Origin of the sequence: Bizionia paragorgiae, assembly GCF_900107625.1 — a bacterium.
GTDB classification, from domain to species: Bacteria; Bacteroidota; Bacteroidia; order Flavobacteriales; family Flavobacteriaceae; genus Bizionia; species Bizionia paragorgiae.
In genome coordinates, this window is the sequence record NZ_FNQK01000005.1 from 115,344 (window position 1) to 172,150 (window position 56,807).

The window sequence follows — 56,807 nt, forward strand, 5'->3', positions numbered from 1 at the left end:
CATGACTTAGGTTCATTTCGTCTAGAATAAGAAAATAAGGCTTATGTTTATTAGTGTTAGCTTCTAAAATAAGTTGTAATGCACCATTTTCTGGCTTAATGTATTCACTATTATCTAATGCATTAACATAACCTAATAAAGGTTCTCTATTTGTCCAATCTGCTCCAACAGGAACGATGCAATATTGCGAAGAATCTTCTGAGATCCATTGTGCAAATGCTTGGGATAGTTTTGTTTTTCCAGATCCGGATAAACCGCTTAATAATACAAATGGTTTTGTAGCTAAAGAGGCAATGTATCTTGTGATTAGTTGATTTGAGTAATTTAAACCTGAAATAAAGCAATTATCTATAAATTCAGATGGTTTAAAAAGTTTAGTTATATAATGTCCCTTCGTTTCATTGTCTTTAGAATTATTGTTTAAAAAATCTAAATAGCTTTTCAACGCTGCTGAATAAAATTTATTCTTCCAATAACTGGTTGGTGTTTCATTTTGAAAGATCCCGAAATCTTTGTTTTGCTCATTTAAAACGAATTTATATAACTGTTCTATTTTTTTGCTTGATTTGATATCATATATGCTATCAAATCCTTCTAGTTTACTTATGGCTTTAACATTAAGAATGTGGTCTAACAACTCTAAAGCTCTTAAATAAGAACTTGCTTTCTGACTACCTTCTTTATTTCTTCTTTTTAAGAAATCGGAAAATTGTTCTTTCATCTCTGAAGATTTTTTAGATGTAATTTCAAACCCATTATCTTTTAAAAATTTAAATGGAATTTTAGTGTTATTACCAAAATCTTCAAGTTTTAATTTGTTACCGTTTTTAAGTTCATTAGCTGTTGAAAGAATTAAAATCGGCGGATATTTTTTGCCATTATAAATAAGATCATATGTCGAAGAATGCCTTCCTGAGATTAATTCTGGATTATTATCTATTATTGTAATAGCACTAACCAACTCTTCTTTTGTAAATGATATATCCATCAAACTTGATTTTTAAATAATCGATTAATCGTACAAAGTACAAATAATAACTAAATTATATATAATGTTGTAGTTTTAAAATTAAAGTGCCATCAACTCCTCAACTACGGGCACATCAGCCGCTGCCCAGTCCAAATCCAGTAGGTGTTGTTTTTCGACTAGAACAGCATCGGCATGTTCTTTAAGTTTTAAATCCCCGGAAATATAATCTGCCGTAAAGGGAATTAATTTTATTTTAAAATCGGGGTAGGTGTGGGTTACTGGTGTGAGTCGGTTATTGACTTTGATATGAATATTTAATTCTTCAAATACTTCACGTTTAACACAGTCTATTTCAGACTCGCCTTTTTCGATCTTCCCACCAGCGAATTCCCATTTTAACGGTAACTTCATGGATTTACTACGTTGTACGGCAAGTACTTTTTCATCAAAATGTATGATGGCACAGGTTACAAGTATGGTTTTCATGGGGTTTATTTTTTTTGAGTCGTCGCTAATTGTAATACATCTAATAAGCGACTAATATACCAAAGAGTTTTTATGAAAATAAGTCTTCTAGTATAAAAAAAAGAAAACAAAATGGCTTTTAAATCAGCTCTTAAATATCAAGCCAGAGATTAAAGTCACGCGTTCTATTATGACTCGTTTTTAGTGTCATGCTATCTCCATTTAAATAGAGAGCCACCGTGTTCTTATCGTAGCGTTTTACTTTATTAATGTATGTTCTCTGTACACATTCGCTGCGGTTAATTCTAAAAAAGAGGTTAGGGTCTATTAGGGTTTCGATTTCTTTTAGGGCTGTTTGTGGCATCAAATGCCGTTTATCCTTGTTATCGAAAGCAAAAACGACACCGTTTTCGGCTTTAAAATACACAATAGCGTCTACTTTTAGGAAATAAATTTCTTGGCTAGATTTTATCGCAAATTGATCTTTGTAGGGTTTTGTGGTGCTGGTCTTATTTTCTAGTAATTGGTTAATCGTACCCATAAGTTGATTATAGTCGACAGCAGTCGTTTCTCTTAATCTTAAAAACTTATTCCAAGCTTTTGTAAACTGCTCTAGGGAATAGGGTTTTAAAAGATATGCAATACCATTCGCATCAAAAGCATCCATTAAAAAGGCGTTGTAGGCCGTGGCAAAGATAATGGGGCAGTGTAGTGTGACCTTATCATATACTTCAAAAACATTACCGTCCCTGAGTTCTATATCCGAAAAAACAAGATCAACGTCCTTATGTTGTTCTAAAAATAGTATGGCGTCTTCCACGGTTTCTAATTCCGCTAGAATACTGCAATTAGGGCAGACTTGAGCCAGGTAGCGTTTTAGTTTTTTTCGTGCTGGAGCTTCATCTTCAATAAGTAGTATCTTATACATCGGTAGGGCGTGTTATAAAGGGTAGGGTGACTATAAATTGGGTTTCGGAATCTTCAATTTTAATCGCTTCCCCACCTAATAGGTTGAACTGCGTAGACAGGTTTTTTAGAGCGCGTCCACCTGTTTTCTTCGTGGTTTTCTTAGGGGTTTTTGTGTTGCTCACTATAATTTTATCTGTTATGCTAATGCTAATGTTAACAGGCGCAGAGCTACGCCCTAAATTGTGTTCTATAGCGTTTTCTACCAAGAGCTGAAGGCAAAAAGGCGGGACAAAAACCTGTGGACTCTGTTCTTCGTTTGTGATGTTTAAAAAATAATACCCACGGTATTTGTGTTCCATTAATTTAAAATAGCTGTTTACAAAGTCTATTTCTTCGTGTAAGGGGACCAACTTTTTTTCTGAAGTGTCCAACGCATAGCGGTAGAGTTCAGAAAAATGGTGTAAAAAAGCACTCGCTAGAGTGGGGTCTTCTTCAATTAATTCATCTAAAGTATTTAAATTATTAAATAAAAAATGCGGGTTTAATTGCGCTTTGAGTTGCTGAATAACACTCGAAGACAAGGCTTTATCATACGCGTGAATTTGATTCTTATAGTCCCTATTGTCCTTTAAAAATAAATAGGCGAGATACAGACTACCAAACAAGGCGAAATCTACAGCGCGACCTAAGTTTGTTAAAACTAAGGTTTGCTGATTAAAATTTCGTGATACCGTATCAAAACCGATAGCTATGGCTAGGCTAATAGCATTTGACGCTATGAGATACAAAATAAAGGAAAGCGCAAAACAGATGAGATAGATTTTCGCCGAATGACTAGTGGCAGCGTTCTTTTTTTGGAAGTAATCTATTGTAAGCTTAATGAGGATCATTATAATAAACACGCCTAGAAATTGGGCTATGGGAGCATCTGGTTGTAAGATGCTTATAATGTGGTGGTCTACCCGTAATCTAGAGTTTATCACTAATAAATAACTCATTAGAAATAGAAACAGGGTGAAATAGCGGTCTATTCGTAAAAAAGTAAATAATCTTTTCATGGGTGGGAAATTAATATATATCCATGAAATAGGACCTAATTATTTCATGGATATTTTTTTAATTACAGATTTTATTCTGGCCAAGAACTCGTAATGTTCCCCTGTTCATCATAAGCAACAAGTTTTACGGTATTGTCTTTATCGATACTAAATTGAGCTCTCGGATTACCGTTATCGTCAAATAAGAACAAGCCATTATTTTCACTACCTGTTTTCCCCAGTAGGATGCGCGTGGTGGATCCCAACAGCTTCTGATCTTTATAGTCTTGATATTTTTTTCTACGCGTTTCAGGATCTTTTATGTTTTTAAGCTCTCTTAGTAAGGTATTGGTGCCCTCTTGGGTTTCGTTTTCAGCACGATCATTAAAAGCGAGTAGGCTAGAGACCACTCTTTTGTCTCCTCTTTTGCTGTCTGTAGTTAAAAGCTGCATCACTTGGTCGCCATCATATTGATCGTAAGTTAACGAGAGTCCCGCGCTGTGACCGGTTTCATTTTTGGCACCATCATAAATAAAACCACCACATTCTTTTCCATCCTCGTTAAAAAACAATAGGCCTGAGCGTTTTTTGCGTTCGTGATAAACGGTGTGGTTTATAGAATCACCAAGGGTAGGGAATTGCTCAACATTGGTGATTACCATTTTAACGGTGCCGTCTTTTTCTATTATATTTATGCGCTCGACATCTATAGTTGCAAACCTTTTGTTTTCATTAGTCTTAAAGGCATATAGCGATATTAATATAAGGCAGCTTACAGTAGCCGTTGCAAATGTTCTTAAAAATACCAGTTCACGGTTTAACTTTGTCATGATTTTTACAATTTATAGGTTAGTAATACAGGACAATAGTAGAAAGAAGTAGGAGGCAAACCAACCCTATAATAATGAATGCCGGAACGTTTATGATGAACTAAGGATTTAAAAGAATAAATGAAATGGTAAACCGGTCTTTACCCGTTGTGGCTTTAGGGCGTGCAGTCAAAGCGTCTACTGTGATCTGTTTAATTTTCCGTCAGGCTCATCGCTTTAGACTTAAACGCAATGCTGTTTAATATGGATATGGCATCGTCATAATAGTTGTCGTAAGCTGTTTTTAAAGCTGAATAGTTATAGTTATAAAACGCGCCATCATGTTCAAAATAGACGGTTTACCTTTTATAGGTTTTTTGATTAAAAGAAGATGTTGTAGTGTGAATATAAACTGGTCCTAAGTGTGTGTCTTCGGTTTTGATATCTTGGTTTAAAAGGTTTATTCCCGCGTTCGTTTCGGCAAACCGCTCTTGTACAAAAGCATTGAAATCTGATTGCCCTTGTGGTTTATACTCAAAAACGGAGACTAGCGTATGAAAAAAATTATCACCTTCCAAAAGGGGTGTATAGCCCACATACCCGTGGTGTTTTACTGCTCGCCAATCCTTGGGCGCACTTACTGTAAATGCTTGGTTGTTTATCCAGTCTTGGGTGTCATTGGGTATTGGTTTTGTAGCACCGCAATGCATGAGTAAGACTAGAGGAAGGAAAAGTAAAAACGTTTTCATAATATAGTAAGTTAATGATTTATAGCTTGTAAATTGTGATTGATTTTTTAATTGTAAACGCATTGCATTGCGCTATTTTAGTCTGTCATTTATGACTTTAGTTTGCGATAAGCGATCGTGAAAACCGTGATTGGTTAGTAAAAATGACAAGCGGTCTAAAGGAATCAAGCGGCACAACGTCCGGGTGATAATATCTCCAGCACTCGGCCGGTCGCCATTCGATTTTACCACAGTAGTTTTCGTAATGAACTTGCCTATCGTTTTTTGAAATTTGATTTCCATAATGGCGTAATACCCCAAGTAGGTCCCAAAATACAGAAAAAAGATTAAGAAGGTAATCAACGATTCGTTTTTAGGATGAATAAACAATTCAATAGCATAACTTCCAACAGCTATTAAAAAGAGCCATATTATAAAATCGATAACAAAATTCACAAACCTTAACAGTCTTATAGCCGTTTTAGATTCGACATAAAGAATGTTGTTTGCACGACTTGTAATTTTGTCTTTAATGGCGCTAAATTTTACAGGATCAAGTCGTCGTTTTTCAATTTCTCCATGTGCACCTTCCAAGGCCATGGGATTATATTTGCCACTGTCTATAGTGACTATTTTTACTAACTCGGTGTCCGTACGTTCGGACATGACCTGAGTAAATTCATTTTTCATTTTACTTGTCTTGGTTTTATTTTTGTTAATGTCTGTTGTCACAAAGTATAGGGAGTGTTGGTTTCCTTTTATCAATAAATACTAATGAAGGGCAACCAAAACTATAACCTTCAAAACCATATAGGGTAGTAGGTAGATTTTTTAGTGGCTTACCAGTCCATTGTGTTTTATAAAAGTCGTTTTCTATATGCCCTTTTATGGCCAAGGGAATCAAATGACTACTTTCTGAGTTGCGCTGTAATTGTTCGAAAATAATAGCTTTGGTGTGCGCATCTCTAACAACCAAATAGCGATAATCCAGTTGGTTTTCATTTTTTAAGTTTTGAATGAAGTAGTCTAGATCGTCTGTATAAAAAGCATAAGAATCGGATGCTTGTAAGCCTTTTAGGTCTTCTTTTTCATATTGCGAGTCCGTGTTTGTGCTAAAAGGTTTAGGAAATGCGCTGCTGTCAATGGGTTCCCATAAAAAGCGAGTGAGTTTGCCAGTTTGAAAAGGGTTGTTACGTCCAACAACTGTAAAATTTTCATCATCTATTTCTTTAATGCCTAAATCAAAGCCAATCTGATAGTCATCTTCCGAAGGGTGGTCATAATTATCATTAAAATAAGGACTTAAACAAGCGATTACAGGAAGGTTTTTTATGACGTAGGAATTGATTCTATCTTGTAATAAATTGTATATATAAACAGAATCATTTTCTGAAAGTCGCATACGTTTTAAGAATTCCTTTCTTTGTATTTTATTCAACCTAACCGTATTTGATGTGGCCTGTGCTGGACTTATAATTGGTGTTTTCTCATAATTTGAATTCCGTGTATACCGATTCGTAAAATACGTTTCAGAGACATTTAAAAAGGCGTTTTTAATCGCGCCTTCATAGGTTTTATAACTTGTTGATGTATAGTATAAATGGATGTCAGAATAGGTGATATCACGTGATAAGTAACCACTAAAAACATAGACAATAGCGTTTTGATGTTTTACACCTACCCACTCTCCAGTTATAACCATAACGCCATCTATCAAGTCTTCTTTAATAGCGGTGTGTTCTACGACATAGACTTTGGTGTTTTGATCGAACTTACCAAGAATAGTACCTTTAGGTGTTGCTCTATAATTCAATCCCGATGCTGCACTCACATAATAGTATTCCTGAAGCTGATGATTTGTTTGTATAGAGGGAAATACGCTGTTATAACCAGTAATTTTATTAGCAGTCGCTTGTACTGAAAACGAAACTATTAGAGCTACAAGGACTAATAAATGAAGCGGTTTTTTTATTGTATTTAAATTCATCGTATTATAAAATGATAGCGTAATAGGCCTGTACTTAATGTTTAGGTGTTGTTATTTTATGAGTTTTCGGTCTTTATCATAAAGTCCGATGAGTATACTGTTACCATCTTGATCCACTTTTAAACCGCCATATTTTGCGGCTTCAAATTTTAAAGCTTTACCTTCTTGAAAGAAAAACGATTCTGCTCCAATAGACACACGGTTCCAATCTCCCGCTTGATATTTTATAAGATATTCCTTGTTGTTACGTGGCGTTTTGCCGTCCTGAAGTCTTTCACGTTGTGCCACGCCATTGTCATCTAAGGTCACCACACAAAAGCCCCGTTTTGAAATATTATCACTATGTAAACCATCGGAAATAGCATAGTTTAAACGCATGTAATCGCCTTGCATAAGCGAGCGCGGATCGACAGGAGTCAATTCTAGTAAAACCAATTGCCCATCGCTAAGCACCGTTTCTTTTTTAAATACAGAACGGTTAAATAATACCAATACCAGAATGAGATTAATTAGGATTATAAGTGGTTTATAATTTTTCATCTGACTTTAGTTTTTTTGAAATGAATACATACAGTCCTATAAAAACAACTCCAGACGACATAAGAAGTACAGACTTGGTTAATAACGAGAGAAAAAGGTCGTAGTAAAACTGCATGATAAAATAGATGAAAGCAATAATCCCGATGACTAATCCTGTTTTATAACGCACCAATACACTAAGGAGTATAATTAAAAAAGCACCTGGTAGAGTCGGTGAAAATAGGGTGGTGGCTAATAGTAACACCGTAGCGCCATAACTAAATACTTTGGTGCTAGTTTTCGTGACTTCCAAACGATTTAAGATGGTGGGCATTACCCAAAGAATAGCAGCAATTAAAATGATTGAAGATAACCACAAAAACCGAATGGAAAATACCATACCCATAGCTCTATTAAAAACAAGGAGTCCTAAAAGTAAAGAAAAAATAAGCGCCACTTTTAACGGATTGTAAAGTGTGGCAAGGGCCCTGTTGTATGTTAGTAGTTTTGCTTCGTTTAAAAATACATAAACCAATAGTGCAGCAATACCAGCCAGGTAAAGATGAATAAAATTGAAGGCTTCATTGCTGATAATAATATAAAGTAAACACGCGCTAATAAGAACGGTAGACGTAAATGCGATAATGTAATTGGGCGTCGTTAATAAAGCAGCCAAAGCAATAGCCATAAAGATTAAAGCCATATACTGGTCGTCAATTCGCAATTGCGAAAGTCCGAAACCCAATACCAAAAACCCTAAGCTATACAGTGCTATGCTTATGGTGTCCATAATAAGTTTTGATATTTTTTTATCAATTACAATCGCTGCAATTATAAATAAACTTCCAAAAATTAATAATCCACTTTTTGAGTCGTACAATCCGGCGAGCGCTAAAAAGCCAAGAAAAAATAAAACAGCTAATAGTCCGCCAAAAATAGAAAGGATTTTAATCGCTACACTCGACGTGTTTTCCGTTTGCTTTTTATAAGCTTCTAGAATAGCCGCTTCGTTGTACTTAAAGGTGTCACCTTCCATAGCACTAATGCGCTGTAGAAGTTCTTTTTTTTGAGCTATTTTGTCCATGATCGCTGTAGATTAATAAGGTTTTTTATAACTAAAGTGACACTAATTACGACGAACAGCCCTATAAATAAAAACATACCAAAATCGTCCGATATTTTTACAAATAGAGCAGAAATTAAAATTATGACACTAAACGGAATCACCGCCAGATAAAAGGCATTTTTAGATTGGAGTCCGTATTTTATTGCAGCACTGTAGGCTATTATAACAACTATTAGCAGGATGTAGAATTCGAGTTGCGGACTCTCGAATAGGCCGTAGCATAAACCTATGGTGCTGTAGCAAATACTTCCTAAAGCTATAGTGTTCGTAAACCAATTGGAAAGTTTTAAAGGCGCTTTAGTCCGATTTAAAAATAGGGCCGCTATTAAAAAGACACTATTAATAAGGAATAAGAGTAAGCAGATAAAAAGGAAGGTCCAATCGTGAGCGACTTGCTGAGCATAGAGAACAACGGTGGTGTTGATTAATACAATATAAATAAGCCATAAAGGGGCGAAACTTGAAACGACTACCCAAAGGGAAATGCATAGTGTCCATCCTAAGAAAAAATCGTAAGCATTGGCACCCGTTTGATAAATTTGTCCGAAAACAGCAAATAGAACTCCCACTAATAACGCCGCACCAGTAAGTATGGCGTTTTTAACGGGAGCTTGTAATTTTGAAAAAACAGCGATTAAAGTGGTGATTATAATTAAGCCCTCTATTAATCCGATTTTTACAAATTTATGTAAGTCGGCCCAATTATAAGCGAAAAAGAAAATGATGCCCGCAACAGAAAACCCAATGCCTAAACTTAAAAAGACTAGTTTTAGAAAGTTTTGCCAATCGGTTTTAGTGCTATAAATAGTTGTCTTTAGAGCGTGTTCTACGTTTTTTTCCGACCAATTACTATGACGGCTTAGCAGCTCTATATCTTCTTTGTCAAGTTTTATCATACCGTTTGTAATTTTATAGTGAACGCTTACCGATTTACAACACCTTAAATTTAGGTAAAAACCGATTTACCTATAGCGTAACTAACTAAAGCAATCATAATGATAGCTAAAACAGCTATTTTAAACTTCATATAGGTAGAATACCCATCCCAAAAATCATTGTTTTTCATGAGGTAACCACATTCCTGTTAATCTACAATAGTTATAGACTCGATAATGTTATAGTTTCTATAATCGCCTAATTTAGCATCGTAAAATTCGTAGATGTCATATTCTAAATCTATTGTTTTGCCTTTTAAGGACTCGTAATTGTTTTGTAAATCAAAATCACTTTGTATAAAGGTTAGCCAATGGAATTTTGTGGTTCTTCCATCTTCAGTTTTTATAGAAAACACAATAAAGTCTTCTTTTGTAATAGATCTCACTTTCCCTTGTGCCGAATACAAAGTTTCTTCATAATCGTCCTCATCTTTTATATCGGCAAGACTCATCATCACCTCTGGGCAAACGGTAATCATTTTTAATCCAATAAGTCGACCTAACTCTTCGCCTGTTTCATCAATATTCATCATGTCTATATTATAATCACGAAGTAATTCGTCTTTGTATTTTCCAGCTTCAGCTAGCATACATAGACCTAACCTTTCGGTAGTGATATTTTCTGTGTCTTTTAATTCAGATAAACATTCACAAGCTTTTTTAGTGATTTTCAGCATGTAATCGTCCTCTTGAGCAAAGCTATTTTGAACGAATAAAACGGTAAGAAGGATAAGGAGTACTTTGGTTTTCATAACAATTGGTTTCATATTTAATTTTAAAATTAGTAGTAGTATAAGTTGGTGTTCGTGTAAAGGACGTTTAAAACCTATAGTGGTGTTGCGTTTTTAGCGCGTTCAAGATAAGTAATCCCCACTTTAAATTAGGACATTTAAACAATTTTGAAAGAAATTTCTTCAAGTTTAATGACTTGGGCCTATCCCTTTGTGTTTTATTATTTGGTAGATTAGTATATAAAGCTGTTTGTAATGGGTTTAAAACAGTATCTTTGTCGTCTATTATTTATTTTCGATACTAATTATCTCTTCGTAGCATTCTAGCGCATTGCTTGGAATTTATTTTTATAAATCCGCATCTACATAATAACAATTTTAATAGTTTTTGGTACGTGTAAGTAAGGTCTTTTGGCTACTGCTTCACGCCGTGTTGTAAACGGGTTGTTAGTTTTTACTGATCGCTGGTTATTATACCCTACTAAAAGCCTATTTGGATTTCATTTTATAACCCTTAGTATTCCGTTAAAAAGTAGAGCTTGTATTCACTTAGTAAATGGAAGCAATACATTTTTATGACTACAGACATCTCCATTAATAAACCGGAACCTTTTGTTCCAGAAAAACGATTAGAATTATTTAATCGCGCTACCGATATCCCCTTAACAATAAGAGCTTTAGAAGCAGGAAAAACAGTGTTAATCACCGCTTTTTATATCAACGGATTGGTGTTGCTTAAAGCGCTTCAATCCCATCTTAAAAAACAGTTCCCTAACAAAACATTTTTAGAGCAACGCCAATACCGCGACGCATTTCGAAAACTGTCTAATCGCATTGTTATAGAAATTGCAGATCATAAACTTATTGTAAAGAAAGCCCCTTCTATAGGGTGGCTAGCAAAATTATACCCAGAAACAGCTAATTTCCTATTAACCTTTCCGCAGGTGCAAGGACTAAATAGTTCATGGCAATGGTACGAAAGAGGGATTCAAATCCCGATGTTGCGAAATAAAATTCATCCGTATTACGGGACCTATATGCCCACACGGTTTGAACATTTAGAATTGTTTGATAATTGGTTAAAACGCTATAGCGGACCCAAAAAAACGGCTATCGATATAGGAATTGGTAGCGGTGTTTTATCACTACAGTTAATAAAACACGGTTTTCAAAAAGTTTACGGTACCGATAGTAACCCAAATGCTATTGTGGGATTAAAAGAATTTATGGGAGAGACTAAGCTGTCGCGAAAAATAGAAGTCGAGCATGGTTTTCTATTCGGAAAGCTAGAAAAACCTACTGAGCTGATTATTTTTAATCCGCCATGGTTGCCAGAATCTCGTCAAGTAGATGCTTTGGATGAAGCGATTTATTATCCTAAAGACTTGTTTCCAAACTTTTTTAAAGGGGCCGAAGAACGTCTGCTAGACGACGGACGCCTGCTGATTATTTTTTCTAATCTCGCTCAGATTACCAAAGTGACTAAAGCCCATCCTATAGAAAAAGAATTGGCTGAAGGTGGTCGATTTAAATTGGAACACTGCTTTAAGAAATCTGTACGACAGGCCTCTAATGAAACCAGTCGCGACCAACATTGGCGATCGGAAGAGGCTGTGGAATTATGGGTGCTTTCAAAAAAGTAGATTCAAAGGTTATTCAGTACTATCTTTGGGACGGTCTCTTTTTTTGAGCACGCCCAATAATTGTCCGATACCAATTCCGAAATAAGTACGGTCTTTATTAATGTGTATTGAAGGGGATAAGCTAAGCCCATAAATACGAGTAAACGGGAATTCTATTTTGGGATTTATAATAAGACTTATCGTGTGATACTTATGGTATTCATAAGTGTAATTGCGATCTAAAAACATCGGATTTTTCTTCCAGTTTGTAGGTTCCTTAATAGAGGTAATTGCAATGCCCAAGGTGAGATTCGCTCGAATACTACCTTTTGGGTTTAGTGGAATAACACGTCCCGCTCCCATATAAAACTGCTCCATGTGATCGTAAGGTCCGAGTAATCCAATGGTTAATAGATCTTGAACTCCCAATTTAAAGTCTTCAGGTTCAGATTTTGCTGGTCGTAGATTAATGTTATACCCTAATTTAAAACTGTACTTTTCTTTGTAAATATAATTAGCACTTAAATCTAATCCGGAATAATTACCGGTATTGAAATCCATAGCATAGTAAAGGGCATTATTTTCAGACCATTGTGCAGTGGCAGAAAGTGAAAGTATAAAAACGCTAAAGCGTAAAAGGAATTTTTTCATAAAGATGAGGCTGTCGGCGTGTATGGGGTATGGTTTACCAATATTTGTCATTTTCACATTTAGTAGCGTCCCATTGTTTTGTTAGAAACGCCATAAATTCTTTTTTCTCATTCAGGTTATCACTAGCATTAAAAGTACCGCCATAGGCATCCTCGGTATCACACATAAGCATGGTTTCTCCTCGTAAAGCATATTTTGTATGGCCTTCATAGAAAATGATTTTCTGAATCCCAGGATCCATGCCTCCTCGACAAATAGAAACATAGGGGATACTCACTTCGGCAATGCCATTTTTATTTAAATCGGTAATGGTTGTGGCTTTCGGTGAAAATCCAGTAAACCAATCTAAACCATTGCACTCCGTATAGTCGTATATACGCCACACTTTTTGATAGTCAGAATTGAGATCTTTTTTTTGAAAGAGGTACGCATATAATTCAGATTTGTCCTGAAGCGTGTATTCCATCTGGTTGTCATCATAACCCTTCCAATTAAAATGTCCGGTAACGGTTTGAATTAATATATTACGACCAGAAGCATCCACCCAAGTTAAGGCTTCGACAACCGTACCCCTGAAATCTAAGGACTTAGGAATGTCGTCATAACTCAAAACATTAATTTGTATGTTGGGAGTAGAATTTTCCTTATCCCAAATACCAAGTGTGATAGTCGGTTCCAATTGCCTAAATTTCTCTTGATTGGTTTTAATTTGACCATAAGAAACACAGGTAATAAGTAGTAAAGCGAGTGAGGTTAATTGTTTCATCGTACTCTAGTTTTAAAACACCAACTTAATGTAATAAGGGCTATTAATAATTAATGGTCGTTTTAAGGTTTTAATTTTAAAAACCGCGGACCAACTTAAAAAGAGTCCCCAAAAAAACTAAAGTCTATAAAAACGAAACACTAAAGTAAGTATAATTTTTAAACTTAGTTGTAATTACGTGAATAGTATTTTTTAGCCTATAGACCAATCTGTAATTAGAGCGCTTATTCGAGTTTTATAGAATCTATAATAAGAGCAAACGTTTCCGCTTTTTTATTAGCGATTAAAAATACAATCTCTTCTAGCGTTTGGGCTGAAAAATTAGGTTTGTCAAGTGATTTTCCGCGATAGGTAGGAGTTAACGCGTTTAGAAGAATAGTTATTTCTTCCCAATGACCGGAAGTATTGAATGTTGCAGTGTAAGAATGAGAATCACTAGACTTTTCTTTTACGCGAAACTGATAATCTTTTCCGTCCCCGTGTATTCTAAGGATTATTTTTGTCGCCCCTTGAAGATTTAGAGCGCCGATAGGGTAGCGTACCGATGAGAATCCGCCTTTATTTTTTAAAGACACCTCACCAGCGAAAACACCGTTACCATCAGCATTTAAGAAAAAACTACCGTGAGATCTTCCTCCCATAACCACATCGTCTACAATATGCCAGTCTTTAATATCCTTATCGCTGCTAAATTTGTAAACTGTATTCATACTAAAGAGATTTTAATTATGGAAACGGTCGTTGCTATGCAAAGGATTTAAAACTATTTAATGGGTTTTAGAATGTGGGCAATCGCTATAGACATTCCTTTGGGTTTTATAAACTTATCGCTTTGCATACTACAATTTAGTAAAAAAAATAAGAGTATAAGAACGCTTAGCGAACAGTTTTACTCAGAGCGCTTTCTTTTGTGTTATTATTGGGGTTTTGTGTTTTAAATTAAGGTAAATTTTGGACCCAGATACGTCCTATCCTTAACCGTAGGGTAATTCTATTTTATACATGTGATAACTTAGAATTTGGAGAAAGAACGGAATTTGCATCAAAAAACAATGGAATTATTTTTATTAAGTTTTGGTGCGTTGTTCTCGATTATGAACCCTTTGGGAACCGTACCTGTTTTTGTGGGGCTAACTCAAGATCATACCAATAAAGAACGGGCAGTTACCGCTTTTTGGACCGCACTCGATGTGTTTGTTATTTTGCTATTATCCTTTTTTGCAGGCAAATACATTTTATCTTTTTTCGGAATTAGTCTCAACGCCCTAAAAATTGCTGGCGGATTAATAATAGCCTCTTCAGGATTTGCTTTACTAACCGGGAAATTTGGGGAGCATAAAGGTATGAAACGCAAGCGTGTTCAGAAAGATATTCACTCTCGCGATTCGATTTCATTAACGCCGCTTTCGATTCCGATGCTTGCCGGCCCGGGAACCATTTCCTTATTAATTGCTTATAACCAAGAGTATCAAGCCCTACATGAAATATGGACATTAATAGGAGCTATGCTTTTTGTTACGCTTTGTATATACGGGATACTAAAAAGCGCCCATGTGATCGTTAGATTCTTGGGCGCTTCAGGAATTAATGCGCTATCGCGGATTATAGGTTTTATTGTAATCGCAATAGGCGTAGAGTATATTATTTCTTCGGTAGTCGATATACTATCTCGATTACCATTTTAATTATAACGGAATATTTCCGTGCTTACGTTTTGGTTTTTCTACCTGCTTGTCTTCTAACATAGCGAATGCTTTTATAAGCTTGCGCCTGGTATCTTGAGGTAAAATCACTTCGTCTATAAACCCGCGTTCTGCCGCACTATAAGGATTGGCAAAAAGAGAAGCGTATTCCGCCTCTTTTTCTTTCCATTTAGCATCGGTATCTTCGGCAGTAGAGATTTCTTTTTTAAAGATAATTTCTGCAGCCCCCTTAGCACCCATTACAGCAATTTCTGCACTTGGCCACGCATAGTTCATATCAGCACCAATATGTTTAGAGTTCATTACATCGTAAGCACCACCATAGGCTTTACGGGTAATTACGGTAATACGCGGCACAGTAGCTTCACTAAAAGCATATAATAATTTTGCCCCGTTAGTAATAATAGCATTCCATTCTTGATCTGTTCCTGGTAAGAACCCTGGTACATCTTCTAAAACTAATAACGGAATGTTGAAGCAGTCACAAAAACGGACAAATCGTGCGGCTTTTGTCGAACTGTCTACGTCCAATACACCGGCTAAGTACAAAGGCTGGTTGGCAACGATACCAATACTTTTTCCTCCCAATCGGGCAAATCCAACGACAATGTTTTCAGCAAAGTCTTTATGGATTTCGTAAAATGAATCTTCGTCAATAATCCCATTTATCACGCTGTGCATGTCGTAAGGTTTATTGGCGTTGTCCGGGATAATATTTGCGAGTACCTCGCGCGTTTCCTCTTGTAATTTAAAAGGCAGGTCTTTTGGTTTTTCAGTATTGTTTTGTGGTAGGTAGCTCATTAATTTTTTAATGTCTTCCAAGCATTCCACATCATTAGCCGATGTAATATGTGTCACTCCCGATTTTGTCGAGTGGGTGCTAGCACCTCCAAGTTCTTCAGAAGTCACCGTTTCGTTAGTAACGGTTTTTACCACATTAGGTCCTGTAACAAACATATAGCTGGTGTTTTCTACCATTAGTGTGAAATCTGTCATCGCAGGAGAATACACGGCACCACCGGCGCAAGGTCCCATAATAGCTGATATTTGTGGAATCACACCTGATGCTTGAACGTTTCTGTAAAAGATATCGGCATAACCTCCTAAAGAGCGGACACCCTCTTGAATACGGGCACCACCAGAATCGTTAAGTCCGATAAGCGGAGCCCCAACTTTTACTGCAAGGTCCATAATTTTACAGATTTTCTCTGCATGAGTTTCTGATAAAGAACCACCAAAAACAGTGAAATCTTGAGCGAATACATAAACCAAACGGCCGTGGATCGTTCCGTATCCCGTAACCACACCATCACCGTAAAACTGTTGCTTCTCCATACCGAAATCTTTTGTTCGGTGTGTTACTAAAGCGCCAATCTCCTCAAAGGAACCCTCGTCTAATAAATAGGTTACACGCTCGCGTGCTGTTAGTTTCTTTTTTTCGTGTTGCTTATCTATACGTGCCTGACCACCACCTAAGTGTGCTAGCGCTAGCTTTTCGTTTAAATTTTTAATTTTAGAATCCATTTTTCTAAGAGTATTTTAAAATGCTAGTCTTTAAAAAGTGATAGCATTGTTTTTTAATAGTGATGTCCGCTTACTTTGTGGGTACGCGAAGTAATTTCTGATCTTCAAGGTATTGCTTAAGTGCAATTTTTGCTGCCATTTGTGCTTCATTTTCCTGCTTTGCTTTAATGGCTTCAGGAGAATAAAACTGCTTGACAAAATGCGTGTTAAAGTTACCCGATACAAAAGCCTCATGGTCGCAAACAAAAGCTCCAAAAGGCAAGGTTGTTTGTATGCCTTCCACTTTATATTCGCTAATGGCTTTACGCATAAGCTGAATGGCTTCATCTCTAGTATTACCATAGGTAATTAATTTTGCCAACATCGGATCGTAATAGATAGGGATATCCATACCTTGCTCGAAGCCGTTATCCACTCTGATATTTTCTCCCACCGGTAATTGGTACACGTCTAAGTGCCCTACACTTGGTAAGAAATCGTTTAAAGGATCTTCGGCATACACACGTAACTCAATAGCATGTCCTTTAATTTTTAAATCACTTTGTTGAAGAGGTAAGACCTCATTTCTTGCGACTCTAATCTGTAATTCTACCAAATCGGTTCCAGAAATAAGCTCGGTTACAGGGTGTTCTACCTGTAAGCGGGTATTCATTTCTAGGAAGTAGAAATTATGGTCGTCGTCCAATAAAAACTCCACCGTTCCTGCATTCACGTAGTCACAGGCTTTAGCTACTTTAATAGCCGCTTGGCCCATTTTCTCACGGAGTTCTGGAGTTAATACTGCTGATGGTGCTTCCTCAACTACTTTTTGATGACGACGTTGGATGCTACATTCGCGTTCGAACAGGTGAATGACATTGCCGTGGTTATCCGCCATTACCTGTATTTCTATATGACGTGGTGAAGCCACGTACTTTTCGATAAATACCGATCCGTCACCAAAAGCATTTACAGCTTCACTAATAGCGCGGTCCATTTGCGATTCGAAATCCGCTTCTTTCTCTACCACACGCATCCCTTTTCCACCACCACCGGCAGAGGCTTTGATTAAAATAGGGAATCCGATACCCGTTGCTATTTTCTTGGCTTCAGCAATGTCGGTAATCGCTTCATCGGTACCAGGAACCATCGGGATGTCGTAAGCTTTTACAGCGTCTTTAGCGGCTAGCTTACTTCCCATAATTTTTATGGCCTTAGATTTCGGTCCGATAAAAAGGATGTTATTTTGTTCTGCTTTTTCAGCAAACTCAGCATTTTCAGAAAGGAAACCGTAACCTGGGTGAATGGCATCGACATTCAGGCTTTTTGCGACCTCGATAATTTTATCGCCTAATAAATAGGATTGGTTAGACGGTGCCTCACCAATTAAAACCGCCTCGTCAGCATATTTTACGTGAGGCGCATTTCTATCGGCAGTAGAGTAAACCGCTACCGTTTTAATGCCCATTTTTTTTGCTGTTCGCATCACGCGAATAGCAATTTCCCCTCTATTTGCTACTAATAATTTCTTCATCTTAATTTTCAAATTCAATTAATAATTGATTTTTCTCTACGGCATCACCAGTTTTAACGGCTATGGATTTAATAACCCCATCGCGAGGAGAATTAAAAACGTTCTCCATTTTCATGGCCTCTAATATTAATAAAGGATCATTTTCTTTAACCTCCTGACCCTCATTAACGTTAATAGATAAGATAAGCCCTGGCATAGGAGCTTTAATATCATTAACGGTTTTTGAAGCACCGATTTCAAACCCCATGTCTTTAATGAGACCATCAAGTGCATCGTTGATTTGAACGTTGTAAGTGGTATTGTTAATCTCCACCTTATAGCTTTTAGTATTAAAATCTGACGCTATAATATTGGCCTTGAAAGACGTGTTGTTTTCAAGGATATGAAAGGAATTATGTGCTGTTTTTAAAGCATCTAATGCTAAAACGTTGTCTTCTGATAACTCAAAGTCATAATTAGAATTAACGCTTGTTTTATATGTCTTACTCATAAATTTTGATGTATTTCGAGGATAAAGATAAGGTGTTATTTAGTAAATTTAAAAACCGATACGCTTTGATGTTTTTTTATTGCTTTTCGCGATAACCAAATACCGACTATCAAAGATACAAAAGCGCCAATCCAAATACCCGGTATAAATTGGATAAACAGAAAGAAATCGTAGGAGCCGTGGAATAGAACGGCAAAAAATAAACCGGTTAGATTGAGTAGTATTTTGTGTTTTGAAAATTTAGCTTTTCCCATAAAATAACCCATAAGGATACCAAATGTGGCGTGTGCAGGAACGGCGGTGAAAGCTCTTAAGATTGCCGTTGATGCGCCACCCTCTAGCACATAAAGGATGTTTTCGGTTGCGGCAAAGCCCATAGACACCATAACGGCATATACAATACCATCAAAACGCTCGTTAAATTCTTTGCGGTGTTGAGCAAAAAGCAATACGATTATGTATTTACTGAACTCTTCAGAAAAGCCCACCACAACGAAAGCTTGAATAAATTGCTGGGTAACACTTAGACTGTCGGTTAGCGGTAGAGAAATTTCAAATACACTATATAGTATGGTGGTAATAATGATGCTGGCAATACCTCCTAAAAGGAAGGAGATAAGGAGTAAGCCTTTGGGCTCCTTTTCGTATTTGTCCTTGATATAAATATATAGGATAACAATTAAAATAGGAGCGAGGGCTAATAAAAGTAAATTCATGGGGCTGTCCGTGCTGTTTTTTTAGAATTGCAATTAAACGTCGGTTTTGGAATTCTGTGAATTATATTTTTTTTAAAGACAGATTTTCCACTAAATATATAAGGGGCAAAGATATAAAAAGCTTGTCCTTTTTTATGGTGTAACCGGAGCAAAAATAAATGACAGACTAGGTAATTGTTAGGTGGTTAGCATTAAATAGGGGATGGAGATGCGTTTTTTTAGGGGGTTTTACGGATTCCCATTATTTGGGAAATAGAAGCGCTACTATTGCAATAACAAAGCAAATTAAGTTTGAAACGGACACGCTGTGTCCACTTAGCAATTAGTTTTGAGAACCCAATTAAATATAACCCAAATCGTTAATCTATGTCTACCTACAAATGTACAAGCTGCGGCACGTATAAAAACGACACCGTAGTTTCTCAGCTTAACACCAGTCCGACGTGTAACAATTCAAAAGATTCGAGCGCTATTATTATCCATAAGTGGGAGAAGATCTCTGATGAGGATTTGTAAATCAATTAGATTTAACGATAAAATAAATAAAGCAATTTAAACAAGTAGTTTATCACTTTTAAGTTATTAAATAATAGCTAGTTTGACGGCCTCCAAAACTTTTAAATAGTAATCCCGATTTGAGGCCACAAAATGTCCGTTGGTATCACTGCTGACTAAGAGATCTTTAAACTCGGAAATGGAAACTAATTTTAGAGCTTCTACCTCTTCCGGCTGTGGTGTTAATGCGTCTAAAGGGACGTTTAATACCACGATATAGGTGTGATGGAATTCATTATCGATAATGCCGTTAGGGTAGGACTGAAAGCATTCAAAAACACCGATTTTTTGTAGGTCTTTTTCAGTGATACTGAGACCTATTTCTTCATGAACTTCCCTAATACCACCTTGGGCAACCGACTCACCGGCATCGACGTGACCGGCAACCGATACATCCCATAGTAAGGGGTAGAGCGCTTTTGAAGCCGCACGTTGTGCTAAAAGAATTTTACCTGTTAACGTGTAAAACCATATATGGGCGGTGTTGTGGTAATGGCCTTTATTGTGGACAACAAATTTAAGTGCTGTTTTTCCAGTAGGGGCACCTGTTTGGGTTACAATATCTAATGTTTCTTCGTTCATATCAAAAAAGAGCCTCTAAAAAGAGGCTCTGAATTTATAAAATATTACCTCTAAGGTAATGATTATTTAAAATAAGAAAACGTTTCACCGTCTTCAATTTTAAGTAGTGTTTCGTAAATTAATTTTATCACGTTTTCTACATCATCTCTATGTACCGTTTCTACAGTGGTATGCATGTAACGTAATGGTAAAGAGATTAGTGCTGAGGCTACACCGCCATTGCTATAAGCAAACGCATCGGTATCTGTTCCTGTAGCACGAGAAAGTGCTGCACGTTGGAATGGTATTTTATTAGCTTCGGCAGTATCGGTAATTAAATCACGTAATTTTTGTTGTACCGCTGGTGCATAAGCGATAACTGGCCCTTTACCAATTTCGCAATGTCCTTGCGCTTTTTGGTTTATCATAGGCGTTGTTGTATCGTGAGTTACATCGGTTACAATAGCCACATTAGGTTTGATACGCTCGGTGATCATTTGAGCACCACGTAAACCTATTTCCTCTTGTACAGAGTTCGTAATATATAATCCGAAAGGTAATTTCTTTTTGTTTTCTTTTAATAAACGCGCTACTTCAGCAATCATAAAACCACCCATTCTATTGTCTAATGCACGACAAACAAAGTTGTTTTTGTTTAAGATATGGAATTCATCTGGGTAAGTAATTACACAACCTACATGTACGCCAAGTTCTTCAACTTCATCTTTGGTTTTACAACCACAGTCGATAAAAATATTGTCCGGCTTCGGCGCTTCTTCTTTAGATTTGTTTCTCGTGTGAATTGCTGGCCATCCAAATACACCTTTTACAATTCCGTTTTTAGTGTGGATATTTACCACTTTACTCGGTGCAATTTGATGATCACTACCACCATTTCTAACCACGTAAATTAATCCGTCATCACTAATATAGTTGACATACCATGAAATTTCATCAGCATGACCTTCGATAACGACTTTATATTTGGCATCAGGATTAATAACACCTACTGCAGTTCCATAAGTATCGGTTATAAACTCATCGACATACGGTTTTAGGTAGTCCATCCATATGTTCTGACCGTCCCATTCGTATCCTGTAGGGGATGCATTATTTAAATATTTTTCTAAAAAGTCCATAGACTTCTCGTTTAAAATTGTCTTTTTTGCCATTGTGTTTTAATTTTTCACTAAAATAGCAATAAACAATTATACAGACTATTAATTAGTATTTTTGTAACATAAATTTTAAAATTTTGGAACGATTTTAGCGTTTCGTTTTATATGAAGATCAATTCAATTCTTATTCTGTTTTTTTTACTGTGGTCACCATGGTGTTTCTACGCACAGATTGTACCGGTAGAAAATGATTCTATTGTGATGGAGTACACTTTAATCGATGGCGATTCTATACCCGTAAATGCTATCGATTTAAATGAAGTGATGCTTCTTCACCGATTAAAATTTGATAATACTTTAGAGCGTAGACGCTATGTGATATTACGCCGAAAAACCATAAAAGTCTATCCTTATGCGATCTTGGCTGCCGAGCGCTTGGAATCCCTAAACGAGCGTATAAATTCCTTAGCGTCCAAACGAGATAAACGGGTTTATGCCAGAAGGATTCAGAAGTATATAGAAAATGAATTCTCCGATGAATTAAAAAAACTCACCCGTACCGAGGGGCAGATCTTAGTAAAATTAGTCCACCGCCAAACAGGAATGACCACATTCGATCTTATCAAAGACCTTAGAAGTGGCTGGCGTGCTTTTTGGTTTAATACTACAGCGACTTTATTTAATATTTCCCTGAAGGAAGAATTCGATCCTGTTAACGTGAAAGAAGATTATTATATAGAAGATATTCTAGAACGTAGCTTTCAGAGTGGGGTGTTGAAACGTCAAGAGCCTGCAATACAATTTGATTTTTATGAATTGTCTAATAAATGGTTAAAATAGTACTTTCATAATGCACCAACAGTCACCTTTTGAAGAAAAGCTAAATGCCTTATCGCACGGCATAACCGCCATTTTGGGCATTATCGGATTGGTATTTCTTATCATAAAAAATAGCAATAAAACCGACTGGAGCTTGTTTAGCGTGTTGGTTTATGGTTTCTCGATTATAATTTTATTTACCGCTTCGACCTTATATCACTATGAAGAAAAAGCGTCTCGGAAACATTATTACAGAATTCTCGATCATATCAGTATATACTTTTTAATTGCTGGGACCTATACGCCGGTGGTGTTAATCTCCTTATCGGAAAGTTTAGGCTGGCCGCTGTTTTATGCCGTTTGGGGAATTGCTTTATTCGGTGTGATTTTGAAACTGTTTTTCACCGGACGATTTGAGGTGTTTTCAACCCTGCTTTATTTAGTTATGGGCTGGTTAGTGGTTTTCGATTTCAAACAGCTTTCAGAGCTTATGGATCCTAACGGTTTGCTACTATTGGCTGCCGGTGGTGCTGCTTATACCTTAGGAATTGTGTTTTATAGCGTGAATAAAATTCCTTATAATCATGTTATATGGCACTTTTTTGTCAGTGCAGGCGCGATTTTTCACTATTTTATGGTGTATTTCTATGTTATTTAGAAATAGCAGGTTAGTTCATCATACTGCTAACGATAGGTTTTAAACCAGCAAAAAAGAATTCGACAGCAATAACCATAACGATTAACCCCATTAATCGCATCATCACATTATTACCTGTTTCTCCTAGTAGTTTTATAATTCGTGAAGAGCTATAAAGAATAACAAAAGTTAACAGCATCACGACTATTATTGATGCAATCAATACCCCTTTTAGTTCGATGGTATGTGCATCTTCCATCATAACAATCGCGTTTGTTAAAGCTCCCGGTCCGCAAATCATAGGTATCGCTAAAGGTGTTACCGAAATATCACTCACATAATTTTTTACTTCTTTAGGGTTGACTTTTACTGTTCCTAAGCGCGCTTGAAGCATATCCATTCCCATTAAAAAGAAAATAACACCACCTACGATTCTAAAACTGTTAACCGAAATACCGAAGAAATTAAAAAGTAACTGCCCAGAGAATGCGAAAATAACGATAGTAATAAACGCCACAAGTGAGGCCTTTTTTGCCGTTTGAGTACGATGAGCGCTGTCCAAATCTTTAGTCATCGTCATAAAAATAGTCATCGTTCCAAGAGGATTGATTAAGGTGAAAAAAGACGTGAAAGATAGTAGGGCAAAGGATAAAAGGTCAGTCATGAAAAGCTATGGTAATCGATTTATAATTAACGTGTTATATTTTGAAGGCGCGAAATTAAGAAAAAAAGACGCTATAGGACATAGAATTGGCGGATTAATATTAAAAACTATACAGAGATCAACTAATTAATACATTCAATTTATTAATTTCGCAATCTTAAAATTAGAATATGATTACAGTAGATAATATAGCCGTAGAGTTTAGCGGCACAACCTTGTTTAAAGATGTAAATTTTGTGATTAATGAAAATGACAAAATTGCTTTAATGGGGAAAAATGGAGCAGGGAAATCGACGATGATGAAAATTATCGCTGGTAGGCAATCGGCAAACCGAGGAAAAGTAAGTTGTCCGAAAGATACTGTAATCGCTTATTTACCACAGCACTTACTTACCGAAGATAACTGTACTGTTTTTGAGGAAGCGGCGAAAGCATTTAGTCATATTTTTGAAATGCGTGATGAAATGGATGCTTTAAATAAAGCCCTTGAAACACGTACGGATTATGAGAGTGATGAGTACATGTCCATTATCGAAAAAGTAGCCGACTTAGGGGAGAAATACTACGCTTTAGAAGATGTAAATTATGATTCTGAAGTAGAAAAAGCCCTAAAAGGATTAGGGTTTAAGCAAGAGGATTTTACCCGTCAAACGAGCACTTTTAGTGGGGGATGGCGTATGCGAATTGAGCTTGCTAAGATCTTATTGCAGAAACCAGATTTAATATTATTAGATGAGCCTACCAACCACATTGATATCGAATCGGTGTTGTGGTTAGAAGATTTTTTAGTGAATAAAGCCAATGCTGTAATGGTAATTTCTCACGACCGTGCGTTTATCGATTCGATTACCAACCGAACAATCGAGGTGACCATGGGGCGTATTTTTGACTATAAGGCAAATTATACACACTACCTGCAGTTGCGTGAGGAGCGTCGTGCACATCAAATTAAAGCCTACCAAGAGCAGCAAAAATTTATTGCGGATAATATGGCGTTTATTGAGCGTTTTAAAGGGACCTACTCAAAAACCAACCAGGTGTCTTCTAGAGAACGTATGTTGGAGAAGTTAGAAATTATTGAAATTGATGAAATTGATAACTCAGCACTAAAATTAACCTTTCCGCCAGCGCAACGCTCGGGAGATTACCCTGTGATAGTGGAGGAGTTGTCTAAAAAATACGGAGATAAAACTATTTTTAATGCCGCTAGTTTTTCTATTTCCCGAGGTGAGAAAGTAAGCTTCGTAGGACGAAATGGAGAAGGGAAGTCCACAATGATTAAATCCATTCTTGGTGAAATTGATTACGAGGGGAGCTGCACGATAGGTCATAATGTACAAATAGGATATTTTGCACAAAATCAAGCCTCGCTTTTAGATCCTGATTTAACTATATTTCAAACTGTAGATATGGTAGCGAAAGGGGATATGCGTACTCAAGTGAAAAATATTTTGGGTCGCTTTATGTTTAAAGGTGATGAGATCGATAAAAAGGTTAGCGTACTATCGGGAGGTGAAAAAACACGTTTGGCTATGGTGAAATTGTTATTAGAGCCAGTGAACTTATTAATATTGGATGAGCCTACCAATCACTTAGATTTAAAATCGAAAGACGTTTTAAAGGACGCATTAAAAGCCTTTGATGGAACATTAATATTAGTATCTCACGATCGTGATTTCCTTCAAGGTCTTTCTCAAAAGGTTTTTGAATTTAAAGACCAACGTGTTATCGAGCATTTTGAAACCATTGATGCTTTCCTTGAGCGTAACAGAATAAAGAGTATTAAAGAAATGGATTTAAAATTATAAGTGTAGCCTCACTTTTTTTGAATTCAAATTGAATTTTCTATATATAAAAAAGAGACCTCGTACAAACGGCGTCTCTTTTTTGTTGTGTTATTTGAAGTAAAGCGGTGGTATTAACCCGCGTTATTTTTACTCATTTCAATAGCTTCCTTTACGCCTAAAGTAGCGGGTTTAGCGATTACCGTTAGTTGTTGGGATGCCGATACATTGGGATTAGGATCTACAAAATAGGTCGGTGTGCCTTCAGGGACATAATGCATTAATCCTGCAGCAGGATAAACCTGCATCGAGGTGCCTACAATAATTAAATCGGTTGCTGTGTTGCATACGGCCATAGCTTCGTCTAACATAGGCACCGCTTCGCCAAACCATACGATATGCGGACGCAGTTGCTCACCCTGAGGATTACAATCACCACTATTTAAGTCGGTGGTCCATGGTAATACAGCATGTTCGTTTACTGTCGATCGGGCTTTTAGTAGTTCGCCGTGCAAATGAATCACGTTTGTGCTTCCTGCGCGCTCGTGTAAATCATCGACATTTTGTGTAATAATAGTCACCTTATAATCGGATTCTAAAGCCGCTAATTCTAGATGTGCCGCGTTGGGGTGCACCTCCAATAATTGTCGGCGGCGTTGGTTATAGAATTCAAAAACTAAGGAAGGGTTAGCTTGAAAACCTTCTGGCGATGCCACACTCATAACATCATGACCTTCCCACAAGCCATCAGCATCTCTAAAAGTTTGTAATCCGCTTTCGGCACTTATTCCAGCACCTGTAAGTACAACAATGTGTTTCATAGTCTTGTTTTCAATGGGGATTAAAGATAGATTAATTTTTATTCTATTTAAAATGAATTGAACAATAGGTAAACAATGATTAAATTAGTCCGATAAACAAACCATTAAGACTATGAGAAAATCGCTATTACACTTACTCGTTATCGTTCCCGTATTGTTTTTTGTCGCTTGTGAAAATGACGATGATACCACACCTCCTGAAGAAGTAGTAACGCAATTGGCAAGTACAACTTACGATCTCAATTCGGCATCAGAATTGGATGTTAACGGTCTATTTACTATTATTAAAAACTCTAATAATACAACCACGCTTGTTATCGCGCTTACTGGGACTATAAATGTCGCTGAGCATCCTGCACAATTGCGGTTAAATACAGCAGCCGAAGCCGGGGATGTTGCTTTGGAATTAGAGCCTGTAAGTAGTGAGACAGGAAGGAGTAGCACTACAACCGATGCTTTTACCTATGAGGAGCTATTAGATTTTGACGGACATGTTAATGTTCAGTATAGCAGCTATGAGTCTGATGGTCTTTTAGTTCAAGGAGATATTGGTCAAAATGATTTAACAGATACACAGATTACTTATGATTTATTGGAAAAGGATGTTATAGATGTTTCGGGAAATATTACTTTTACCAAACGTGTAAACGGTGAAGCACTGGCAGTGATTTCATTAAACGGAACACCATCTGGAGGCAGTCATCCGTCCCACATTCATAGTAATAATGCGGCAACTAGCGGACCTGTTATTTTTACTTTTAACGCCGTAGATGGTACTTCGGGAATTGGTAAATCTAATGTGTCGGTATTAGATGATGGCACAGCATTTTTATATAATGACCTGCTCACAGTGGATGGTTATATTAATGTGCATTTAAGTGATAGCCAGCCGGGTGTGCTGCTAGCACAAGGAGATATAGACGTTAATAATTAAGCGTATAAGTTGAACGAAAAGACAACCTGATGCCTAACTATCATCAGGTTTTTATTTTTTATTTATGATTGATAAAGCATTATTAGAACATTTAGAAAGTTATTTAACACCAAAGCGATTAGAGCGTTTTAATTACGTTATTAATCAGCGAACAAAACACTTTACTGTAGCTACCGAAGATGTTTATCAGCTGCATAATACCAGTGCTGTTATTAGAAGTTGTGATGTGTTTGGTATTCAAGAGGTTAATATTGTTGAGGAAGTAAATTCCAAACGTATCGACCGTGAAATAGCCATGGGTGCGCAAAAATGGGTCGATTTAAATCGCTACCATTCTGTAAAAGAATGTATTGCCGATGTAAAGCGTAAAGGCTATCAGATTGTAGCAACCACACCACATACCGATGATTGTGAGCTACACGATTTTGATGTGACAAAAAAATCTTGTTTTTTCTTCGGAAGAGAAACGGAAGGCTTATCGCAAGAGGTTTTAGATCAAGCCGATGTGTTTTTAAAAATTCCGATGTCTGGATTTACCGAAAGCTTGAATATATCGGTGTCTGCGGCCATTATATTACAACATGTGACCACAAAATTGAAAAAAACAGATATTGATTGGGGATTAACGGAAGATGAAAAGCTTGAAAAACGATTGGACTGGTGTACAAAAACCATTAAAAGTCACGATAAAATTATTGAACGTTTTTATAATAAATAAGAAGTAGTTTTTAGAGAACCCGTAAAATAGAAGCCATAAAGCAGTACATTCTTTAGGAATCTACTGCTTTTTATAGTTTAATAGAGGGGTATTTATTCCATACTGTAGAAAAACTGTTCGTTTTTAATTTTCCCATCTTTTACTTCAAAGACAGCTACTTCCTCCATTTTATGACGTCCACTATCTTTAAAAGTGATATCAAAATTCATTGTCGCTGTAAAGTGATTCCCTGCAACAATAGGCTCACTAATAGAGCTCGAGTGAAACTCTTCAACATTATCTAACCACTTTTTATTTTTATTCCATACATTTTGCTTTCCTGATACGACCTCATTCGGCATGCCAGGCATTTCTTTACTCGTAATACTATCTGCGTATAATTCGTTAATACATTCCAATCCCTTACCTTGCTCGCATAGGGCTTTCCATTTTTTTGCAACTGCTTTTGTTTCCATAATCTTAATAGTAATAATTCTAGATTAAGTTACGGTTTTTTAAAATACTCATTGCTAGTACTGTAGTGTTATTTTTAAGCTAAGGCCGCTTTATATGTTCGCAAGCAGCGTTCCCGGGCTTCTTTATGGTCTACTATAGGTTCTGGGTAGGTTAACTCCTGATAATCGGGAACCCACGTTTTGATATAGTTATGGTCTTTATCAAATTTTTTAATTTGGGTGGTGGGGTTAAAGATTCTAAAATAGGGCGCGGCATCTACACCAGTTCCTGCAACCCACTGCCAATTCCCTACATTGCTAGCCATTTCATAATCGTGTAGTTTCTCGGCAAAATAAGCCTCCCCCCAGCGCCAATCGATAAGTAAATGTTTACATAGAAAACTACCTACTAACATGCGAACGCGGTTATGCATAAACCCCGTGGTGTTCAGTTCGCGCATACCGGCATCGACAAGCGGATAACCCGTTTTGCCTTCACACCACTTTTTAAACTCGACGTCGTTATTACGCCATTCAATCCTATCGTACTTGGGCTTGAACGCTTGGGTGGGGGTGTTGGGGAAGTGATAAAGGACTTGTATAAAAAACTCCCGCCAAATCAACTCCTTTAAAAAGGTGTCGTTCGATTCTGCAATCGCTTTTTTTAGTAATTTTCGGATACTGACAGTTCCAAAACGTAAATGCGGACCAACTTTCGAGGTGGCGTCCAGAGCAGGGAAGTTGCGCTTACTCTCATAGTCGGCAATTACCGTCGGGGTCACCGTATAAGACGCTATGGTTTGCGATGATTTTATAAAACCAATATCAGACAAGCTAAGGTTTGGTAAACCTGTGTTTTTAATCAGTTGGTCTAAGTGCGACTGGGTATAATAAATCTTTAAATCATCGTTTTTAAAGGCCTCCCGCCAACGTTTCATATAAGGCGTGTAAACTAAATATGGCTTACCATCACTTTTAGTAATCTCATTTTTTTCGTAAAAAACATGATCTTTAAAGGTGTTGAATTTAATGTTATGCGTATTTAAAAGCTGTTCTATATTAGCATCACGTTCTTTAGCGTAAGGCTCATAATCACGATTGGTATAAACGTTTTCAATGGTATAGCTGGTTAGTAATTCTTTAAAAACAGCTGCAGGCGTCCCTTTATATACCGCTAAGCTACTATTGTGCTCTTTTTGTAGGGTCTGCCGCATGTCTTGAAGCGTGTCATAAATAAAAGTGACTCTAGCATCGTCTTTAGGTAAAGTATCAATTATTTCAGTATCAAAAATAAACAGGGGAAGAACGGGGTTTCCGCCTTTCAAAGCTTCGTAAAATCCTACATTATCATCTAATCGCAAATCGCGACGAAACCAAAATATGTTTATTGCTTGCTTCATTTAATCTGTTTTTAAAGGGGTGTTCTTAGTATATTTCCCAAAAAGGGCTTCTAACTTTTTTGTTCTATATTCGAAAATCTCTTCTAATTTAGGCTTGACCAAAAAAGGTTGAACGAGCTGACCAAGAAAACCAAAGGGGACTTTATAATCGATGATATCTTCCAATTCCACACCGCCGTCAATTTCTTTTATAAAATGCTTGTGATGCCATAAGGCATAAGGACCAAAACGTTGTTCGTCTACAAAATACACCCCTTCTTTGACGTGGGTAATTTCGGTAACCCACTTGGTTTTTATTCCTATTATAGGTGTAACTATATACTGAATAATTTGACCTGCAAACATGGGGCGGTCCCCACCAGATAAAATATTAAACCCCATATAATCTGGAGTGATTGTTTTTAGATTTTCCGGACGCGATAAAAAATCCCAAGCCTGAGCCTTCGATATTGGTAAATTCTGTTTTTTATGTAAGGTGTATATTTTCATTCTAAGTGCGAACAGTGGTTAGTTATTAATCAAAACATAAGCGTTTAAAGATGTAGCTATTAGTAACCATATCATATACGGTAATAGGAGGTAGCTTATAGCTTTAGGAGTGGTTTTGTATTTAAAAAAGAAGTAAAAAACAACTGCGGTTAACCCGATAATAGTGATTAATCCTAATAATACAAGGTGTTGATTAAAAAAGAGGTAATTCCAAATAACATTAAGAACTATTTGAAGAGCGAATACGACTTGTAGTTTCTTAGAAGTATTCTTATAAAATACGTAACTTAAATAGATGGAAAAGGCTATCATAATACTGGTCCATGCCGCTCCAAATACCCATCCTGGTGGGGTCCAAGGTGCTTTATTAAGACTTTGATACCAAGCTGACCTCGGACCGTTATCCATAAGCCAACTGCCAATTCCTAAAGCAGAAAAATTAATAATTAAGAAAATGAAAAACAGTTTTAAACGGCTCATAAATGTTTGGTTATTTTTTTGTTTAACGGACTGGTTATAGAGTAGTAGTAATCTATAAGATTACCTTTTGGGCTGACTAAGTATTTTTGGAAGTTCCATTTTACGGTGGAGTTTTTACTGCCATTTTTACTTTTTTGTGTTAGCCATTGGTATAAGGGGTGCTGGTTTTCGCCTTTCACATCTATTTTCTCTGTGATTAAAAACGATACACCATAATTGACTTCACAAAAGTTCCGAATGTCGGAAGCCTCTCCCGGTTCTTGATTTCCAAACTGATTACAGGGCACACCAATAACTACCAGCTTCTCTTTGTAACGCGTGCTAAGGGTTTCGAGATCCTTATATTGAGGTGTGAATCCACATTGTGAAGCGACGTTGACAAATAGTATGTGTTTTCCTTTAAAAAGAGATAGTTCAACGGGTTTACCGGTTAAACTCTGTATAGGTATCTCGTATAACGATTCGATGTTCTCGGCGCTATTAGGTTTTGATTTTTTGAAAAGAGAGTTGAAAAAAGAAGTCATAAGATATTATAGTTTAAAACTAACAAGACCGCAGTCCATTTTAAAGATTTGTCCAGAAAGAGATGCAGCTTTATCAGAGATTAAAAAAGCGGCCATATCGGCGACCTCTTCTGGGGTTAAGAATTTTTTTAAAGGATGGCGATCAGTTATATTCGCTACCATTTTATCGTTGCGTAAAAGTTTAGATGCTAATTCCGTATCGGTAACAGTGGGGGCAATAGCATTTACACGAATGGTAGGTGCTAATTCGGCGCCGAGAGATTTTACTAAGCCTTCAACACCAGATTTAGCCGTGGCAATACTAGCGTGGAAGGGCATTCCGAGTGTTGAAGCGACCGTGCTGAATAAAAGAATGGAAGGCTTGTGTCCTTGTTTTAATTTAGGGAGGTAGTGTTGAATGGTTTTAACAGCCCCAATGACGTTGATTTCAAAATCATTTCGAAAATCAGTGATTGATAATCGGGAGATGGGTTTCAGATTAATGCTTCCCGGGCAATAAATAATGCTGTCTAAAGCCTCAATATCGGGAAGGTCATCGGTTAGGATGTCACCAGAATAGTGTGTTAAATTTTGATGTGTTTCGGGAGGAGGTGTGCGACTAAAATTGTAAACCTGGAGATCGTTTACTAAAAGCTGAACAATCGCATGTCCAATTCCTTTGCTTCCGCCTACTACAACTATTTTTTTCATAAGATATTATTTTGAAAAAGGTAGCGTAGTAGGTGTTAACGCCTCTAGCTACTTTTTGGTCTACCTTTTAATCGTTTTTCAATTTTTTGTTTGATAACTGTAAGACGTTTCATAACGTCCATAAGCTCAGGATTTTTTGTTTCCTTATAAATTTCGTTTAAGCCAAGAATTAGTTCTTTTGCTTCACGTGAAGCAACTATTCGCTCATTGGTACTTTTAAATGAAGTGCCTTGTTGTTCAAATTCTAGTGCTTTTTCTAAAATATCCATTATTCGTTTTTTAAGTCGTGTTGCAATTCTATACATTTAGAAGGCTGTTAAGGGGCTTCTAAAATCAAGAAATTACTGTTGCCGTCATATCGTCTCGAATCCTCCGAGAAGAATAGCATAAATGTTTGGCATTATTTGTTACAGTAACACCTTCTATGCTTAGAATTGTTTGTATTCTGTTTTTTATTCGTTTTAGTAAATCGCCTTGATCGTGTATGACCTGTGAGTTACACCTTTCAAATTGATTTTTTTTAAGTATGTCAATAACCTTGCCATAAGATATAAACGACACTCTAAGGTCACCTAAAAATGTACGAAAAAGACGTGCATATTTAGGAAAGAACATTAAAGTTTTTCTAACAAAAATGATGTTACCCCAATACTTAACCTCAAATAAAGCAAATTTTATGATATTTTCACTATTTATATCAGAAAATATTTTATAGTACTGTTTTTTTATCGTAATAAACAGTGTTGCGATTAATGCAAGTATTACAATGTGAACAGGTGTGAGAATAAAATAGTTAATCATATTCTGGATTCTTAAAATATATACTGTTGGTCAAATTTCACTTTTATAGCCAACAGCTTGTCAAAGAACCTTTTATTTTCTTTAAATGTCCTAGTGTTTTTAAAATGAATATACTTTCCTTGAGCATGAATACTAGATCCGTTGATTTTATAGATCACCAAATGATAAAATGGGATAACCCAAGTATAGTTTGATAGTCCTTTATTAATTAGAATCAGTATACCACGAGGTCTCAATTCGATGTTGGCATAATTAGTATCCGATATGGTGTTGGTGATATGACTTAAGTTCGGACTAACTTCTTCAATGATCATGCGTTTTGAGCCGATGCCTCCTAGTTTTATACGTTCTAGAAAACCATAAGCACGACCAACACTAAGGTCTATAGCGTTCTGATCTTCTTTATTAGTATATGTTGTATTATAGAGCATCTAATAGTAGTATTTCTATCAAAGATACAAAATGTTTAACGAAATAATACAAAAGTTAAACAAAACTTTAATAGAACTAATAGTACTCTTTAAAACCAAGTAATTTCAGATGGATATTCTCTATGTTTAGTTTGCTTTCAATAGGGGTTTTACCTGAAAAAGGAGTTTAGGCATTGGCTAATTTATTAATCATCCCATTAAAAATTAAACCATGAAAGGGGAGTACACTGTACCAATAGAGTCGTCCTGCAAGTCCGCGAGGTCTAAAAACAGCGCGCTGATATACGATGCCTTTGTCGACTTTAAACTCTAGCCAAGCTTCACCGGGAAGTTTCATTTCGGCAAAGAGTAACAACCGCCCGGAATCTTTATCGGCTAAAAGCACACGCCAAAAGTCTAAAGCATCTCCTGTTTGAATGGAGGTTTTATTTGTTCTTCCGCGACGCAATCCAATTCCGCCAACTAATTTATCTATAGCGCCTCTAATTTTCCATAAGGTAGTACCGTAGTACCATCCGTTTTCACCACCGATAGCCCATATTTTTTCTAGAGTACGCGCCTCACTTTTAACTTTACGTTGTTTTATGTCTTTAAAACACCCATATTCTGGGACATTGATATATTTAGCGGAAACTCTTTTTTTAGAGCGGCTACTAACAAAAGAGTCTTTCCAACTGGAGGCAATACTGTTTTGTTCTATCTTAACAAAGGCTAATTTAACAGCTTTAGTGTACGACATAGGTTGCACGTCTAAGAGTTGGTTTATGTTGCTTGACTTACCTATAATCTCAACTCCCATACTATTTACCAGTGTTCTAGCGAGTTTGTATGAGGTGGAAGTCACAAAATAAAGCCAATAACTTGATAGTTTTGGGGTCATGATTGGCACTGTAAGTATATACCGCTTAAGACCTCGCACTTCAGCAAAACGAAGTAGCATTTGCTTGTAGGTTAAAACTTCAGGTCCAAAAATATCATGAGAGGTATTGTATAACTCTTCTCGTCCTAAACCTTTAGTTAAGAAACTGAGAATGTCGCGAATGGCTATGGGTTGTGTTTTGGTATTTAGCCATTTTGGTGCTATCATTACCGGAAGTTTTTCGACCAAATCTCTAATAATCTCGAACGATGAACTCCCGGAGCCTACTATAATACCCGCTTTAAAAACAGTTAAGGCATAGACATCCGACTCTAGGGTGTGTTCTACGTTTTGTCGCGATATAAGATGCTTTGATAATTTCGAGTCGTTAGTTATACCGCTGAGGTAAATTACTTGTTTGACCTTGGTAGTTTCTATATAGTTTTTAAAATTGATGGCGCAATCGGCTTCCATTTGCTGAAACGCGTCGACAGAATTCGACATGGAATGAATCAGGTAGTAGGCGGCGTCGATGTCCTTAGGGATGTTTTTTAAGGATTCTGGATCTAGAAAATCGGCTTCTACAATATGAACTTGAGATTCTTCAGAATACTGTTTCTCGGTTCGTAATTTTCCCCGAACAGCACAAATTACGGTATGACCTTGCTCTAATAATATTGGAATAATGCGTTTTCCAATATATCCTGAAGCTCCTGTTACTAATATTCTCATTGTATTTGGGTTTAAACGAGAGGTGCTAAAAGTCTTGATGATCAAAGACTCTGAGTCCTATCGAAATATAATTTATGTCTTAATTTTCAGAAACTGCTACAAACTACCTATATTTAACATTTAAAATAAACTCCTAATGAAAAAAGTTTTAGCGACCCTATTTTTTGTAGCCATCCTAGGAATAGCTGGGTATTTTACCTTTATCTATTATGTACCCTTTAGTGAAGGGATTCGCTCTGGTGAATTGATAAAGTTTAGTAAACGCGGTATGATAATAAAAACCTGGGAAGGGGAGATTAGTCAAGGGATTTCTGGCGCGCAAATATTTTCGTTTTCGGTAGAGCAAGATAATGAACAGGTTATTAACGATTTGCAGGAATTTCAAGGTAAATATGTTAAGGTTCGCTATCTCGAGCGTTATGGTTCTTTCTTTTGGCTGGGAGATACTAACCACTTTATAACCTCGGTAGAGTTAGAAAGTTCGCCTCATTTTGGAGGGCAACGTAATTAAAAAGAGTCCTTGCAGTTTTAAGTTTATACTATGCACAATGTAAAGCCCTTGACTATAAACAAGGACTTTCTTTTGCTTAAACTTTGCTATTAAATCATTGGAATGTTTGTTGTGAGCTCCTTAAAGCTGAAGCGTTTTATAGTTGTTAATTTTAATATGTTGCGCTTTGAGATCAAACATTAAATTATAAAGACCAAAAAAGGTTCTGTTGATATAGATAAAATGTTTTGAGCCTCGGTTACCATTCATTTTTCTCAATTCGGTGCTTTTACTATAGCGTTCGCCAAATTCAGCAATGGCATTAAAAAAACTAGGGTCTGAAAAATCAAAGGTCTCGCCGTGAAACGGTTTTGTGAATAAACGCAACATCCCTTGAAACATATCGTTAAAAAATGCTAACTCTTCCGGACTGTCTTCAGCGCGTAAAATTTCTAAAGCGTACATTTTTTCGGTAAATAATTTGGGGTCTTCTATCGTTTCCTTTTTCGCTAATTCGAAGTAGGGGGTATAAAATTCTTCTGGAACCGCTTTCATACATCCAAAATCTATAGCTATTAAGTCATGATCTTGAGAGACCATAAAATTCCCTGGATGCGGATCGGCATGCACTTTTTTTAAGACGTGCATTTGATACATGTAAAAGTCCCATAAGGCTTGCCCTAATACATTGGCTTTCTCCTGGTCTGTATTTGTATTAGTAAATTCCGATAAATGTATGCCATCCATCCAGTCCATGGTAATAATGCGTTCTGAAGACCACTCCTTATAATAGGTAGGGAACTTTAGATTAGGAATGTGCTTGCAGGCCTCTACAACGGCAGTACTTTGCTCTAATTCTAAGATGTAATTGGTTTCTTCTATGAGTTTGTTCTCTACTTCTTTAAAATACTTATCGGAATCTTTACCTTTTATATTAAACATTTTAATGGCTATAGGCTTTACTAGTGCTAAATCGGTCGATATACTATCGGCAACTCCGGGATATTGGATTTTAACTGCTAATTGTTTACCGTCTTTTTCTGCCAAATGCACTTGTCCGATACTTGCTGCATTTACCGATTCTAAGTTAAAGGTATCAAAGAGTTCATTCGGTGTTTTTCCAAAATACTGTTTAAAGGTTTTTGCTACTAGCGGTGCTGATAGGGGTGGGACAGAAAACTGTGACAGTGAGAACTTTTCGACATAGGCTTGAGGGAGCAGACTTTTCTCCATGCTTAACATTTGTGCCACTTTTAAAGCACTGCCTTTAAGTTGTTTTAAGCTGTCGTAAATATCATCGGCATTATTTTTATCCAATCGGTTCTTAGCCTCAGCTTCCGTTTTGGTAAATTTATCCCCGTAATATTTTAAGTAATTCACACCCACTTTAGCACCAGTGGAGACGAGTTTTGACGCTCTTTGAATTTTTGAAGTGGGTATTTTATCTATAGTTTTCAATAGTGACAGGTGTTAAATTAATGGGTGTTGAATTTTTCCTTATAAATAAACTTACCAAAGTCAATAAGACTCTTTAAAGGTTTAATATCTAAAAGATCGAAACTTGTGTTGACTGCTTTTTCAATGAATATATCTGTTTTTTCAAAGGAAGGCGAGCTGTCTTCTAACCAGAATTTTAAGGTTAATAAGAGTTGTAACCAAGCGGTTTCACGTAATGAGCGTTGTTGTAGTTTTTCTAGTCGCTCCTCTTTTATATCTAGGGTTTCAATATTTAAATGATCGATGTAATTACAGAAGCCCGTTTTTAACTCACTTAAAATAGATAACGACTTTAAGCTGTTCTTGTGTTTGTTTAAAGCGTAAACCACATAACTCCTGTTTGCAGTTAAATTCTCGAAAAATGTAAAGTAAAAACTTAATAATTTATCCCTTGCATCAAACTTTTTATAATCCTCGTTAGAATCTAATACGGCCAATGTATTAGTGAATAAGGCTTTAAAAACCCCTTCCTCCAGGCTTTCGAACGTTCCGAAGTGCTCATAAAATTTGGATTCATCAAAATTATTCAATTTAGAAAATGTATAAACAGATTTTGGCTGTTCATCATGCTCTAATACATAATCCATATAAAATGAGATAAGATCTTGATCTGTAATGTGTTTCTTTTTAGCCATTGTTTTAATTTTATGAGTTAAAGATACGTAATGTTTAACGATTTGTTATTAATGTTAAACAAAAATAAATGTTAATTTATAAGACTATCGGATTTCTATCGTGTACAAGCCAGAGGTTGACGTGCGATTTTATATTTAGTATTTTGTTAACAAACAAAGATTTCTTTATGCTTAAATTTACGAGTTAATAACTTAAACACATAATACGATTATGAGAAAATTACTTTTTTTAGCCGCTATTTTTTCGGCTTCTTTTGCATTAAATGCACAGGTTGAAATACCGGAATCGAGTCCCTTTACTAAAATAGAGCAGAAGGTTGGTTTAACCGATGTGACTTTAGAATATTCGAGACCAGGAATGAAAAATCGTGAGATTTTTGGAAATCTTGTTCCTTACGATAGAGTGTGGAGAACGGGAGCGAACTTTAATTCTAAAATCACGTTTAGTGAAGATGTATTAATAGGAGGTAAAGATGTGAAAGCAGGAACTTATGCTATTTTTACTAAACCAAACAGTTCTAAGTGGGATGTTTATTTTTATGCGGATACTCAAAACTGGGGTGCACCAGCACAATGGGACGATTCTAAAGTAGTTGCTACTGTAAAAGCAGAGACTTATAAGTTACCTATGAATATAGAAACCTTTACTATGGGCTTTGATGATTTAACAAGTAGTTCTGCTGTTTTAGGAATCATGTGGGAAAACATTTATGTAGCAGTACCATTTAGTGTGTATACGGATAAAACGGTAACTAAATCTATAGAGAAAGCTTTAAACGGACCTTCAGCAAATGATTACTATGCTGCTGCAACTTATTATTTAGAAGAAGGAAAAGATCCTAAACAAGCTAACGAGTGGATGAAGAAAGCTTTATCTATGATGAAAGATCCTAAGTTTTATCAATTAAGAAAACAAGCTTTACTTTATGCTGCTGTTGGTGATAAGAAAAATGCAATTAAAACGGCTAAATTATCATTAGAGAAATCTAAAGAAGCAGGGAATTTAGACTACGTTAAAATGAATGAAGATTCTTTAAAAGAATGGGGTGCACTATAGGACTCCTTTTTAAAAGACAATCATATAATAAAAAAGCGAACTTTTAAAGTTCGCTTTTTTTTATCTGTAGTTTTTAACGACTATAAATACATTTTAAAAACGCATCGCGGTTTTAATATTAAACACGCGTGGCGTTAAATAGTTCGGAATGGCATACTGACGCTTGCTGTACACATCGCGAACCCATGTATTTGTAATGGAGTTTTGGTTATCGAAGACATTAAAGATTTCAAATCCTAAAGACAGGTCTTTAAATGGTTTTTTCCAGCCACTATCGAATTGTTTTTTTGCATCGACAATCACAAACTGAAATCCGATATCAGCACGCTTGTAATCGGGTAGTCGGTTTTGGTATTGATAGGGGTCGGCATAGCTTGGTGACCCTCCCGGTAAACCGGTATTATAGACTACATTTAAGTACATTTTAAAATTAGGTAAGTTGGGTACATAATCCTGAAATAAGGCCGCAAACTTTAAACGTTGATCGGTAGGGCGTGCAATTGCTCCGCGGTTGTTTATGTTTTCTTCAGTTTTTAAATAGCCTAAACTAAACCAACTTTCTGTTCCTGGGACAAACTCACCATTTAATCTTAAGTCTAGTCCGTAGGCGTACGCTTCCGCGGAATTGTTAGCGCGATACCTAATACGTACGTTTTCTACTGCATACGGGTTTACATCCGATAAGGATTTGTAATAAAGCTCGCTAGTTAGCTTAAAAGGGCGTTCCCAGATATTAAAACTATAATCATTACCAATCACCAAATGAATAGATTGTTGTGCCTTCACATCCGGTTGCACTTGTCCGCTAGCATCTCTAAGTTCCTTGTAAAATGGTGGTTGATAATAAAATCCACCACTAATTCGAAATAACATATCGGCATTCCAATCGGGTTTTATCGCAAATTGGGCTCTCGGACTAAATACAGTGTGAGACTGTGAGGCGATACCTTCACCTTTTACGGTCCAACTATGAGATCGTACCCCGGCGTTGTACCAAACGTCATGCGCTCCAAGATTCGATTTTTTACTCCACTGGACATAAGATTGTAAGCGATTAATTTGTGTGTTGTTTTTTACGTTTACATTCTGAAAAGCGGTTAACGGACCTTCGTAAGGGGAGTAAGGTTGGTCGTTAAAGGCGTCTATAGTTGGTGGGTTGATAGAAAAGCCTGCGGAGTCAATAACTTCCCATTCTATAAGTCGGTCGCGAATATCTTCGTTGGTATATTTAACAGACCACTTAAACTCGTTACCTTTTTTAGTGTAGGTTCCTTTGTGTTCTAGGGTTGTAATTAAAGCATCTAAATCATTTCTCCCGTGGTTGAGTTGTCCGCCAATACCTTCAGAGAATTCTACTTCCCCTAAATCTTCATCGCCAATATTGGTGTTAACTTGTCCTAAGCGGTATTGGGCTAAAATATCAAAATGCTCTTCTTCGGTCGTGTGGTAGGTTGAAGCGACAAGATTTAAATTCAGGTTGTCATTAACTTGGTAGCTTCCTTGAAGCGCTCCAAAAAGCGTTTGGTACGAATCGCGCTCTTGACCTTCATAATACACCAATAAGGCCAAAGGGTCATCGAGCGTTCCAAAATTGGTTTGTCGGGTTTGCGGTTCGTAATTGTATTTGTTTAGAGAGGCATTTCCTAAAAAGCTTAGCGCAAACTTATCGGTAAACTGATACGTTAAATAACTCTGTAAATCGGCAAATTTAGGGTCGTAATTAGTTTCTGTTTCTTTAGCATCGACAAGTAAACTGTTGTCGCGGTAACGCAATCCGACAATTCCAGTAAATTTTGAATCTTTACTAACGGTTTCTAGAGCAACACTTCCTCCAAGTAAACTTAAATCGGCAGTCACTCCAAACTGATTAGGTTTTTTGTAAGTAATGTCTAAAACAGATGATAATTTATCGCCATACTTTGCTTGAAAACCACCAGCTGAGAATTCTATGTTTTCTACTAAATCACTATTTACGAAACTCAAACCTTCTTGCTGACCGCTACGGACTAAAAACGGACGGTAGACTTCAATGCCATTGACATACACTAAGTTTTCATCGAAGTTTCCCCCGCGAACCGAATATTGCGTGCTTAATTCGTTGTTGCTGCTAACTCCAGGTAAAGTTTTTAAAAGGTTCTCAACACCCGCATTAGCACCAGGAATTTTTCTAATTACAGCTGGAGATATCGTGATAATACCCTCTACATCCTTTCGTTTTTTACCGCTAATAACCACGGTAGAAATTTGTTCAATATTGACTTTTAATACCGGATTAAACTCAAAGACTTCTCCGTTTTTTAAATGTATAGTGGCTTGTACCTTTTTATGAGAGATATGAGTAAATTCGATAACCACATCAGTATTAGCAGGTATTTTAAGCTCATAATACCCGTTTTCGTTCGTTTTTGTTCCGTCGTAAACCGTTTTTATGTTTACGTTTTCAATAGGGAAATCACTGTCGTTTAAGATGATACCGTTTACCGTAGCCGTTTGTGCTAGGGTGAAAATGGGTAATAAGAAAACAATGAGTTTTAGAAAGTTGGCTTTAGTTGTCAATATGTTGTGATTTATTTTCTGTAAAATGTAGCTTCAAAAGTAGTACTATTTCCTACGTTATCTGTAACAATTACTTTTAAATTGTTTTTCGTTTCTGTGCTAACACCATCGTTAAAATCGTAGGTTAATAGCTTTGTTTTATAATCGTACTCCATTAAAATCCATTGTCCGTTAATGGTCGCACGGTAATTTGAGATACCGGTTGTTTTATCGTTTATTTTTAATTTTAAATAACGGTACTTACTTAGCCAAGCACCATCCTTAAAGCGGATAGGGGTAATGGTAGGTGCGTCGTTATCTTTAGCAATAGTATAGGTGCCTAAGTTTTTAGTGCGGGTGGTAAAGGTTTTACCTTTTTTTATCGTTCTCGAGTAACTCGGAAAATCATTCCATCCCACCAATCGCGCAATGTACAACTGGTTAAGATCTTCACTGTGGTACTGCTCTAAATTAAAAGTAACAGTAAAGTACTTTTTTAATGGAATAATAGGTTCGTGTAAAACGAGTGTGTCATTCTCCACTTGAAAATCTATAAAAAAATTATCGTAAAACGACTCTCTTGGAAAATGTACCGTCACATTATCTTTTTCTAAAATATTCTCCTGACTGGCTAAAATGTAATGCGGTGTAACTTTAAGGTCTAAAGAATCGATAGGATTTGTGCTAACACCATTAATTTCTAAATCGACTGTAGTAGTATTGTCTTTAAAATCTTTAATTTCCACTTTATAAACAGAAGCGGTACTATCGGCAATCGAAATATATCCATCCTCTGTAGTATTCGTATAAAGGCTTAGCGGGTTGTTGTTTTCAATAAATAATTTCTGAAGCTTGTCTTTTTCATTTTTATACAACTCATAATCCATTAATCGGTTAATGTGGTTGGTTTCTGAAAATGAAAAGCGTCTAAAATCGATTTCGAAATTTTTTAAACCGTTAAAAAATGAGGAGATATTGTACACACCATTTTTGTTAGCGGCTAAATCTTGTCGGTCTATAGTTTCTATAGCAAAACCAATTTTACCATAAGCCGTAATGTCTTCCACTTTATAATCGCCATCCGGTTGCGGAATTAACCGTAGTTTTTGTCGTTTTACAGAACCGTTTATATGCGCATCTTCACTTATAGGATAGGCGTACATGTTGCTCACCAAAGGTTTTGTGGTGTCTAAAACATCGATGCCAAAAAGTAATGGGTTTATAGGGCGTTCTTCGTTATCTCTAATTTCAAAATGTAAATGCGGTCCTCCAGAGCTCCCTGTATTTCCTGAGTAGGCGATGAGTTGTTTTTTGCTTACCGGTAATTCGCTAGGGGTAGGGAAGACTTCAATTTCGAACGATTCGCGCTCGTATTGTAATTTCTTGATATAGGTTTCCAATTCCGGGCTAAGTTTCTGTAAATGGGCATATACCGAAGTGTAGCCGTTAGGATGCGTAATGTAAATGGCTTTTCCGTATCCAAAATGAGCTATTTTTATACGACTGACATATCCGTCGGCTATAGCATAGACTTTTTTACCTTGAACTTGTTGGGTTTTAATATCTAAACCGGCATGGAAATGATTAGACCGTAATTCGGCAAAAGTACCCGACAAAATTATCGGAATATCTAAAGGCGAAGTAAAATAATCTTGGGGATAAGGATTTTGACTAAAAATAGTATAGCTAAAAAGGAAAAATAATAGGAATTTTCTCATAAATAGGGATTGTTATGGCTAAAATAGAAATTAGTAATCCGATTATCAAATATAATTAAAAATACAGGCGGTCTAGCCGATTTTAGGCTATTCTAATTATTTTTAAATTTTATGAAAAAAGAATTGCAAAATATATCTAGTTTATTAACTTTGTAATAATAAGTATTGAAATTTGTGGATGAGTAATATTGAAGATATAGTAGATGCTTTAGAAGATAAAATTGAGAAAATCTTGCACAAGTTAGACACTTTGCAGCAAGATAATTTAAGATTATCTAAAGCTTTAGAAAGCTCTCAAACCACTATACAAAGTCAACATAATCAATTGTTAGATTGGCAAGATAAGTATGAGACACTCAAAATGGCAAATACAATACTGGGCAGTGATGATGATAAAAGAGAAACAAAACTCAAAATAAATGCATTAATACGAGAAATAGATCATTGTATTGGTCAACTCTCCGAGTAATGCGACATAGCATAATATATGGCTGAAAAGCTAAAAATAAAGCTTTCAATAGCAAATAGAGTATATCCTTTGACCATTTTACCAAGTCAGGAAGAAGGATTACGAATTGCCGCTAAAAAAATTGACGCTATGATATCGCAATTTGAGCAAAGTTATTCTGTAAGAGATAAACAAGATGTTTTGGCCATGTGTGCCTTGCAATTTGCCTCTCAAGTAGAACAGAAAGCTTTAGATAACGAACATGTGAGCGAGCATATAGAAGATAAACTGAAAGGTTTAAATGCTAAATTAGAAGCTCATTTAAGTTCTTAAAACGTTCTTATAAATAAACTAGGTTACTGCCTACATTAATTATTTTTTTGATAAACTCAACGTTAATTCTTTAAAAAGGGTGAGTTTAAGTTGTAAAAGCGAGCTGCTAGTACTATGTATATAGAACTTGAGCAGATACTTGATCAGCTTGTTAGCCCTAAACTTGTTTTTAAGGAGTTTATACAAAACCTAAATTAGTGTAGGCTTTTTTTTTTATATACTAACACTAAATAACTAATGGACAATACAATTTTAATAATTGTTGCAGGTGTTGCAGTGGGATCCCTAATAGGATTTATAATTGCAAAAATACTTGAACGTAATAATGCTTCTAAATTAATTAAAGGCGCAAAAAAGACAGCATCAAATATATTACGAGATGCGAAAAGCGAAGGAGAAAGCATAAAAAAAGATAAAATTCTTCAAGCAAAAGAAAAGTTTATCGAACTTAAAACAGAACATGAAAAAGTTTTGTTTTCCAGAGATAAAAAGATCTCTGACATAGAAAAGAGAACACGAGATAAAGAGTCACAAATCTCTAATGAGCTATCAAAAGTTAAGAAAATTAACGCGGAAATAGAATCTAAAATTAAAGATTACGATTCTAAACTAGAACTTTTAGAGAAGAAACAAGACGAGGTAGATAGAATACATAAAAGTAAAATAGAGCAATTAGAGGTAATCTCTAGTTTATCGGCAGAAGAAGCTAAAGCGCAGTTAATAGATTCTCTACGTAATCAAGCGAAAAGTGATGCCATGGCTTATATCCAAGATAAATTGGAAGAAGCTAAATTAACAGCACAGCAAGATGCTAAGAAAATTATTATAAATACCATTCAACGTATAGGTACAGAAGAAGCGGTGGATAACTGTGTGTCTGTATTTAACATAGAATCTGATGATGTTAAAGGACGTATTATTGGACGTGAAGGACGAAATATTCGTGCTATCGAAGCCGCAACAGGTGTAGAGATTATTGTCGATGACACGCCAGAAGCTATTATTTTATCATGTTTCGATTCGGTACGTCGTGAGATCGCTAGATTATCATTACATAAATTAGTTACCGACGGACGTATTCACCCGGCACGTATTGAAGAGGTGGTTAAGAAAACGCAAAAACAAATCGAACAAGAAATTATCGAGGTTGGAAAGCGTACTGTTATCGATTTAGGAATTCACGGTCTGCACCCAGAATTAATAAAAATGGTAGGACGTATGAAATACCGCTCGTCTTACGGTCAGAACTTACTACAACACTCTCGTGAAGTAGCGAAGTTATGTGGTGTAATGGCAGCAGAACTAGGTTTAAATCCTAAATTAGCTAAACGTGCGGGACTATTACACGATATTGGTAAGGTGCCAGATGCCGAAGCAGATATGGAAACCCCACACGCTATATTAGGTATGGAGTGGGCTGAGAAATATGGTGAGAAAGAAGAAGTTTGTAACGCTATTGGTGCTCACCACGATGAAATAGAAATGACCTCATTATTATCACCAATCGTTCAGGTTTGTGATGCAATATCAGGAGCTAGACCAGGAGCTAGACGCCAAGTGTTAGATTCATACATCCAACGTTTAAAAGACTTAGAAGAGGTTGCTTTAGGCTTTGGAGGTGTTAAAAAAGCATACGCTATTCAAGCGGGTAGAGAGCTTCGTGTTATTGTAGAAAGTGAAAAAGTAAACGACCAAAGAGCTTCGGAATTATCCTTTAGTATTTCTCAAAAAATACAAACGGATATGACCTATCCTGGTCAAGTAAAAGTTACGGTGATTAGAGAAACTAGAGCTGTAAATATTGCTAAATAAAAGTTTAGTAATTAGTGTTGCTAAAAAAAATCCAACTGTTTTAAGTTGGATTTTTTTTGTTTGGTAGTATAATCGTAAAGGTGGTTCCTACATCTACAATACTGTCTATATCAATACTGCCGTTAAAGGCTTCTATTTGGTTTTTAATAAGATATAAACCTACGCCTTCAGAGTTACTATTCGTGTGGAAGGTCTTGTACAGTTTAAAAACATCTTTCCCAAACTTGTCTAAATCAATACCCCGGCCATTGTCTGATATTTTAATACAGATTTGCCCATCGTTAGTAAAGGATTCTATAGTTATGACAGGGTCTCTATCTGGGTGCTTGTATTTAATAGCGTTGGATAAGAGATTTTGGATAATGCTTTCTAGATAAGCAGAATTATAATTAATGGATAAATTTTTACAGACATGATTATAAATTTTAGCTTTGCTTTTTACTATTATGATATCTAAAAGTTTTAAGCTCTCTTCAATAAACTCATTAATGTTTAAAAGTTCAACATCAGTTTCCTTTTTAGATTGAACGGCTACAATTTGCTTTAGGTTTACAATCGTGTTATTTAGGGAGTTCGCCACTTGGTTTAAATGACCTATAAGTTCATCTTTTTCTTTATCGTCATTCGTTTCACTATAAAAGCCCAATAAACTTTCAAAATTTGCCGCGTGTTCTTTGAGATTATGGGTTACAATATGGGCGAAATTTTTAAGTTTTGTGTTTTGTTCTGTAGCAATAATAAGTGCATTGTTAATCTTTGTTTCACTATCTACTTCATTTGTTATATCGGTATGTGTGCCTATAAACCGAATGTAGTCACCGTTTATATCTCGCTCTACTATTTGTCCTTTATCTAAAATCCATTTATAGGTGCCGTCTTTACATTTTACGCGATGTTTATTTATGTATATGGGATTTTCTCCAATAATATGATCATTAAAATCTTTATGATACTTAAAACGGTCCTCTGGGTGCACTAGATTATTCCAGTCATCGCTATGTCTTCCAAATTGGTCATCGTCTAAATAACCAATCAGCTCTTTGGAGCAGTCCGATAAAAAAATAGTATCTGTTTTTGCGTTGTATTCCCACATTCCAATTTTGGAAATGCTTAAAGCAATTTCCCATTTATTGGAGTCAAAATGGTTTAAATTATGCTTAAGATTTTGATGCATAGTGTTTGATAAACTATTAGTTACTAGTAATCAGGTTTAATACTGTTTATAATTTAACAAAATAATTGATAATAATTTACTTTTTAAGATTAAAAGCTTAGTTTTATTGATTAACGGGTGTGCTTTACGTAGAATTACTAAGGTCTAGGGTGAAAACTAGTCATTACATTGGTTAGATGCTTTCTGTCTATATGGGTGTAAATTTCGGTAGTCGTTATGCTTTCGTGTCCTAACATGAGCTGTATGGCTCTTAAATCGGCACCATTCTCCAAAAGGTGAGTGGCAAAAGAGTGCCTGAAAGTGTGTGGCGATATTTTTTTATTCAAATTAATTTTTACGGCCAATTCTTTTATAATTGTAAAAATCATTGCGCGAGTGAGTTGTTTACCACGACGGTTTAGAAATAAAACATCGCTGTAATCCTCATGAATGGGTTGGTGTACTCTTATATGTTCTTTGTAGAGGTTAATATATTTAATGGTCGAGGGCACAATAGGAACAAAGCGTTGTTTATCACCTTTTCCAGTAACCTTTATAAAGCCTTCTTCAAAATATAAATCAGAAATCTTAAGTTGTGTGAGTTCGCTAACCCGTAAACCACAACCGTATAAAACTTCAAGAATAGCACGGTTACGCTCGCCTTGCGGACGACTAAGATCTATCGCTGCAATGAGTTGGTCGATGTCCCTTTCACTTAGTGTATCTGGTAATTTCCGACCAATTTTAGGGGAGTCTATGGTGTCTAGCGGATTGGTCTCTCGGTAATCTTCAAAGATTAAGTAGTTAAAAAAGCCCTTTAATCCTGATATGATTCGCGATTGGGAACGGGGGTTAAGGGTTTTGGCAATGGTATAAATAAACGTTTGAATCTCACTTTTAGAAATTTGAATTGGAGACGCATTGATGTTATTTTTTTCGATATAACGGATAAGCTTTGTGACGTCTAATCTATAATTATTAATAGAGTTTTCAGACAAACCACGTTCTATGCGTAAGTATAAACAGTAATCTTTTAAGGCATGTTCCCATTTCATAAGTCCAAATGTAGCTATTTATAAAGAATTAATTCAAATTATTAGTTAAGGTGTTGCTATTGAGTTGATAGACAAGTGTTTGTTAATAAAAGTGTTAATAACTTGGTTGAAATATAGATTTTTAATAAAAATTTTAAGTAGTTTGCATTAGTTTAATCAATAATAAAACTTTTTAAATTATGAAAAAATTATTTTTATGTGCTGCATTAGTTGCTTTTGGAGTTTTTAGTGTGAATGCACAAGGTCAATTTAAAATTGGTGCCAACGTTGGATTACCAGTTGGTGATTTTAGCGACTTTTATTCATTAAGCGCAGGTTTAGATGTGGCTTATTTAATAGATGTTTCTGATGATTTTAAAGTAGGAGGAGCAACGGGCTTTATGAATGTTTTTGGTGACGATGTGGAAACTTCATTCGGTGATTTAATGGTTGTCGCAGAAGCCGAAGATGCTCAATTTGTACCTTTAGCAGCTGCCGCTAGATTTATGGCTTCTGATAATTTTTATATCGGAGCAGACTTAGGTTATGCAATAGCTGTAGATAGTGAAGGTGAAGGAGGTGTATATTATCGTCCACGTATAGGCTACAATTTTACTGAAAAAATAGGTGTTAATTTATCTTATACAGGTATTTCTAATGATGGAAATTCGTTAACAAATATAGGTGTAGGGGTAGAGTTTTCTTTATAATAAGATCCAATAGATTATAAAAAAAACCGAAGCTTAGCGCTTCGGTTTTTTTGTGGCTTATATTATGTTAACACTATCTAAAACAGTCTTAAAGTTCTTTTAAATTCCTGTTAAGCTTATTTTAAACAGCGTATAACTTGTTTCTTTTTTTGTTGTTTTGAAGTGAACAACTAAAAACAAATAATATGAAAAATGTATGTATAGCTGTGGTAATTGCAGCGTCTAGTTTATTAAGTGTTTCAGCCCAAAATACAAACCCATCGCAAGATGTGCAGTTTGGAGTTAAGGGTGGTGTTAACTTTTCTACAATCACCGGGGACGATTTTAATGATTTAGATTCTAGAACAAGTTTTAATGCTGGTTTTATAGCAGAAATCCCGATTACAGATAGATTTTCTATCCAACCAGAGGTGTTTTATTCGGGACAAGGTTTTGATATAAGAGAAATTGATCAGGATAATGTTTTTGATAATGATCAAAATATAGAATACCAGTTAGATTATATTCAAGTCCCTGTTTTAGCTAAATTGTATCTAATCGACGGACTAAGTATAGAGGTGGGTCCGCAATTCGGATTTAAAGTCAATGAAGAAATTGATTCTAAGCCTAACTCCGACGGCGGAGATACTACTATTTCTAGCGAGAATTCGTCGGTTAAAGATTTTGAAACCAGTATCGCTGGGGGAGTGAGCTATAAGTTTGCTAGCGGATTTTTTATCTCTGGAAGATATACTTATGGGTTGACAAATCTATTTGATGACGATTCCCTTTTTAAGAATGTAGATGCCAAAAACGCGGTAGCACAAGTCGGTGTTGGTTTTATGTTCTAAAAGCAGATAATAAGAGAATTAGAATTTTTTAATCGCTCAAATACTAGCGAAAAGCCTAAATACTTCACAGTATTTGGGCTTTTTTTATTGATTGCTCTTTATTCTATCTCAATAAAATAAATTAGGAAAAATTATCGGCCGTTAGTAAACCAATGTGTTCCGATTTAACTGAGCGATACAGCAGGTGTATTAGCATGTTTTAATTGTTAATAACTTGTTTATACCTAGATAATTAAACGCCAGTTTCTTTTTGTTTTGGATGTGAAAACATCCTGTTTTTACGAGTAATAATATTGTGGTAATGTCTGATAATGCCCATGATTACTTGTTAAATGTGAAAATTTAGCAGATTTTAAATGCAGTTTATATTTTTCCAAATTATTAACAAGTTGAAGATTAAGTTATTAACATTTTCGATTCTTAACGCGATGTTAATTTAGGCTTTTTGGGTGTTAAAAATTGCTTTGACATTTAGAATATGGCCTAACTTTGCACTCTGAAATTTTAAATAAATATATTATGAAAAAGTTATTTTTTGCTGCTTTATTAGCAGGATTTGCATTCAACTCAGCGAGTGCTCAACACGAAGATGGAACTAAAGGTTTTGCAAAAGGGGATGTTTTTATGTCTGGTAGTGTAGGGTTTAGTAGTGACTCTCAAGGAGACACAAAACTAAACGGATTTACTGTAGCGCCAAGAGCAGCATACTTTATTTCTGATAACATTGCTTTAGGAGCAAAATTAGGTTATACTTCAAGTAAAGAAGAAGAGAAAGAATTTGGTGGAACTGAGGAAACTAAAGTTTCTAACATCGAAGCTGGTGTTTTTGGACGTTACTATTTTACGCCTGCTAGCCAATTCTCTTTATTTACTGAATTAGGAGCTGGTTATGTACACTCTAAGTATGAAGAAACTGGAAGAGATGATCTTAAAGCTGACGGATTTAATGTAGCATTCGCTCCAGGTGTTAGCTATTTTATTTCTAAAAACTTCGCTTTAGAAGCGTCTTATGGTTTATTAAGCTATAACTCTGATAAAGTTGATGTTGATGGTGCTGAGTCTAGAGACCGTTTTAACGTTGGTTTAGACCTTGGTGATATTAACTTAGGATTAGTTTATAAGTTCTAATACCCTCTTAATATTAAGATAGAAAAGGCCGAAGTTTAATCACTTCGGCTTTTTTTATGCTATATCTTTTGTATTTTTGAATAGTACGCTAAGCAAATGCTTTGCCAATAGACCCTATACAACAGCAATGAAAAAACTAATTATAATTAACGGACCCAATTTAAACCTATTAGGTAAACGCGAACCCAATGTGTATGGGAGTTTATCGTTTACCGAGTTTTTTGAAACCGTTCAAAATAAATATCCCCAAATCAGTTTAGAGCATTACCAATCTAATGTCGAAGGGGAGCTGATTACCAAAATCCAAGACTGTGGCTTTACTTACGATGGTATTATTTTAAATGCTGCTGCCTACACACATACCTCTGTGGGGATTGGAGATGCTGTAAAAGCCATAGAAACCCCGGTAGTAGAAGTGCATATATCTAACACCTTTGGGCGCGAAGCGTTTAGACATGAATCCTTTATATCTCCTAATGCAAAGGGTGTCATTTTAGGATTCGGGCTGCAAGGCTACGAACTAGCTATAGAGAGCTTTGTTTAAGCTCGAGGTAGAATATACCGCCTAAGACGTCAAAACGCACCCAAAGTAGCACAGGCGTTATAAGGTAGTTTTAATCAAAGTATAACAACACGTAGTTAAATGAGCCATTCAAAAAAAGAAGTAGCCTTATTATTTTCTAATGGAGAATTTAAGAAAGTGCAGGATCATTTATCTCCAGATGTCGTATGGACTATCGTTGGCGAGCAAGTGTATACCGGTAAAAAAGAAGTGATCGCTTACTGCGATCAAACAGCGCTTTACTTCCAATCGGTAGAGACAGATTTTAAGACCAATAAGGTGATAGAGTCAGATAGTACTGTGGTTATTATGGTGACTGCCGAATTTAAAAAACAGGGCGTTCGGCAAGCGTATATCTCAGCTTGTGATGTCTATGAGTTTAATAACAGCAATAAGATAATAACGATTACATCCTATTGCATGCCTAGTAAGACATAGGATTCCGTATGGAATCAGCGGGTTATAAGACTTAAAACTTTACCTATTAAAAATAAAAAATGCGACTAGAAACAGTCGCATTTTTATTATGTGTGTCGTGTCTTTAACACGTATACCTTATAGGTGTATCACTTCGTCGTAAGCATCAGCTACAGCTTCCATAACCGCTTCACTCATGGTAGGGTGAGGGTGAACTGCTTTTAATACTTCGTGTCCTGTAGTTTCTAATTTTCTACCTAAAACAGCTTCAGCAATCATATCGGTAACACCAGCACCAATCATATGGCAACCTAACCATTCACCGTATTTAGCATCGAAAATTACTTTTACAAAACCATCTTTAGTTCCTGCAGCACTTGCTTTTCCAGAAGCAGAGAACGGGAATTTTCCAACTTTAATATCTAAACCTTTGTCTTTTGCTTGTTTTTCGGTTAAACCAACACTAGCAATTTCAGGAGACGCATACGTACATCCTGGGATATTTCCGTAATCTAAAGCTTCAACATGCTGTCCAGCAATTTTTTCAACACATAAAATACCTTCAGCACTTGCTACGTGAGCTAGAGCTTGACCAGGAGTGACATCACCAATAGCATAATATCCTGGGATATTCGTTTGGTAGTAATCATTAACTAGTATTTTATCTCTATCTACAGCAATACCAACGTCTTCTAAGCCAATACCTTCAATATTTGTTTTAATTCCAACGGCACTAAGTACAATATCAGCCTCTAAAACCTCTTCGCCTTTTTTAGTTTTTACTGTAGCTTTAACACCATCACCAGAAGTATCCACATGTGTTACCTCGGCGCTAGTCATTATTTTAATTCCGCTTTTCTTAAATGATTTTTCTAATTGCTTAGATACATCAATATCTTCAACAGGAACAATATTTGGTAAATATTCAACAATAGTCACCTCAGTTCCCATAGCGTTATAAAAGTATGCGAATTCCACACCAATAGCTCCAGAACCTACAACAATCATTTTCTTTGGTTGTTTCTTTAAGGTCATTGCTTGGCGGTATCCAATCACTTTTTCACCATCTTGAGGTAAGTTAGGTAACTCACGAGAACGTGCTCCAGTAGCCACAATAATATGGTCTGCGCTATATTCTTTACCATCAACGTCAACTTTTTTACCAGGTTTTAATTTTCCAAACCCGTTAATCACGTCAATTTTATTCTTTTTCATTAAAAACTGAACCCCTTTGCTCATCCCTTCCGCAACATTACGGCTACGGTTAACAACAGCATCAAAATCCTTATCGTAGTCTTTTACGACTAAACCATAATCGTTCGCATGCTTTAAGTATTCAAAAACTTGCGCCGATTTTAATAAAGCTTTCGTTGGGATACATCCCCAGTTAAGGCAAACGCCACCAAGGCTTTCCTTTTCAATGACAGCGGTTTTAAAACCTAATTGCGATGCTCTAATGGCTGTAACATAGCCTCCAGGACCACTTCCAAGAACAATAATATCGTATTTACTCATTGGTAATTTTTTAATTTGTTTAAAGAAGCTACGAATTTACAAAACTATGCGCTAATATTAAATTGAACGCCCATATTTATTTGGGCGTGCCCTAAAGGTCATGCTTTACGCTGTATCTTTTTATAAAAAAATAAAAAGGATGCCGCTGCAATCACTCACGCAAAATCAACACTATTATGAGTTGATTAATGGTGTTAAATCACTAGTAGTAAGCGATTTGTAAACAAGTAGTTTTTGTGATTATTAAGCTTATAGTTAAATAACGCCCCTTTTTATTCCATTTTTGCTAAGGTCAGCACTTCCTTTTCTCCAGAACGACTCATAATAAATTGTAAAGTGTCGGCATTTAATGTTTTAATCTCTACACCAATTTTAAGCTTTCCTTTTGGGGTAGAATACAGTAAGCCATTCGCTAATTTGTAGACTCCAGAATCTTCGTGATTATCAATTTTCGAGCTGTATGTTTTGTCAGCGTTGAATTTAAAATACACGTTATCGTTACAGCGGTCGCTGCCTGTAGATTCTATAATCCATGAGGAGCAAACCCATTCACCATAAATATGTTGATAATCGGCCGTGTTATTTTCACAGTTAAATAGTAAAAAAGCGAGGAGTACGGGAACTAATGTTTTCATTGTTTGAGTTTTTATAGTGTTATTTTATGTTTCTAAAGTTGGTTATAAAGAGAAGTCTTTGGCCGGTGCCGGGTGTTTTAACGCGTGGTAAACTTCGTCGAAAACGGCTGGTCTATCCGCAAGTACAATCAGGGTGTCGTTAGTTTCAATAGTTATAGACCCGTTAGGAATAATATAACTCTGACCTCTTTTTATCATGGCAATAATAGCGTTTTTAGGAAAGCCTAACTCCACAATTTTTTTATTCACCGCATGGCAATCTGCTGTAATCACAATTTCTTTCATCTCTGCTTTTGGGTTTTCTGCCATAAGCATATCGGTAGGGTTTAATTTTTTATCCTTCTCTGGCAAGGCTACATTTAACCATTTCGCCACAATAGACAATGTAGTCCCTTGAATTAATATAGACGTCACCGAGATAAAAAATACGATATTAAAAATCATATTCGCTTTATCAATACCTGCGAGTAGGGGATATGTAGCAAAAACAATAGGTACCGCACCACGTAATCCCACCCAAGAAATATAAAGACGTCGGCGTAATTTCATCTTAAAAAACATCAGACTTATAAAAACACCTACAGGTCTTGCAATAAAAATAAGAAACATCGATATGAGTAAACCTATTCCCATATACGGGATAATGGCCGATGGAAATACCAGCAAGCCTAAGGTTAAGAAAAGTATTATTTGCATTAACCACGCCAGACCATCAAACATTTTTAAAATGGTCTTTTTATGAATTAGATCTTGCTGTCCTAAGTAAACCGCACAAATATAAATAGCAAGGAAGCCATTACCACCAAAAAAATCGGTAGCAGAAAAGGTGATAAACATAAGGGCAATGACCAAAACAGGATATAACCCTTCAAAATCTAACTTGATTTTATTAATGATAAACTTACTCAGTATACCGAACCCTATACCCGCAAGTCCGCCCACAATCATCTGCTGAAGAAAAATCGGAATTATTGAGGCTATACTTTGATCTTGATTAATGACTAAGGTTAAAAAAGCAATAGTAAGCACATAAGCCATGGGGTCGTTACTACCACTTTCAAGCTCTAATGTTGGACGTAGGTTATTTTTTAGCGCCAAACTTTTAGAGCGTAGAATAGAGAATACGGCGGCTGCATCGGTAGAGGATACAATAGAACCTAGTAGCAGACTTTCGTAGATCGTGAAATCGGTAACCGACCAAACAAATGCACCTAAAGACATCGCGGTTAGAAATACTCCCAACGTGGATAAGGCAACACCTTCCCTAAGAATGGGTTTTACCGCTTTCCAACTGGTATCTAAACCACCAGAAAACAAGATAAAATTAAGCGAAACAATTCCGATAAACTGTGCGAGTTTAGGATCGTCAAAACGAATGCCTCCAATACCATCAGAACCGGCAAGCATACCGATACCTAAAAATAAAATTAATGTAGGGACTCCGAATTTATAAGAGGTTTTACCTGCTAAAACACTTAATAATAGTAATAAGGAGCCAATTAAGAGTATGTTTTCGATGGTAACATTCATGCATTATCTAGTTTAGTAGAGCTGTAGCGAAGATACTATTTCTCGATTTAGAATGATAAGCTAGAGCTTAGGAATTTTCTGAATTTTATACTCTGAAAAGCACAGGCGGTAAGCGTGCTTATAGCGTTTTAATCTTGATTGTAAGTCTTTAAGACTTCATCCAAACCGATTTTATAAAGGTTACCAAATCCGTTTAAGCTGCTATTAGAATAGATTTTTAGCGTATCAATATGGTGTAATGGTTTATGGTCCTTTAGACTTCTATCGCTAGTAAAATAAAGAATGTTTGTATTCCAATCTACGAACGGACAATAGTCTAAACGATCAGAATTTACTTGTATTCCCAAGTTTTTTGCTGCTTTCCATTCTCCTTTTTTATCTTTTAGACTCATATATAAGTCCCCACCACCTAAATCGTCTTGTCGGCCATAAGAACTAAAAATAATTAGATCTTCGTTCGGACTAATGTAGGCGTTAAATTCAAAGGCAGGAGAGTTTATTGCTGTTGGTAAAGCTTCGGGGTTTTGATAGACACCATTTCTGTATTCCGATCTATAAATATCCTCCTTGCCAACACCGTTATCGCGTGTAGCGGTAAAGTATAAATGCCCTTTATTGCTTAAAGACGGAAAAAACTCATCGCCTTTAGTATTTATTGTGGAATCTAAAGCTATAGGATCTGCCCAGCCATCATGCGCTCTATCACTATACCAAATATTATAATCACGCCGTGATTGATCATTATAAATAGGTCTATTTGAAGCGAAATATAAGCGATTGCCAGTGTCACTAAAAAAGGGTTCGATATCATGAAACGTTCCAGATATATTTAAAATTTGTGGAGTACTCCATTTACCGTCCTCTAAAGTGGTGGTTACTAAACAGCGCATCGTCTGTTTATAATCGGCCAATGTATATACGATTTGATTCCCTTTAGGGGCAATGGCTATATCTCTTTCATAAAGAGGTGTAGATAAAATATGCTCTCCAAGTAAAGTTACGGCGGTAGTTTTTGTTTTGATATCAATAGGGTGAGAAGGGATTTCTTTGGTTGCAGACAGGCAGCTAGCCAATAGAAGGGGTAAAAAGAATAGAGACTTAAAATTCATTAGTGGTCACCTTTTAACGGTTATTAGTGAGATTTAAAAGTTAAATATAATCAAAGGAATATTACAGTGACCTAAAAACAGCAGCTGATTTAAGATTCTAATTAAAAAGCCCAAATGGTTTGAATGCCATTCAAACCGTTTGGGCTACTATTTTTAAAGAGTTAAGGTGTTTAGTTTTTAAACACAGTTTCTCCATCTTTAGTTAACTCTAATTTTTCTCCTTTACCACGTAGTTCGTACTGGTCATTTTTAAACCAAATGCCAGAGGCTGGTTTTTCACCAATAAGATCAATTTGCTCTCCTCCATTTAAGTACACTTTAGCTTCATTTGTAGACGCATTTACTGTAACATTAAGTGTGTCTCCATTGTCATTCTTGTAGGTGGAATTAATGATTTCATCTTCGTGTTCAAAAACAATCTCATCACCTTTTTTTAATTGGATATCATTGCCTTTTCCGCGAAGTTCATACGTATCATTTTTATACCAAAAACCAGATGCTGCTTTCTCTTGTTGTAAATCTACAGTTTCACCATCGAAAACAAAGGTTGCTGTTCCTTTAGTATTGTTGAAAACAATTTCTAATTGCTTACCGTCCTTGTTTATTGTCGTTGTCGTTACAAAATCGTCGGTATTAGCCTCAACGGTTTCTGTAATTTCAGTATCTACGTTTTCTTGTTTTGGTGCTTCTTTACAGGCGTTTAAAAATAATGCTGAAAGCATGGTAAAAGTCAAAAGGTGTTTAATCATTTCTTAAATTTATTTGTTATTAAAGTGTTCTAATTATGTTCTTACAAACTTGGTTGTATAACTTCAAAAAGTATGCCATTGGTTATGCTTTTCGGAATAATACAATATGTTTTTAATTAGAAACACTTTGGTTATTCTATTGCTATTACCAAACGTTTTCCAGCGGCTATTTTTTTAGTCCATAAACTCTCAATGTCCTTAATAGACTCTACAACCAATTCCATTTGTAATTTACCATCCGCAGCAAGTTGGAATAGT

The 56,807-nt window shown here is 36.0% G+C and carries 62 protein-coding genes and 1 other RNA gene (2 of these 63 cut by a window edge); 18 read left to right on the top strand and 45 right to left on the bottom strand.

Features of this window, described 5'->3' with window-relative positions; translation table 11 throughout:
* The 12 genes from BLV64_RS04835 to BLV64_RS04890 all read right to left on the bottom strand — a co-directional run.
* A protein-coding gene (locus BLV64_RS04835) for an McrB family protein (protein ID WP_092133065.1) crosses the window boundary here: on the bottom strand, positions 1-988 show its 5' portion. The gene continues 776 nt to the left of window position 1, outside the view; only the first 988 of its 1,764 coding nucleotides appear in the window; the start codon lies at positions 986-988; its stop codon lies off the left edge, out of view.
* An 81-nt stretch (positions 989-1,069) separates the two neighbouring features.
* Positions 1,070-1,456: a (deoxy)nucleoside triphosphate pyrophosphohydrolase gene (locus BLV64_RS04840; protein WP_092133066.1), complete on the bottom strand. Its 387-nt coding sequence runs from the start codon at positions 1,454-1,456 to the stop codon at positions 1,070-1,072.
* Between the two features lie 130 nt (positions 1,457-1,586).
* Entirely contained in the window at positions 1,587-2,363 is a 777-nt protein-coding gene (locus BLV64_RS04845; RefSeq protein ID WP_092133067.1) for a LytR/AlgR family response regulator transcription factor, read from the bottom strand.
* Positions 2,356-3,402: a sensor histidine kinase gene (locus tag BLV64_RS04850; protein ID WP_092133068.1), complete on the bottom strand. Its 1,047-nt coding sequence runs from the start codon at positions 3,400-3,402 to the stop codon at positions 2,356-2,358. Before BLV64_RS04850 ends, BLV64_RS04845 begins: the two co-directional genes overlap by 8 nt.
* Positions 3,403-3,473: 71 nt before the next feature.
* Positions 3,474-4,211: a hypothetical protein gene (locus BLV64_RS04855; protein ID WP_092133069.1), complete on the bottom strand. Its 738-nt coding sequence runs from the start codon at positions 4,209-4,211 to the stop codon at positions 3,474-3,476.
* 338 nt (positions 4,212-4,549) lie between these two features.
* Positions 4,550-4,939, bottom strand: a complete 390-nt coding sequence (locus BLV64_RS04860; protein WP_143034129.1) for a hypothetical protein — start codon at positions 4,937-4,939, stop codon at positions 4,550-4,552.
* A 72-nt stretch (positions 4,940-5,011) separates the two neighbouring features.
* On the bottom strand, positions 5,012-5,608 hold the full coding sequence (locus tag BLV64_RS04865; protein WP_092133071.1) for an RDD family protein: 597 nt from the start codon (positions 5,606-5,608) through the stop codon (positions 5,012-5,014).
* A 25-nt stretch (positions 5,609-5,633) separates the two neighbouring features.
* On the bottom strand, positions 5,634-6,905 hold the full coding sequence (locus tag BLV64_RS04870; protein WP_092133072.1) for an SH3 domain-containing protein: 1,272 nt from the start codon (positions 6,903-6,905) through the stop codon (positions 5,634-5,636).
* A 51-nt stretch (positions 6,906-6,956) separates the two neighbouring features.
* A complete protein-coding gene (locus tag BLV64_RS04875) occupies positions 6,957-7,445 on the bottom strand; it encodes a GDYXXLXY domain-containing protein (protein ID WP_092133073.1) in 489 nt (162 codons plus the stop codon).
* Positions 7,432-8,508 carry a DUF4401 domain-containing protein gene (locus BLV64_RS04880; protein WP_092133074.1) on the bottom strand — a complete coding sequence of 359 codons (1,077 nt, stop codon included), beginning with the start codon at positions 8,506-8,508 and terminating at the stop codon, positions 7,432-7,434. The genes BLV64_RS04875 and BLV64_RS04880 overlap by 14 nt, the downstream gene beginning before the upstream one ends.
* Positions 8,496-9,446: a DUF2157 domain-containing protein gene (locus tag BLV64_RS04885; RefSeq protein ID WP_092133075.1), complete on the bottom strand. Its 951-nt coding sequence runs from the start codon at positions 9,444-9,446 to the stop codon at positions 8,496-8,498. The genes BLV64_RS04880 and BLV64_RS04885 overlap by 13 nt, the downstream gene beginning before the upstream one ends.
* Positions 9,447-9,634: 188 nt before the next feature.
* Positions 9,635-10,252 carry a hypothetical protein gene (locus BLV64_RS04890; protein WP_092133076.1) on the bottom strand — a complete coding sequence of 206 codons (618 nt, stop codon included), beginning with the start codon at positions 10,250-10,252 and terminating at the stop codon, positions 9,635-9,637.
* A gap of 539 nt (positions 10,253-10,791) precedes the next feature.
* Between BLV64_RS04890 and BLV64_RS04895 the strand changes: the two genes are divergently transcribed.
* On the top strand, positions 10,792-11,859 hold the full coding sequence (locus BLV64_RS04895; RefSeq protein WP_092133077.1) for a methyltransferase: 1,068 nt from the start codon (positions 10,792-10,794) through the stop codon (positions 11,857-11,859).
* Positions 11,860-11,868: 9 nt separating this feature from the next.
* Here the strand turns inward: BLV64_RS04895 and BLV64_RS04900 are convergent, their stop codons facing one another.
* The 3 genes from BLV64_RS04900 to BLV64_RS04910 all read right to left on the bottom strand — a co-directional run bounded on the left by BLV64_RS04900 (position 11,869) and on the right by BLV64_RS04910 (position 13,965).
* Positions 11,869-12,489, bottom strand: a complete 621-nt coding sequence (locus BLV64_RS04900) for a hypothetical protein (RefSeq protein WP_092133145.1) — start codon at positions 12,487-12,489, stop codon at positions 11,869-11,871.
* A gap of 34 nt (positions 12,490-12,523) precedes the next feature.
* Positions 12,524-13,255 (bottom strand): M949_RS01915 family surface polysaccharide biosynthesis protein, encoded by a 732-nt coding sequence (locus BLV64_RS04905; protein WP_092133078.1) that lies wholly within the window; start codon positions 13,253-13,255, stop codon positions 12,524-12,526.
* Positions 13,256-13,479: 224 nt separating this feature from the next.
* Complete coding sequence (locus BLV64_RS04910) at positions 13,480-13,965, bottom strand: CIA30 family protein (protein WP_092133079.1); 486 nt, start codon at positions 13,963-13,965, stop codon at positions 13,480-13,482.
* Between the two features lie 342 nt (positions 13,966-14,307).
* Here BLV64_RS04910 and BLV64_RS04915 point away from each other — a divergent pair, with 342 nt between their 5' ends.
* The gene (locus BLV64_RS04915) at positions 14,308-14,940 is read left to right on the top strand and encodes a MarC family NAAT transporter (RefSeq protein WP_092133080.1); all 633 of its coding nucleotides are present in this window, start codon (positions 14,308-14,310) and stop codon (positions 14,938-14,940) included.
* Here the strand turns inward: BLV64_RS04915 and BLV64_RS04920 are convergent, their stop codons facing one another.
* The 6 genes from BLV64_RS04920 to BLV64_RS04945 all read right to left on the bottom strand — a co-directional run bounded on the left by BLV64_RS04920 (position 14,941) and on the right by BLV64_RS04945 (position 21,489).
* Positions 14,941-16,482: an acyl-CoA carboxylase subunit beta gene (locus tag BLV64_RS04920; protein WP_092133081.1), complete on the bottom strand. Its 1,542-nt coding sequence runs from the start codon at positions 16,480-16,482 to the stop codon at positions 14,941-14,943.
* 70 nt (positions 16,483-16,552) lie between these two features.
* The gene (gene accC, locus BLV64_RS04925) at positions 16,553-17,995 is read right to left on the bottom strand and encodes an acetyl-CoA carboxylase biotin carboxylase subunit (protein WP_092133146.1); all 1,443 of its coding nucleotides are present in this window, start codon (positions 17,993-17,995) and stop codon (positions 16,553-16,555) included.
* Between the two features lies 1 nt (position 17,996).
* Complete coding sequence (locus BLV64_RS04930; protein ID WP_092133082.1) at positions 17,997-18,485, bottom strand: acyl-CoA carboxylase biotin carboxyl carrier protein subunit; 489 nt, start codon at positions 18,483-18,485, stop codon at positions 17,997-17,999.
* 35 nt (positions 18,486-18,520) lie between these two features.
* Positions 18,521-19,201 carry a PrsW family intramembrane metalloprotease gene (locus BLV64_RS04935; protein WP_092133083.1) on the bottom strand — a complete coding sequence of 227 codons (681 nt, stop codon included), beginning with the start codon at positions 19,199-19,201 and terminating at the stop codon, positions 18,521-18,523.
* A gap of 582 nt (positions 19,202-19,783) precedes the next feature.
* A complete protein-coding gene (locus BLV64_RS04940) occupies positions 19,784-20,338 on the bottom strand; it encodes an NUDIX hydrolase (RefSeq protein ID WP_092133084.1) in 555 nt (184 codons plus the stop codon).
* 62 nt (positions 20,339-20,400) lie between these two features.
* Positions 20,401-21,489, bottom strand: a complete 1,089-nt coding sequence (locus tag BLV64_RS04945) for a M42 family metallopeptidase (protein WP_092133085.1) — start codon at positions 21,487-21,489, stop codon at positions 20,401-20,403.
* Positions 21,490-21,600: 111 nt separating this feature from the next.
* Between BLV64_RS04945 and BLV64_RS04950 the strand changes: the two genes are divergently transcribed.
* On the top strand, positions 21,601-22,275 hold the full coding sequence (locus BLV64_RS04950; protein WP_092133086.1) for a DUF4294 domain-containing protein: 675 nt from the start codon (positions 21,601-21,603) through the stop codon (positions 22,273-22,275).
* A 10-nt stretch (positions 22,276-22,285) separates the two neighbouring features.
* A complete protein-coding gene (gene trhA, locus BLV64_RS04955) occupies positions 22,286-22,912 on the top strand; it encodes a PAQR family membrane homeostasis protein TrhA (RefSeq protein WP_092133087.1) in 627 nt (208 codons plus the stop codon).
* 10 nt (positions 22,913-22,922) lie between these two features.
* On the opposite strand, the gene BLV64_RS04960 is transcribed toward trhA, so the two are convergent.
* Entirely contained in the window at positions 22,923-23,555 is a 633-nt protein-coding gene (locus BLV64_RS04960; protein WP_092133088.1) for a MarC family protein, read from the bottom strand.
* A gap of 170 nt (positions 23,556-23,725) precedes the next feature.
* Between BLV64_RS04960 and BLV64_RS04965 the strand changes: the two genes are divergently transcribed.
* Positions 23,726-25,363: an ABC-F family ATP-binding cassette domain-containing protein gene (locus BLV64_RS04965; RefSeq protein ID WP_092133089.1), complete on the top strand. Its 1,638-nt coding sequence runs from the start codon at positions 23,726-23,728 to the stop codon at positions 25,361-25,363.
* 110 nt (positions 25,364-25,473) lie between these two features.
* On the opposite strand, the gene BLV64_RS04970 is transcribed toward BLV64_RS04965, so the two are convergent.
* Positions 25,474-26,160, bottom strand: a complete 687-nt coding sequence (locus BLV64_RS04970) for an SIR2 family NAD-dependent protein deacylase (protein ID WP_092133090.1) — start codon at positions 26,158-26,160, stop codon at positions 25,474-25,476.
* Between the two features lie 112 nt (positions 26,161-26,272).
* Here BLV64_RS04970 and BLV64_RS04975 point away from each other — a divergent pair, with 112 nt between their 5' ends.
* The gene (locus tag BLV64_RS04975) at positions 26,273-27,094 is read left to right on the top strand and encodes a CHRD domain-containing protein (RefSeq protein WP_092133091.1); all 822 of its coding nucleotides are present in this window, start codon (positions 26,273-26,275) and stop codon (positions 27,092-27,094) included.
* 64 nt (positions 27,095-27,158) lie between these two features.
* On the top strand, positions 27,159-27,812 hold the full coding sequence (locus tag BLV64_RS04980; RefSeq protein ID WP_092133092.1) for a TrmH family RNA methyltransferase: 654 nt from the start codon (positions 27,159-27,161) through the stop codon (positions 27,810-27,812).
* Positions 27,813-27,904: 92 nt separating this feature from the next.
* Here the strand turns inward: BLV64_RS04980 and BLV64_RS04985 are convergent, their stop codons facing one another.
* The 10 genes from BLV64_RS04985 to BLV64_RS05030 form a co-directional block, all read right to left on the bottom strand.
* On the bottom strand, positions 27,905-28,267 hold the full coding sequence (locus tag BLV64_RS04985) for a nuclear transport factor 2 family protein (RefSeq protein WP_092133093.1): 363 nt from the start codon (positions 28,265-28,267) through the stop codon (positions 27,905-27,907).
* A 74-nt stretch (positions 28,268-28,341) separates the two neighbouring features.
* Positions 28,342-29,646 (bottom strand): cryptochrome/photolyase family protein, encoded by a 1,305-nt coding sequence (locus BLV64_RS04990; RefSeq protein ID WP_092133094.1) that lies wholly within the window; start codon positions 29,644-29,646, stop codon positions 28,342-28,344.
* Entirely contained in the window at positions 29,647-30,135 is a 489-nt protein-coding gene (locus BLV64_RS04995; protein ID WP_092133095.1) for an SRPBCC family protein, read from the bottom strand. It abuts the gene before it with no gap.
* 18 nt (positions 30,136-30,153) lie between these two features.
* Entirely contained in the window at positions 30,154-30,615 is a 462-nt protein-coding gene (locus tag BLV64_RS05000) for a TspO/MBR family protein (RefSeq protein ID WP_092133096.1), read from the bottom strand.
* Complete coding sequence (locus BLV64_RS05005; RefSeq protein WP_092133097.1) at positions 30,612-31,139, bottom strand: glutathione peroxidase; 528 nt, start codon at positions 31,137-31,139, stop codon at positions 30,612-30,614. The genes BLV64_RS05000 and BLV64_RS05005 overlap by 4 nt, the downstream gene beginning before the upstream one ends.
* 6 nt (positions 31,140-31,145) lie before the next feature.
* Positions 31,146-31,829, bottom strand: coding sequence for an SDR family NAD(P)-dependent oxidoreductase (locus tag BLV64_RS05010; RefSeq protein ID WP_092133098.1), 684 nt, complete (start codon positions 31,827-31,829; stop codon positions 31,146-31,148).
* A gap of 44 nt (positions 31,830-31,873) precedes the next feature.
* The gene (locus BLV64_RS05015; protein ID WP_092133099.1) at positions 31,874-32,098 is read right to left on the bottom strand and encodes a hypothetical protein; all 225 of its coding nucleotides are present in this window, start codon (positions 32,096-32,098) and stop codon (positions 31,874-31,876) included.
* 64 nt (positions 32,099-32,162) lie between these two features.
* Positions 32,163-32,630, bottom strand: a complete 468-nt coding sequence (locus tag BLV64_RS05020; RefSeq protein ID WP_092133100.1) for a GTP cyclohydrolase I — start codon at positions 32,628-32,630, stop codon at positions 32,163-32,165.
* An 11-nt stretch (positions 32,631-32,641) separates the two neighbouring features.
* On the bottom strand, positions 32,642-33,061 hold the full coding sequence (locus tag BLV64_RS05025; protein ID WP_092133101.1) for a hypothetical protein: 420 nt from the start codon (positions 33,059-33,061) through the stop codon (positions 32,642-32,644).
* Between the two features lie 166 nt (positions 33,062-33,227).
* Positions 33,228-34,652 (bottom strand): SDR family oxidoreductase, encoded by a 1,425-nt coding sequence (locus BLV64_RS05030; RefSeq protein ID WP_092133102.1) that lies wholly within the window; start codon positions 34,650-34,652, stop codon positions 33,228-33,230.
* Positions 34,653-34,788: 136 nt separating this feature from the next.
* Between BLV64_RS05030 and BLV64_RS05035 the strand changes: the two genes are divergently transcribed.
* Positions 34,789-35,163, top strand: a complete 375-nt coding sequence (locus BLV64_RS05035) for a 6-phosphogluconate dehydrogenase (protein WP_092133103.1) — start codon at positions 34,789-34,791, stop codon at positions 35,161-35,163.
* A 120-nt stretch (positions 35,164-35,283) separates the two neighbouring features.
* On the opposite strand, the gene BLV64_RS05040 is transcribed toward BLV64_RS05035, so the two are convergent.
* Both BLV64_RS05040 and BLV64_RS05045 read right to left on the bottom strand, forming a co-directional pair.
* Positions 35,284-36,600, bottom strand: a complete 1,317-nt coding sequence (locus tag BLV64_RS05040; RefSeq protein ID WP_092133104.1) for an ABC1 kinase family protein — start codon at positions 36,598-36,600, stop codon at positions 35,284-35,286.
* Between the two features lie 17 nt (positions 36,601-36,617).
* The gene (locus BLV64_RS05045; protein WP_092133105.1) at positions 36,618-37,274 is read right to left on the bottom strand and encodes a TetR family transcriptional regulator C-terminal domain-containing protein; all 657 of its coding nucleotides are present in this window, start codon (positions 37,272-37,274) and stop codon (positions 36,618-36,620) included.
* Between the two features lie 211 nt (positions 37,275-37,485).
* Here BLV64_RS05045 and BLV64_RS05050 point away from each other — a divergent pair, with 211 nt between their 5' ends.
* Complete coding sequence (locus BLV64_RS05050; protein WP_092133106.1) at positions 37,486-38,331, top strand: DUF2911 domain-containing protein; 846 nt, start codon at positions 37,486-37,488, stop codon at positions 38,329-38,331.
* 93 nt (positions 38,332-38,424) lie between these two features.
* On the opposite strand, the gene BLV64_RS05055 is transcribed toward BLV64_RS05050, so the two are convergent.
* Positions 38,425-40,887, bottom strand: coding sequence for a TonB-dependent receptor plug domain-containing protein (locus BLV64_RS05055; RefSeq protein WP_092133107.1), 2,463 nt, complete (start codon positions 40,885-40,887; stop codon positions 38,425-38,427).
* An 11-nt stretch (positions 40,888-40,898) separates the two neighbouring features.
* A complete protein-coding gene (locus BLV64_RS05060; protein ID WP_092133108.1) occupies positions 40,899-42,584 on the bottom strand; it encodes a M23 family metallopeptidase in 1,686 nt (561 codons plus the stop codon).
* A 178-nt stretch (positions 42,585-42,762) separates the two neighbouring features.
* On the opposite strand from BLV64_RS05060, the gene BLV64_RS05065 reads away from it, so the two are divergent.
* The 4 genes from BLV64_RS05065 (at position 42,763) to rny (ending at position 45,177) form a co-directional block, all read left to right on the top strand.
* On the top strand, positions 42,763-43,053 hold the full coding sequence (locus tag BLV64_RS05065; RefSeq protein WP_092133109.1) for a hypothetical protein: 291 nt from the start codon (positions 42,763-42,765) through the stop codon (positions 43,051-43,053).
* An 18-nt stretch (positions 43,054-43,071) separates the two neighbouring features.
* Positions 43,072-43,365 (top strand): cell division protein ZapA, encoded by a 294-nt coding sequence (locus BLV64_RS05070; protein WP_092133110.1) that lies wholly within the window; start codon positions 43,072-43,074, stop codon positions 43,363-43,365.
* A gap of 54 nt (positions 43,366-43,419) precedes the next feature.
* A non-coding RNA gene (gene ssrS, locus BLV64_RS05075) (6S RNA) lies at positions 43,420-43,545 on the top strand.
* 57 nt (positions 43,546-43,602) lie between these two features.
* On the top strand, positions 43,603-45,177 hold the full coding sequence (gene rny, locus BLV64_RS05080) for a ribonuclease Y (RefSeq protein WP_092133111.1): 1,575 nt from the start codon (positions 43,603-43,605) through the stop codon (positions 45,175-45,177).
* 40 nt (positions 45,178-45,217) lie between these two features.
* Here the strand turns inward: rny and BLV64_RS05085 are convergent, their stop codons facing one another.
* Positions 45,218-46,351, bottom strand: coding sequence for a sensor histidine kinase (locus BLV64_RS05085; RefSeq protein WP_092133112.1), 1,134 nt, complete (start codon positions 46,349-46,351; stop codon positions 45,218-45,220).
* 137 nt (positions 46,352-46,488) lie between these two features.
* A complete protein-coding gene (xerD, locus tag BLV64_RS05090; RefSeq protein WP_092133113.1) occupies positions 46,489-47,385 on the bottom strand; it encodes a site-specific tyrosine recombinase XerD in 897 nt (298 codons plus the stop codon).
* A gap of 179 nt (positions 47,386-47,564) precedes the next feature.
* Between xerD and BLV64_RS05095 the strand changes: the two genes are divergently transcribed.
* The 5 genes from BLV64_RS05095 (at position 47,565) to BLV64_RS05115 (ending at position 51,032) form a co-directional block, all read left to right on the top strand.
* Positions 47,565-48,074 (top strand): outer membrane beta-barrel protein, encoded by a 510-nt coding sequence (locus BLV64_RS05095; RefSeq protein WP_092133114.1) that lies wholly within the window; start codon positions 47,565-47,567, stop codon positions 48,072-48,074.
* Positions 48,075-48,259: 185 nt separating this feature from the next.
* Positions 48,260-48,904 carry a porin family protein gene (locus BLV64_RS05100; protein ID WP_092133115.1) on the top strand — a complete coding sequence of 215 codons (645 nt, stop codon included), beginning with the start codon at positions 48,260-48,262 and terminating at the stop codon, positions 48,902-48,904.
* Positions 48,905-49,423: 519 nt separating this feature from the next.
* Positions 49,424-50,032, top strand: coding sequence for a porin family protein (locus BLV64_RS05105; protein WP_092133116.1), 609 nt, complete (start codon positions 49,424-49,426; stop codon positions 50,030-50,032).
* A 127-nt stretch (positions 50,033-50,159) separates the two neighbouring features.
* Positions 50,160-50,576: a type II 3-dehydroquinate dehydratase gene (gene aroQ / locus BLV64_RS05110; RefSeq protein ID WP_092133117.1), complete on the top strand. Its 417-nt coding sequence runs from the start codon at positions 50,160-50,162 to the stop codon at positions 50,574-50,576.
* A gap of 99 nt (positions 50,577-50,675) precedes the next feature.
* On the top strand, positions 50,676-51,032 hold the full coding sequence (locus tag BLV64_RS05115; RefSeq protein ID WP_092133118.1) for a nuclear transport factor 2 family protein: 357 nt from the start codon (positions 50,676-50,678) through the stop codon (positions 51,030-51,032).
* A gap of 117 nt (positions 51,033-51,149) precedes the next feature.
* Here the strand turns inward: BLV64_RS05115 and lpdA are convergent, their stop codons facing one another.
* The 6 genes from lpdA to BLV64_RS05145 all read right to left on the bottom strand — a co-directional run.
* Positions 51,150-52,526 carry a dihydrolipoyl dehydrogenase gene (gene lpdA, locus BLV64_RS05120; protein ID WP_092133119.1) on the bottom strand — a complete coding sequence of 459 codons (1,377 nt, stop codon included), beginning with the start codon at positions 52,524-52,526 and terminating at the stop codon, positions 51,150-51,152.
* A 272-nt stretch (positions 52,527-52,798) separates the two neighbouring features.
* Positions 52,799-53,161, bottom strand: coding sequence for a lipocalin-like domain-containing protein (locus BLV64_RS05125; protein ID WP_092133120.1), 363 nt, complete (start codon positions 53,159-53,161; stop codon positions 52,799-52,801).
* Positions 53,162-53,203: 42 nt separating this feature from the next.
* A complete protein-coding gene (locus BLV64_RS05130) occupies positions 53,204-54,691 on the bottom strand; it encodes a potassium/proton antiporter (RefSeq protein ID WP_092133121.1) in 1,488 nt (495 codons plus the stop codon).
* 128 nt (positions 54,692-54,819) lie between these two features.
* Positions 54,820-55,800, bottom strand: a complete 981-nt coding sequence (locus BLV64_RS05135) for a TolB family protein (RefSeq protein ID WP_092133122.1) — start codon at positions 55,798-55,800, stop codon at positions 54,820-54,822.
* A 170-nt stretch (positions 55,801-55,970) separates the two neighbouring features.
* On the bottom strand, positions 55,971-56,549 hold the full coding sequence (locus tag BLV64_RS05140) for an MliC family protein (protein ID WP_092133123.1): 579 nt from the start codon (positions 56,547-56,549) through the stop codon (positions 55,971-55,973).
* Between the two features lie 131 nt (positions 56,550-56,680).
* Positions 56,681-56,807 carry the 3' end of a quinone oxidoreductase family protein gene (locus tag BLV64_RS05145; protein WP_092133124.1) on the bottom strand. The gene runs 848 nt beyond the window's last position, so 127 of the gene's 975 nt are visible here — the last part of the coding sequence; the start codon falls outside the window, past its right edge; it ends in the stop codon at positions 56,681-56,683.

What these genes read in the sequence shown, in the direction of transcription:
- BLV64_RS04930 (WP_092133082.1), bottom strand. Translation starts at nt 18,485, where the DNA reads ATGAGTAAGACATATAAAACAAGCGTTAATTCTAATTATGACTTTGAG.
- BLV64_RS04875 (WP_092133073.1), bottom strand. Translation starts at nt 7,445, where the DNA reads ATGAAAAATTATAAACCACTTATAATCCTAATTAATCTCATTCTGGTA.
- BLV64_RS05050 (WP_092133106.1), top strand. Translation starts at nt 37,486, where the DNA reads ATGAGAAAATTACTTTTTTTAGCCGCTATTTTTTCGGCTTCTTTTGCA.
- BLV64_RS05085 (WP_092133112.1), bottom strand. Translation starts at nt 46,351, where the DNA reads ATGCATCAAAATCTTAAGCATAATTTAAACCATTTTGACTCCAATAAA.
- BLV64_RS05015 (WP_092133099.1), bottom strand. Translation starts at nt 32,098, where the DNA reads ATGGATATTTTAGAAAAAGCACTAGAATTTGAACAACAAGGCACTTCA.
- BLV64_RS04990 (WP_092133094.1), bottom strand. Translation starts at nt 29,646, where the DNA reads ATGAAGCAAGCAATAAACATATTTTGGTTTCGTCGCGATTTGCGATTA.
- BLV64_RS05035 (WP_092133103.1), top strand. Translation starts at nt 34,789, where the DNA reads ATGAAAAAAGTTTTAGCGACCCTATTTTTTGTAGCCATCCTAGGAATA.
- BLV64_RS04980 (WP_092133092.1), top strand. Translation starts at nt 27,159, where the DNA reads ATGATTGATAAAGCATTATTAGAACATTTAGAAAGTTATTTAACACCA.
- BLV64_RS05070 (WP_092133110.1), top strand. Translation starts at nt 43,072, where the DNA reads ATGGCTGAAAAGCTAAAAATAAAGCTTTCAATAGCAAATAGAGTATAT.
- BLV64_RS04850 (WP_092133068.1), bottom strand. Translation starts at nt 3,402, where the DNA reads ATGAAAAGATTATTTACTTTTTTACGAATAGACCGCTATTTCACCCTG.
- BLV64_RS05095 (WP_092133114.1), top strand. Translation starts at nt 47,565, where the DNA reads ATGAAAAAATTATTTTTATGTGCTGCATTAGTTGCTTTTGGAGTTTTT.
- BLV64_RS04965 (WP_092133089.1), top strand. Translation starts at nt 23,726, where the DNA reads ATGATTACAGTAGATAATATAGCCGTAGAGTTTAGCGGCACAACCTTG.
- BLV64_RS04910 (WP_092133079.1), bottom strand. Translation starts at nt 13,965, where the DNA reads ATGAATACAGTTTACAAATTTAGCAGCGATAAGGATATTAAAGACTGG.
- BLV64_RS04975 (WP_092133091.1), top strand. Translation starts at nt 26,273, where the DNA reads ATGAGAAAATCGCTATTACACTTACTCGTTATCGTTCCCGTATTGTTT.
- BLV64_RS05045 (WP_092133105.1), bottom strand. Translation starts at nt 37,274, where the DNA reads ATGGCTAAAAAGAAACACATTACAGATCAAGATCTTATCTCATTTTAT.
- BLV64_RS04900 (WP_092133145.1), bottom strand. Translation starts at nt 12,489, where the DNA reads ATGAAAAAATTCCTTTTACGCTTTAGCGTTTTTATACTTTCACTTTCT.
- BLV64_RS05005 (WP_092133097.1), bottom strand. Translation starts at nt 31,139, where the DNA reads ATGACTTCTTTTTTCAACTCTCTTTTCAAAAAATCAAAACCTAATAGC.
- BLV64_RS04985 (WP_092133093.1), bottom strand. Translation starts at nt 28,267, where the DNA reads ATGGAAACAAAAGCAGTTGCAAAAAAATGGAAAGCCCTATGCGAGCAA.
- BLV64_RS04870 (WP_092133072.1), bottom strand. Translation starts at nt 6,905, where the DNA reads ATGAATTTAAATACAATAAAAAAACCGCTTCATTTATTAGTCCTTGTA.
- BLV64_RS04855 (WP_092133069.1), bottom strand. Translation starts at nt 4,211, where the DNA reads ATGACAAAGTTAAACCGTGAACTGGTATTTTTAAGAACATTTGCAACG.
- BLV64_RS04865 (WP_092133071.1), bottom strand. Translation starts at nt 5,608, where the DNA reads ATGAAAAATGAATTTACTCAGGTCATGTCCGAACGTACGGACACCGAG.
- BLV64_RS04920 (WP_092133081.1), bottom strand. Translation starts at nt 16,482, where the DNA reads ATGGATTCTAAAATTAAAAATTTAAACGAAAAGCTAGCGCTAGCACAC.
- BLV64_RS04960 (WP_092133088.1), bottom strand. Translation starts at nt 23,555, where the DNA reads ATGACTGACCTTTTATCCTTTGCCCTACTATCTTTCACGTCTTTTTTC.
- BLV64_RS04915 (WP_092133080.1), top strand. Translation starts at nt 14,308, where the DNA reads ATGGAATTATTTTTATTAAGTTTTGGTGCGTTGTTCTCGATTATGAAC.
- BLV64_RS04950 (WP_092133086.1), top strand. Translation starts at nt 21,601, where the DNA reads ATGAAGATCAATTCAATTCTTATTCTGTTTTTTTTACTGTGGTCACCA.
- trhA (WP_092133087.1), top strand. Translation starts at nt 22,286, where the DNA reads ATGCACCAACAGTCACCTTTTGAAGAAAAGCTAAATGCCTTATCGCAC.
- BLV64_RS05010 (WP_092133098.1), bottom strand. Translation starts at nt 31,829, where the DNA reads ATGAAAAAAATAGTTGTAGTAGGCGGAAGCAAAGGAATTGGACATGCG.
- BLV64_RS04935 (WP_092133083.1), bottom strand. Translation starts at nt 19,201, where the DNA reads ATGAATTTACTTTTATTAGCCCTCGCTCCTATTTTAATTGTTATCCTA.
- BLV64_RS05030 (WP_092133102.1), bottom strand. Translation starts at nt 34,652, where the DNA reads ATGAGAATATTAGTAACAGGAGCTTCAGGATATATTGGAAAACGCATT.
- BLV64_RS05105 (WP_092133116.1), top strand. Translation starts at nt 49,424, where the DNA reads ATGAAAAAGTTATTTTTTGCTGCTTTATTAGCAGGATTTGCATTCAAC.
- BLV64_RS04840 (WP_092133066.1), bottom strand. Translation starts at nt 1,456, where the DNA reads ATGAAAACCATACTTGTAACCTGTGCCATCATACATTTTGATGAAAAA.
- BLV64_RS05125 (WP_092133120.1), bottom strand. Translation starts at nt 53,161, where the DNA reads ATGAAAACATTAGTTCCCGTACTCCTCGCTTTTTTACTATTTAACTGT.
- BLV64_RS04860 (WP_143034129.1), bottom strand. Translation starts at nt 4,939, where the DNA reads ATGAAAACGTTTTTACTTTTCCTTCCTCTAGTCTTACTCATGCATTGC.
- BLV64_RS04940 (WP_092133084.1), bottom strand. Translation starts at nt 20,338, where the DNA reads ATGAACGAAGAAACATTAGATATTGTAACCCAAACAGGTGCCCCTACT.
- BLV64_RS04880 (WP_092133074.1), bottom strand. Translation starts at nt 8,508, where the DNA reads ATGGACAAAATAGCTCAAAAAAAAGAACTTCTACAGCGCATTAGTGCT.
- BLV64_RS04895 (WP_092133077.1), top strand. Translation starts at nt 10,792, where the DNA reads ATGACTACAGACATCTCCATTAATAAACCGGAACCTTTTGTTCCAGAA.
- aroQ (WP_092133117.1), top strand. Translation starts at nt 50,160, where the DNA reads ATGAAAAAACTAATTATAATTAACGGACCCAATTTAAACCTATTAGGT.
- BLV64_RS04945 (WP_092133085.1), bottom strand. Translation starts at nt 21,489, where the DNA reads ATGGCAAAAAAGACAATTTTAAACGAGAAGTCTATGGACTTTTTAGAA.
- BLV64_RS04885 (WP_092133075.1), bottom strand. Translation starts at nt 9,446, where the DNA reads ATGATAAAACTTGACAAAGAAGATATAGAGCTGCTAAGCCGTCATAGT.
- BLV64_RS04890 (WP_092133076.1), bottom strand. Translation starts at nt 10,252, where the DNA reads ATGAAACCAATTGTTATGAAAACCAAAGTACTCCTTATCCTTCTTACC.
- BLV64_RS05115 (WP_092133118.1), top strand. Translation starts at nt 50,676, where the DNA reads ATGAGCCATTCAAAAAAAGAAGTAGCCTTATTATTTTCTAATGGAGAA.
- BLV64_RS05020 (WP_092133100.1), bottom strand. Translation starts at nt 32,630, where the DNA reads ATGATTAACTATTTTATTCTCACACCTGTTCACATTGTAATACTTGCA.
- BLV64_RS04905 (WP_092133078.1), bottom strand. Translation starts at nt 13,255, where the DNA reads ATGAAACAATTAACCTCACTCGCTTTACTACTTATTACCTGTGTTTCT.
- accC (WP_092133146.1), bottom strand. Translation starts at nt 17,995, where the DNA reads ATGAAGAAATTATTAGTAGCAAATAGAGGGGAAATTGCTATTCGCGTG.
- BLV64_RS05000 (WP_092133096.1), bottom strand. Translation starts at nt 30,615, where the DNA reads ATGAGCCGTTTAAAACTGTTTTTCATTTTCTTAATTATTAATTTTTCT.
- BLV64_RS05135 (WP_092133122.1), bottom strand. Translation starts at nt 55,800, where the DNA reads ATGAATTTTAAGTCTCTATTCTTTTTACCCCTTCTATTGGCTAGCTGC.
- BLV64_RS05100 (WP_092133115.1), top strand. Translation starts at nt 48,260, where the DNA reads ATGAAAAATGTATGTATAGCTGTGGTAATTGCAGCGTCTAGTTTATTA.
- BLV64_RS05025 (WP_092133101.1), bottom strand. Translation starts at nt 33,061, where the DNA reads ATGCTCTATAATACAACATATACTAATAAAGAAGATCAGAACGCTATA.
- rny (WP_092133111.1), top strand. Translation starts at nt 43,603, where the DNA reads ATGGACAATACAATTTTAATAATTGTTGCAGGTGTTGCAGTGGGATCC.
- BLV64_RS04970 (WP_092133090.1), bottom strand. Translation starts at nt 26,160, where the DNA reads ATGAAACACATTGTTGTACTTACAGGTGCTGGAATAAGTGCCGAAAGC.
- xerD (WP_092133113.1), bottom strand. Translation starts at nt 47,385, where the DNA reads ATGAAATGGGAACATGCCTTAAAAGATTACTGTTTATACTTACGCATA.
- lpdA (WP_092133119.1), bottom strand. Translation starts at nt 52,526, where the DNA reads ATGAGTAAATACGATATTATTGTTCTTGGAAGTGGTCCTGGAGGCTAT.
- BLV64_RS04845 (WP_092133067.1), bottom strand. Translation starts at nt 2,363, where the DNA reads ATGTATAAGATACTACTTATTGAAGATGAAGCTCCAGCACGAAAAAAA.
- BLV64_RS05065 (WP_092133109.1), top strand. Translation starts at nt 42,763, where the DNA reads ATGAGTAATATTGAAGATATAGTAGATGCTTTAGAAGATAAAATTGAG.
- BLV64_RS05140 (WP_092133123.1), bottom strand. Translation starts at nt 56,549, where the DNA reads ATGATTAAACACCTTTTGACTTTTACCATGCTTTCAGCATTATTTTTA.
- BLV64_RS05060 (WP_092133108.1), bottom strand. Translation starts at nt 42,584, where the DNA reads ATGAGAAAATTCCTATTATTTTTCCTTTTTAGCTATACTATTTTTAGT.
- BLV64_RS04995 (WP_092133095.1), bottom strand. Translation starts at nt 30,135, where the DNA reads ATGAAAATATACACCTTACATAAAAAACAGAATTTACCAATATCGAAG.
- BLV64_RS05130 (WP_092133121.1), bottom strand. Translation starts at nt 54,691, where the DNA reads ATGAATGTTACCATCGAAAACATACTCTTAATTGGCTCCTTATTACTA.